Origin of the sequence: Paenibacillus sp. OK060 (assembly GCF_900101205.1) — a bacterium.
Lineage (GTDB): Bacteria > Bacillota > Bacilli > Paenibacillales > Paenibacillaceae > Paenibacillus > Paenibacillus marchantiae.
Genome location: NZ_FNFR01000003.1, coordinates 519,043 through 576,713, shown reverse-complemented (window position 1 = coordinate 576,713; position 57,671 = coordinate 519,043). Strand labels below are relative to the sequence as shown.

At 46.6% G+C, this 57,671-nt stretch carries 58 protein-coding genes (2 of these 58 only partly in view); 39 read left to right on the top strand and 19 right to left on the bottom strand.

The genetic code is table 11. The annotated features are described in order from the left end of the window. The 3 genes in view from BLS14_RS14255 to BLS14_RS14245 are tightly spaced (at most 12 nt apart) and all read left to right on the top strand, a layout consistent with a single transcriptional unit that may run on beyond the window. A protein-coding gene (locus tag BLS14_RS14255) for an amino acid adenylation domain-containing protein (RefSeq protein ID WP_256336466.1) crosses the window boundary here: on the top strand, window positions 1–157 show its 3' portion. The gene continues 7,076 nt to the left of window position 1, outside the view; 157 of the gene's 7,233 nt are visible here — the last part of the coding sequence; its start codon lies beyond the left edge, outside the window; the stop codon is at window positions 155–157. Window positions 158–169: 12 nt separating this feature from the next. Beyond that, window positions 170–406: an MbtH family protein gene (locus tag BLS14_RS14250; RefSeq protein ID WP_072733826.1), complete on the top strand. Its 237-nt coding sequence runs from the start codon at window positions 170–172 to the stop codon at window positions 404–406. Next, the gene (locus BLS14_RS14245) at window positions 403–1,884 is read left to right on the top strand and encodes an MDR family MFS transporter (protein WP_090952431.1); all 1,482 of its coding nucleotides are present in this window, start codon (window positions 403–405) and stop codon (window positions 1,882–1,884) included. The genes BLS14_RS14250 and BLS14_RS14245 overlap by 4 nt, the downstream gene beginning before the upstream one ends. 184 nt (window positions 1,885–2,068) lie before the next feature. Here BLS14_RS14245 and BLS14_RS14240 read toward each other — a convergent pair whose 3' ends face one another. The 4 genes from BLS14_RS14240 to BLS14_RS14225 all read right to left on the bottom strand — a co-directional run bounded on the left by BLS14_RS14240 (window position 2,069) and on the right by BLS14_RS14225 (window position 5,568). Beyond that, window positions 2,069–2,383, bottom strand: a complete 315-nt coding sequence (locus tag BLS14_RS14240) for a hypothetical protein (RefSeq protein WP_024629712.1) — start codon at window positions 2,381–2,383, stop codon at window positions 2,069–2,071. A gap of 237 nt (window positions 2,384–2,620) precedes the next feature. Beyond that, the gene (locus BLS14_RS14235; RefSeq protein WP_176854526.1) at window positions 2,621–3,304 is read right to left on the bottom strand and encodes a 4'-phosphopantetheinyl transferase family protein; all 684 of its coding nucleotides are present in this window, start codon (window positions 3,302–3,304) and stop codon (window positions 2,621–2,623) included. Between the two features lie 83 nt (window positions 3,305–3,387). Further along, window positions 3,388–4,260, bottom strand: coding sequence for an arylamine N-acetyltransferase family protein (locus tag BLS14_RS14230; protein WP_090952425.1), 873 nt, complete (start codon window positions 4,258–4,260; stop codon window positions 3,388–3,390). Window positions 4,261–4,392: 132 nt separating this feature from the next. Continuing rightward, the gene (locus BLS14_RS14225; protein ID WP_090952422.1) at window positions 4,393–5,568 is read right to left on the bottom strand and encodes a DUF6688 domain-containing protein; all 1,176 of its coding nucleotides are present in this window, start codon (window positions 5,566–5,568) and stop codon (window positions 4,393–4,395) included. A gap of 261 nt (window positions 5,569–5,829) precedes the next feature. On the opposite strand from BLS14_RS14225, the gene greA reads away from it, so the two are divergent. Further along, window positions 5,830–6,306: a transcription elongation factor GreA gene (gene greA / locus BLS14_RS14220; protein ID WP_063565893.1), complete on the top strand. Its 477-nt coding sequence runs from the start codon at window positions 5,830–5,832 to the stop codon at window positions 6,304–6,306. A 74-nt stretch (window positions 6,307–6,380) separates the two neighbouring features. Here the strand turns inward: greA and BLS14_RS14215 are convergent, their stop codons facing one another. Both BLS14_RS14215 and BLS14_RS14210 read right to left on the bottom strand, forming a co-directional pair. Then, a complete protein-coding gene (locus BLS14_RS14215) occupies window positions 6,381–7,730 on the bottom strand; it encodes a hypothetical protein (protein ID WP_090952420.1) in 1,350 nt (449 codons plus the stop codon). A gap of 225 nt (window positions 7,731–7,955) precedes the next feature. Continuing rightward, window positions 7,956–8,909, bottom strand: coding sequence for a hypothetical protein (locus tag BLS14_RS14210; protein ID WP_090952417.1), 954 nt, complete (start codon window positions 8,907–8,909; stop codon window positions 7,956–7,958). A gap of 211 nt (window positions 8,910–9,120) precedes the next feature. On the opposite strand from BLS14_RS14210, the gene BLS14_RS14205 reads away from it, so the two are divergent. The 4 genes from BLS14_RS14205 (at window position 9,121) to rlmN (ending at window position 13,927) form a co-directional block, all read left to right on the top strand. Continuing rightward, window positions 9,121–9,801 carry a response regulator transcription factor gene (locus BLS14_RS14205; RefSeq protein WP_079697558.1) on the top strand — a complete coding sequence of 227 codons (681 nt, stop codon included), beginning with the start codon at window positions 9,121–9,123 and terminating at the stop codon, window positions 9,799–9,801. Then, window positions 9,794–11,203, top strand: a complete 1,410-nt coding sequence (locus BLS14_RS14200; protein WP_143021543.1) for a sensor histidine kinase — start codon at window positions 9,794–9,796, stop codon at window positions 11,201–11,203. The genes BLS14_RS14205 and BLS14_RS14200 overlap by 8 nt, the downstream gene beginning before the upstream one ends. A gap of 88 nt (window positions 11,204–11,291) precedes the next feature. Further along, window positions 11,292–12,656 carry a sodium-dependent transporter gene (locus BLS14_RS14195; RefSeq protein ID WP_063565896.1) on the top strand — a complete coding sequence of 455 codons (1,365 nt, stop codon included), beginning with the start codon at window positions 11,292–11,294 and terminating at the stop codon, window positions 12,654–12,656. Window positions 12,657–12,832: 176 nt separating this feature from the next. Continuing rightward, the gene (gene rlmN / locus BLS14_RS14190) at window positions 12,833–13,927 is read left to right on the top strand and encodes a dual-specificity RNA methyltransferase RlmN (RefSeq protein WP_090952410.1); all 1,095 of its coding nucleotides are present in this window, start codon (window positions 12,833–12,835) and stop codon (window positions 13,925–13,927) included. 232 nt (window positions 13,928–14,159) lie between these two features. Here rlmN and BLS14_RS14185 read toward each other — a convergent pair whose 3' ends face one another. After that, entirely contained in the window at window positions 14,160–14,600 is a 441-nt protein-coding gene (locus tag BLS14_RS14185) for a GNAT family N-acetyltransferase (protein ID WP_090952406.1), read from the bottom strand. A gap of 207 nt (window positions 14,601–14,807) precedes the next feature. Between BLS14_RS14185 and BLS14_RS14180 the strand changes: the two genes are divergently transcribed. From BLS14_RS14180 to BLS14_RS14160, 6 genes are all read left to right on the top strand, one after another. Further along, window positions 14,808–15,248, top strand: a complete 441-nt coding sequence (locus tag BLS14_RS14180; protein WP_240343003.1) for a MarR family winged helix-turn-helix transcriptional regulator — start codon at window positions 14,808–14,810, stop codon at window positions 15,246–15,248. A 53-nt stretch (window positions 15,249–15,301) separates the two neighbouring features. Then, the gene (locus tag BLS14_RS14175) at window positions 15,302–16,402 is read left to right on the top strand and encodes a glycosyl hydrolase family 8 (protein WP_371121633.1); all 1,101 of its coding nucleotides are present in this window, start codon (window positions 15,302–15,304) and stop codon (window positions 16,400–16,402) included. 115 nt (window positions 16,403–16,517) lie between these two features. Continuing rightward, entirely contained in the window at window positions 16,518–17,393 is an 876-nt protein-coding gene (locus tag BLS14_RS14170; protein ID WP_063565901.1) for a diguanylate cyclase domain-containing protein, read from the top strand. 26 nt (window positions 17,394–17,419) lie between these two features. After that, on the top strand, window positions 17,420–17,563 hold the full coding sequence (locus tag BLS14_RS32595) for a hypothetical protein (RefSeq protein WP_162842446.1): 144 nt from the start codon (window positions 17,420–17,422) through the stop codon (window positions 17,561–17,563). Continuing rightward, the gene (locus BLS14_RS14165) at window positions 17,556–18,851 is read left to right on the top strand and encodes a glycosyltransferase family 2 protein (RefSeq protein WP_063565902.1); all 1,296 of its coding nucleotides are present in this window, start codon (window positions 17,556–17,558) and stop codon (window positions 18,849–18,851) included. Before BLS14_RS32595 ends, BLS14_RS14165 begins: the two co-directional genes overlap by 8 nt. A gap of 157 nt (window positions 18,852–19,008) precedes the next feature. Continuing rightward, window positions 19,009–19,737, top strand: a complete 729-nt coding sequence (locus tag BLS14_RS14160) for a class I SAM-dependent DNA methyltransferase (protein ID WP_090952400.1) — start codon at window positions 19,009–19,011, stop codon at window positions 19,735–19,737. Between the two features lie 115 nt (window positions 19,738–19,852). Here the strand turns inward: BLS14_RS14160 and BLS14_RS14155 are convergent, their stop codons facing one another. Then, entirely contained in the window at window positions 19,853–20,632 is a 780-nt protein-coding gene (locus BLS14_RS14155) for an ABC transporter ATP-binding protein (RefSeq protein ID WP_024629731.1), read from the bottom strand. A 234-nt stretch (window positions 20,633–20,866) separates the two neighbouring features. Between BLS14_RS14155 and BLS14_RS32590 the strand changes: the two genes are divergently transcribed. The 7 genes from BLS14_RS32590 (at window position 20,867) to BLS14_RS32585 (ending at window position 26,404) form a co-directional block, all read left to right on the top strand. After that, on the top strand, window positions 20,867–21,043 hold the full coding sequence (locus BLS14_RS32590; protein WP_176854525.1) for a hypothetical protein: 177 nt from the start codon (window positions 20,867–20,869) through the stop codon (window positions 21,041–21,043). Between the two features lie 318 nt (window positions 21,044–21,361). Next, window positions 21,362–21,670, top strand: a complete 309-nt coding sequence (locus BLS14_RS14150) for a hypothetical protein (RefSeq protein WP_143021542.1) — start codon at window positions 21,362–21,364, stop codon at window positions 21,668–21,670. Window positions 21,671–21,774: 104 nt separating this feature from the next. After that, the gene (locus BLS14_RS14145; protein WP_176854523.1) at window positions 21,775–22,497 is read left to right on the top strand and encodes a phosphodiester glycosidase family protein; all 723 of its coding nucleotides are present in this window, start codon (window positions 21,775–21,777) and stop codon (window positions 22,495–22,497) included. A 1,028-nt stretch (window positions 22,498–23,525) separates the two neighbouring features. Continuing rightward, the gene (locus BLS14_RS14140; protein ID WP_090952392.1) at window positions 23,526–24,545 is read left to right on the top strand and encodes a hypothetical protein; all 1,020 of its coding nucleotides are present in this window, start codon (window positions 23,526–23,528) and stop codon (window positions 24,543–24,545) included. Window positions 24,546–24,693: 148 nt separating this feature from the next. Beyond that, entirely contained in the window at window positions 24,694–25,332 is a 639-nt protein-coding gene (locus tag BLS14_RS14135) for a copper amine oxidase N-terminal domain-containing protein (protein ID WP_090952390.1), read from the top strand. 62 nt (window positions 25,333–25,394) lie between these two features. Continuing rightward, window positions 25,395–25,670 carry an MmgE/PrpD family protein gene (locus BLS14_RS33560; RefSeq protein WP_090952387.1) on the top strand — a complete coding sequence of 92 codons (276 nt, stop codon included), beginning with the start codon at window positions 25,395–25,397 and terminating at the stop codon, window positions 25,668–25,670. Between the two features lie 539 nt (window positions 25,671–26,209). Next, window positions 26,210–26,404, top strand: a complete 195-nt coding sequence (locus tag BLS14_RS32585) for a hypothetical protein (protein WP_176854521.1) — start codon at window positions 26,210–26,212, stop codon at window positions 26,402–26,404. 296 nt (window positions 26,405–26,700) lie between these two features. Here the strand turns inward: BLS14_RS32585 and BLS14_RS14120 are convergent, their stop codons facing one another. Beyond that, window positions 26,701–26,940, bottom strand: coding sequence for a hypothetical protein (locus BLS14_RS14120; protein ID WP_090952381.1), 240 nt, complete (start codon window positions 26,938–26,940; stop codon window positions 26,701–26,703). Then, window positions 26,892–27,233: a sigma-70 RNA polymerase sigma factor region 4 domain-containing protein gene (locus BLS14_RS14115; RefSeq protein ID WP_090952378.1), complete on the bottom strand. Its 342-nt coding sequence runs from the start codon at window positions 27,231–27,233 to the stop codon at window positions 26,892–26,894. Before BLS14_RS14115 ends, BLS14_RS14120 begins: the two co-directional genes overlap by 49 nt. A 160-nt stretch (window positions 27,234–27,393) precedes the next feature. On the opposite strand from BLS14_RS14115, the gene BLS14_RS32580 reads away from it, so the two are divergent. Then, window positions 27,394–27,564, top strand: coding sequence for a hypothetical protein (locus BLS14_RS32580; protein ID WP_176854518.1), 171 nt, complete (start codon window positions 27,394–27,396; stop codon window positions 27,562–27,564). 168 nt (window positions 27,565–27,732) lie between these two features. Here the strand turns inward: BLS14_RS32580 and BLS14_RS14110 are convergent, their stop codons facing one another. After that, window positions 27,733–28,065, bottom strand: coding sequence for a site-specific integrase (locus tag BLS14_RS14110; RefSeq protein WP_090952375.1), 333 nt, complete (start codon window positions 28,063–28,065; stop codon window positions 27,733–27,735). Between the two features lie 113 nt (window positions 28,066–28,178). After that, window positions 28,179–29,405, bottom strand: a complete 1,227-nt coding sequence (locus BLS14_RS14105; protein WP_090809210.1) for an MFS transporter — start codon at window positions 29,403–29,405, stop codon at window positions 28,179–28,181. Window positions 29,406–29,524: 119 nt separating this feature from the next. Here BLS14_RS14105 and BLS14_RS14100 point away from each other — a divergent pair, with 119 nt between their 5' ends. From BLS14_RS14100 to BLS14_RS14060, 9 genes are all read left to right on the top strand, one after another. Then, window positions 29,525–30,418, top strand: coding sequence for a helix-turn-helix domain-containing protein (locus tag BLS14_RS14100; protein WP_063565905.1), 894 nt, complete (start codon window positions 29,525–29,527; stop codon window positions 30,416–30,418). Window positions 30,419–30,892: 474 nt separating this feature from the next. After that, a complete protein-coding gene (locus tag BLS14_RS14095; protein WP_063565906.1) occupies window positions 30,893–31,810 on the top strand; it encodes an ABC transporter permease in 918 nt (305 codons plus the stop codon). A gap of 29 nt (window positions 31,811–31,839) precedes the next feature. Then, window positions 31,840–32,721, top strand: coding sequence for a carbohydrate ABC transporter permease (locus BLS14_RS14090; RefSeq protein WP_063565907.1), 882 nt, complete (start codon window positions 31,840–31,842; stop codon window positions 32,719–32,721). 55 nt (window positions 32,722–32,776) lie between these two features. Beyond that, a complete protein-coding gene (locus BLS14_RS14085; protein ID WP_090952370.1) occupies window positions 32,777–34,372 on the top strand; it encodes an extracellular solute-binding protein in 1,596 nt (531 codons plus the stop codon). Window positions 34,373–34,404: 32 nt separating this feature from the next. Then, window positions 34,405–35,388 (top strand): LacI family DNA-binding transcriptional regulator, encoded by a 984-nt coding sequence (locus tag BLS14_RS14080; RefSeq protein WP_176854516.1) that lies wholly within the window; start codon window positions 34,405–34,407, stop codon window positions 35,386–35,388. A gap of 44 nt (window positions 35,389–35,432) precedes the next feature. After that, window positions 35,433–36,545, top strand: a complete 1,113-nt coding sequence (locus tag BLS14_RS14075; RefSeq protein WP_090952365.1) for a glycoside hydrolase family 88/105 protein — start codon at window positions 35,433–35,435, stop codon at window positions 36,543–36,545. Further along, entirely contained in the window at window positions 36,542–37,624 is a 1,083-nt protein-coding gene (locus BLS14_RS14070; protein WP_090952358.1) for a pectinesterase family protein, read from the top strand. Before BLS14_RS14075 ends, BLS14_RS14070 begins: the two co-directional genes overlap by 4 nt. 376 nt (window positions 37,625–38,000) lie before the next feature. Continuing rightward, a complete protein-coding gene (locus BLS14_RS14065) occupies window positions 38,001–39,572 on the top strand; it encodes a chitinase (protein ID WP_090952355.1) in 1,572 nt (523 codons plus the stop codon). After that, on the top strand, window positions 39,573–41,672 hold the full coding sequence (locus BLS14_RS14060) for a glycosyl hydrolase family 18 protein (RefSeq protein WP_090952353.1): 2,100 nt from the start codon (window positions 39,573–39,575) through the stop codon (window positions 41,670–41,672). A gap of 251 nt (window positions 41,673–41,923) precedes the next feature. On the opposite strand, the gene BLS14_RS14055 is transcribed toward BLS14_RS14060, so the two are convergent. Both BLS14_RS14055 and BLS14_RS14050 read right to left on the bottom strand, forming a co-directional pair. Further along, a complete protein-coding gene (locus BLS14_RS14055; RefSeq protein WP_090952350.1) occupies window positions 41,924–42,769 on the bottom strand; it encodes an aldo/keto reductase in 846 nt (281 codons plus the stop codon). 208 nt (window positions 42,770–42,977) lie between these two features. After that, window positions 42,978–44,177 carry an MFS transporter gene (locus tag BLS14_RS14050; RefSeq protein WP_090952346.1) on the bottom strand — a complete coding sequence of 400 codons (1,200 nt, stop codon included), beginning with the start codon at window positions 44,175–44,177 and terminating at the stop codon, window positions 42,978–42,980. Between the two features lie 163 nt (window positions 44,178–44,340). Between BLS14_RS14050 and BLS14_RS14045 the strand changes: the two genes are divergently transcribed. The 3 genes from BLS14_RS14045 (at window position 44,341) to BLS14_RS14035 (ending at window position 45,970) form a co-directional block, all read left to right on the top strand. Further along, window positions 44,341–44,736, top strand: coding sequence for a winged helix-turn-helix transcriptional regulator (locus BLS14_RS14045; RefSeq protein WP_063567750.1), 396 nt, complete (start codon window positions 44,341–44,343; stop codon window positions 44,734–44,736). Next, a complete protein-coding gene (locus BLS14_RS14040; RefSeq protein WP_063567751.1) occupies window positions 44,733–45,410 on the top strand; it encodes a TIGR00266 family protein in 678 nt (225 codons plus the stop codon). The genes BLS14_RS14045 and BLS14_RS14040 overlap by 4 nt, the downstream gene beginning before the upstream one ends. Before the next feature lie 98 nt (window positions 45,411–45,508). Continuing rightward, window positions 45,509–45,970, top strand: coding sequence for a MarR family winged helix-turn-helix transcriptional regulator (locus BLS14_RS14035; protein WP_063567752.1), 462 nt, complete (start codon window positions 45,509–45,511; stop codon window positions 45,968–45,970). 95 nt (window positions 45,971–46,065) lie between these two features. Here BLS14_RS14035 and BLS14_RS14030 read toward each other — a convergent pair whose 3' ends face one another. After that, on the bottom strand, window positions 46,066–47,040 hold the full coding sequence (locus tag BLS14_RS14030) for an aldo/keto reductase (RefSeq protein ID WP_090952343.1): 975 nt from the start codon (window positions 47,038–47,040) through the stop codon (window positions 46,066–46,068). A gap of 110 nt (window positions 47,041–47,150) precedes the next feature. Between BLS14_RS14030 and BLS14_RS14025 the strand changes: the two genes are divergently transcribed. Both BLS14_RS14025 and BLS14_RS14020 read left to right on the top strand, forming a co-directional pair. Further along, entirely contained in the window at window positions 47,151–48,185 is a 1,035-nt protein-coding gene (locus BLS14_RS14025) for an LCP family protein (RefSeq protein ID WP_371121632.1), read from the top strand. A 250-nt stretch (window positions 48,186–48,435) separates the two neighbouring features. Then, a complete protein-coding gene (locus BLS14_RS14020; protein ID WP_090952339.1) occupies window positions 48,436–51,003 on the top strand; it encodes a DUF2339 domain-containing protein in 2,568 nt (855 codons plus the stop codon). A gap of 432 nt (window positions 51,004–51,435) precedes the next feature. Here BLS14_RS14020 and BLS14_RS32575 read toward each other — a convergent pair whose 3' ends face one another. Then, window positions 51,436–51,591, bottom strand: a complete 156-nt coding sequence (locus BLS14_RS32575) for a hypothetical protein (protein ID WP_176854514.1) — start codon at window positions 51,589–51,591, stop codon at window positions 51,436–51,438. 223 nt (window positions 51,592–51,814) lie between these two features. Between BLS14_RS32575 and BLS14_RS14015 the strand changes: the two genes are divergently transcribed. Then, complete coding sequence (locus BLS14_RS14015) at window positions 51,815–52,486, top strand: FHA domain-containing protein (protein WP_063567756.1); 672 nt, start codon at window positions 51,815–51,817, stop codon at window positions 52,484–52,486. Window positions 52,487–52,642: 156 nt separating this feature from the next. Continuing rightward, complete coding sequence (locus BLS14_RS14010) at window positions 52,643–53,221, top strand: class I SAM-dependent methyltransferase (protein ID WP_063567757.1); 579 nt, start codon at window positions 52,643–52,645, stop codon at window positions 53,219–53,221. A 226-nt stretch (window positions 53,222–53,447) separates the two neighbouring features. On the opposite strand, the gene BLS14_RS14005 is transcribed toward BLS14_RS14010, so the two are convergent. From BLS14_RS14005 to BLS14_RS13995, 3 genes are read right to left on the bottom strand one after another with little or no spacing between them, the layout of a single operon-like run. Further along, window positions 53,448–55,766, bottom strand: a complete 2,319-nt coding sequence (locus BLS14_RS14005) for a carbohydrate-binding domain-containing protein (protein ID WP_090952336.1) — start codon at window positions 55,764–55,766, stop codon at window positions 53,448–53,450. Between the two features lie 22 nt (window positions 55,767–55,788). Continuing rightward, complete coding sequence (locus tag BLS14_RS14000; protein WP_090952333.1) at window positions 55,789–56,472, bottom strand: DUF4956 domain-containing protein; 684 nt, start codon at window positions 56,470–56,472, stop codon at window positions 55,789–55,791. Then, the gene (locus BLS14_RS13995; protein ID WP_090952330.1) at window positions 56,465–57,283 is read right to left on the bottom strand and encodes a polyphosphate polymerase domain-containing protein; all 819 of its coding nucleotides are present in this window, start codon (window positions 57,281–57,283) and stop codon (window positions 56,465–56,467) included. The genes BLS14_RS14000 and BLS14_RS13995 overlap by 8 nt, the downstream gene beginning before the upstream one ends. Window positions 57,284–57,534: 251 nt before the next feature. Between BLS14_RS13995 and BLS14_RS13990 the strand changes: the two genes are divergently transcribed. Further along, a protein-coding gene (locus BLS14_RS13990) for a response regulator transcription factor (protein WP_063567761.1) crosses the window boundary here: on the top strand, window positions 57,535–57,671 show its beginning. 541 nt of this gene lie beyond the right edge of the window; 137 of the gene's 678 nt are visible here — the first part of the coding sequence; its start codon is at window positions 57,535–57,537; the stop codon falls past the right edge of the window.

Here is a 57,671-nt window from a genome sequence, read left to right as displayed (position 1 = left end):
GGAAATGTGGAATGCGTACATCGGGGGCCGTTTGGAACGTCATGATATCGCTTGCCGTCACAAAGACCTCTGTCAGCCTGGGCCTCTGGAGGAAATCTGCCGAACACTGGCCGCCAAGCTTGAAGAGCTGAACAAGCGTGAAATTCAACATAAATAGGAGGATAAGGCGATGAGCAACCCATTTGAATATGAAGACAGCAACTATCTGGTGTTAATCAATGAGGAGGGGCAATACTCCCTCTGGCCTGCATCCCTTGAAGTACCCGCAGGTTGGACCGTGATGCTTGGCAAGGCCAAGCGCCGGGTGTGTCTCGATTATATCGCCGAGCAATGGACAGATCTGAAACCGTTAAGCCTCTGTGATGAAATCGGTATGCCTGGAGCCGTTCATGAGGCTAGCAGATGAAATTCGGTCTGAATCCCAAGGTCATTGTCATCATCGTCTATGTGTTAGCGATGTTTATGGTGGCTATGGATGGAACGGTCTTGAACGTAGCATTACGAACCATTAGTGAGGAGCTGGGGATTCCCCCGGCTGCTTCGGGTACCTTGAATGTGGGGTATTTGGTGAGTTTGGCTGTATTCCTGCCTGTCGCCGGGTGGCTCGGTGATCGATGGGGAACGAAACGAGTTTTCTTATCGGCACTGGCACTGTTTACGGTATCCTCTGCATTGTGTGCGACGGCCGATCAATTAAGTACGCTGACGTTCTTTCGCATTTTGCAGGGTGCAGGGGGTGGTCTGCTTACTCCTGTAGGGATGGCGATGCTGTTTCGAACCTTTCCTCCCCAGGAACGGGCCAAGGTATCTCGAATGCTCGTACTGCCCATCGCGCTGGCCCCGGCCCTAGGGCCGATTGTGAGCGGATTGATTGTGGACCAGCTCTCTTGGCGATGGATCTTCTATGTGAATCTACCCGTAGGCATTCCAGCGGTAATCTTCGGAATGATTTATCTGAAGGAGCACAAAGAACAGGGAGCCGGTCGACTGGATGTACCGGGGTGGTTATTATCTGCCCCAGGACTCGCTCTGACGATGTACGCTCTTAGTCAGGGTCCACTGCGAGGGTGGACTTCCCCTCTTATTATTGGAGCTGGTCTGACGGGAATCATCCTGCTCACGTTGCTTGTGTTTGCCGAACTGCGCGCGAAGCAGCCTTTGCTTGATCTCCATTTGCTGAAAGACCGTTTATTCCGCTATTCGGGTCTGGTGTCGGTATGTGGAGCAGCGGGTCTGCTGGGCATGTTGTATGTATTTCCGCTGATGTATCAAAACGTGCTTAACGCCTCTGCGCTGGAGACAGGACTAACCACATTCCCTGAAGCTCTGGGACTTATGATCGCTTCGCAGCTTGTGCCCTGGACATATCCGCGGCTGGGCCCGCGTAAGCTGATATCCATGGGTTTGATCTGCACGGCGGTGATTTTCATTACGCTTAGTCAGATTACAGTGGATACGAATCCGTGGTTCATTCGTTCATTATTGTTCGGCGTGGGGATCTTCCTGGGGCAGACGGTAGGTGCGGTACAGATTGCTTCTTTTGCCCGAATACCGCCTCCTTCCATGGGACGAGCCTCCACCTGGTTCACGGTGCAAAATCGGCTGGGTTCCGCCATTGGAATGGCTTTATTGTCTGCTGTTCTGGCTGGCGTAGGTACAACGACGGTTACTGCGGCTGGAGCGATGGAGCCGAATATGCTGGCGTACCGTTTGGCTTTACTGGGGGCTGCTGCGTTTTTGTTAATTGGCCTATGTTTTGCCCTGAAAATCAGCGATGCTGATGCGGCAGCAACGATACGAAAATCCAGTGGTCACGGTCTCTTCCGGAGGCAAAAGAAATCTCAACCATTGACGCAGGAATCGTCTGTACAATCGAAAGGTTAAGTCCTGTAGCCTGGCAGTTGAACATGATATCTCTTCAGATCAGGAGTACGTGAATGCAGTCCATTGAATATTAAAAAGTCCCTGGCGGGTTCGCCGGGGACTTTTCGGTATTTCTACATGCGTGCTAGTTCATCAATCTACAATAAAATCTAAATTGCTATGTTTGTTACATTCTTTTCTAAGTTTATGCTGCTCGAGCAATAATCTGATTTCTCTCAAGAACCGCTTGAGACTCAGCATTTGCAGGACGGTAGCCTTTTTCCAGCAATTCTTTAATGTAAATTTTGTTGTAAACGAAGGAGAATACGATTCCACTAACCCAAGCTCCGATGCCCACAGTGAAGACTCCAAGAGCAACACTAATCAAAAACATGATGGCAGCCCATTTCAAATCACCACGGAAAAGCGCAGGAAAAAATCCAAAAAAGAGTGTTGTCCAGCTGAAACCAACCTTAACGTTTTTGGTCACACCTGCATTGTTTTGCAAAAAGATATGCATTTGTCCACTTCCTTCTAAAATAATAAATGGAGAGAGAATCGAGCATTAACAAGTATGTACTGTAGAAAATAGTTATAAATACCTGATCTATATTACCTACTTCTCTTCCTTTTGGTCCTATAGTACCATTAACTGGACAGAATGTTAATCATTTTTTTGAAAATTATGGTTCGGAAAGGGATTAATGCACGTTTTGATAAAATGTAAAAAATGAAGGAGGGGTTTGTAACCCCTCCTTCATAATAATGCTTGATACAACCCTTCGATTGTGATGACATCCGGCTGGGTGGGTAAATCTTCTCCTGCGGAACAAGCTGCTAACATATGACCGTGATCCAGCCGCAGGCTGAGGAATGGATATGCGGCTGCTTCTGGCGAGTGCCAGTTCCCGTCAGCATTGCGGATCATGGAGAATGAATCAAGTGGCATGGACAGGCCCATGCCGACGGCCTTGATGTAGCTTTCCTTCAGCGTCCATAGTCGGTAGAAGGTCTCCAGTTGCATCTCAGCGTGCTCTCTAGCCAGAAATTGGCTCTCTGTGAGAGAGAAGAATCGCTCCGCAATCTTCATGTCGATAGGCGCTATTTTTTCAACATCCACACCCAGAGCAGCGTCACCGCCAGAGATTAAAGCAATCCAATCGCCGGAGTGCGAGACATTAAATTGAACATCAGCATGGTGACTGAGGGAAGGTTTGCCGTATTTGTTACGGGTAAACGAAAGCTCTCCCGGCCTTAGGCCAGTCAACTTGCTCAGCGCCACACGGGTCAACACTTCACCCAGAACAGAGCGATAGGCGTCCGCCTGATGTACAAAACGTGAAGCTTGTCCTCGTCTTTCCTCAGATACTCGCGACAGAAAAAGATTCCAGTATGACTCCGGCAATTCTGCCGGAACTTGAAGAATTTGAATCGTTATCATCATTTATCACCTGACGATGTATTCGGCATGGATTGCACACTTACCTTTATAATCATCGGTTTATCGGGTCTGCGCGTGTCGCTTCATACCTGCTTTGTTCTTTTCCATTCTTCATGTGCAGCCTGTACCCGTCCCCACATTTCTTTGCGTTCCACTTCTGTGTAATTCACCAATGGTTCGTGGAATTTCTCAGCCAATACGTCTTTCCACTCGGTGTAGGTTTGAATTTCCTTTTTGCGGATACCTTCACGGTCATGCGTCCGGAGCATACATCCACGTAGTTCGTTGCTTTGGAGAGCATGCCTCTGACGGAGTAAAAATGTGTTATGCCAAGGCGAATCGGCTGACTGGCTGTAGAATTCATGCTTGGGAATGAACTCCTCCAGGTTGGTAAGCTCTTCGGGAGCGAAGTCGACACCCTCACTTGGCCCGTTCGGCTCATATTCAAGTCGCCATCCGCCAGGAGCTACGGATGAAGGCATTAATGTATACGTAAATGGCGCCGAACCGTAGGTTCCATAACGAAGAGGAAGCGGTTCAAAGGGCATGCCGCCCAGACCGACGTCCACAATCCAACGTTCCACATTCGGGTCTGCATCTGGCAAAGAGACCGACAGACCGAGATGGAACGAGTTCACACGTGGCTGCTCTCCATATGGCTGAACTCCGGCACGATGCCAATGCACCGTATATCCCAGAGAGCGAAGCAGAACGCTGAATGCGCCATTCAGATGAAAACAGTAACCACTGCGGCCTTGCAATATAAGCTGGACCGATTCTTGAAGATCAATGCCCGCAGGCCGACCTGCAAAAATATCGACCGTTTGCCAGGATAGATGCTGCACATGTGCCTGCTGGATTTCGGATAGGAATTCCAGGGTGGGTTCCTTGATATTATGAATGCCTATCCGTTTCAGGTAGGCCTGTATTTCAGATGGAGTCAATGTAACATTCATCCAGATCACCTCGAGTCATGTAGTGGGCGTATTATTAATTGCTGCTGCCCTGAATTCATTGTAAAAGTGAACGGATGAAATGAATACACTGGTTTGGTTCAATTGTACCGGTACAGTTAAAATTCCGTTTTTCTAGAAACGTGTATATTTTCCTCGCATCTCACTGTACTGGATATGAATTCGGTTTTCAGGGTGAGCGTCTGTTGTATAAAGGACGATGAGGAATAGCCACTCGAGCGGTTTCATCAATAGATAGACGATATCGGCGGTCCATTTGGAACGAATATGTTTACTAATTGGATATCCATAGCGATTGTACAAACCTCGAACTAAGCCATGGAACCGCGGTGTATACTGCTCCATAACATGCTCGAATGCGTTGGCGATCATGAGTTGCCGGTTAACGTGAATGATGTGGCCATGTCGTATGCCTGCTCGCACGGGTTTGACCCATTTTTGATGTCCACCGGCTGCAACTGTACATAGATAGTGCCCATCACCGGGAATCATATTTGGCGGTGGAGCCGGCAGTCTGGAGTAATTGAAGCTGCTGGTATCCAGAAATACGCGAATGGCGCTATCCGGGCGTTGTCCAAACAGAACAAGGATCAATTGTATAACAAGCTGTATGGGAAACATCAGAATGGTCCACACGATCGGGGCGGAATGAAAGCGAATGATAGACCGGTATAGCAGTCGTTGCCATTTTGGTAAATGCTCCATATCCATAGACGTTTGATATTTAACCAGAGTAGCCTCGATAAAGCCATCCCATGAACGTTTCAACCGACCAATATAAAGGAAGATAAGTGATAGATAGCTGCTCTGCAACAGAAGTACAGCAAACATCAAGAACATACCCGTCTCGGTGTACCAAGCAATGCTAGTATGCGTGATATAGACGATACCCCAAACGATATTTAATACAAGGATACTATTGCATAAGGTGTAAATGATCGGTGAGAGCTTACCTGGACGTGTGAACATTGCTAAATAAGCGAGCAAGCCAAGCAATAACGTGACCAAAAGGACAAGAAGACTACGGTGATCCAGCGTGGCGTAATTGGATGCCATCAGGCCGGAGTCTTCATACATGGATAAGGGTTTTCCTCCCTGAACACCCATACTGTCTATTGCAAGACCTGCTGCGAAAAGCAATAGAGTGATGGTCAGAAAAATAAATTCGAACACCTTGAGAAGTTTTCGGCCATTTTCCGAAGCCTTTTTCAGGAAACTATTCAACATAATCCACCCGGAGGCAGCAGGAAGGATCAGGAAGAGTCCTATGATTTGAATCGTTGCATACAAAATATTTCCTCCTTCGATAGCAGTATCGTCTATTGTAGGTTAGAAGACTTTATATGGCAATAATGACCATTATAGAAAAAATGCGACATCGTATTGAGATGATTCTAGGTTTATTACCTATATATAGTAAGTAACAGTAAAGGTTACGCATACACATCTTTCCATCAATGGGAGCGTTATTTCTTTTTCTTGGTATGTTAACCGTTTGGAGTGGATATAGGTTAGAATATAGATAGAAAGCAAGATTAGGAGATGGAAAAAATGGCTAATGATGAAGTGATTTTGACACAGGAAGGCTTGGAAAAGCTGGAGGACGAACTGAGGGAATTAAAGACGGTGAAGCGTAAGGAACTGGCGGCGCGTCTGAAACTCGCGATCAGTTACGGTGACCTGAAGGAAAATAGTGAGTATCATTCAGCCAAAGATGATCAGGCTTTTATGGAAACCCGCATTTTGATTCTGGAGAAAATGCTGACCAAAGCAAGAGTCATCACTTCGGACAATATCGACTCGAACAAAGTAAGCATTGGCTCAACTATTCTGCTTAATGATATCGAATTCGCCGAGAAGATTGAATACATGCTGGTTGGTCCGGCCGAGGCGGATGTTGCTGATAACAAAATATCGTACGAAAGCCCGCTTGGCAAAGAACTGATGGGCAAAGAAGTAGGCAGTGTCATTCATGTCAATGCGCCTATGGGCATTATCAAATATGAGTTGCTTGAAATTAAAATTTAATGGGAATAAAGGTGTTTCGGCAACCATGGAAATGGCTGTTGGAACACCTCTTTTTTATTCTTGCAAAATAATATTCAGCTACGTTTTTTTCGTCCATCCAGAATTTCACGGGTCATGGCAAATACAACCCAGAGCAGGATCACGATATGGATCATCGCAATGGAAATACCCATGCTGTACATCAAGTCATTGGTCAGTCCCGAACCGTGCATGCTAAAGCTCGCTCCATGTCCTCCGCCAAAGTTACCATGCTCACCACCGATGCGAGATAGCCCTTCCTCAGCTCCAAAGTCGCCACCAGAGCCCGTGCTCATGATCATGGCAATATTTACGTATGTAGTCAGGGAGAAGGTGATTGCAGCGTACATCCATTTACGTTCAAAGAACGGAACTAGAACCAAGAATAACAAAGCAGGTATGCTGTAACGCTCATGAATTTCCGTTGGCAGCATAAAGAAGGCGAGATTCACCGCTGCACCTGCAATGAGCAGGGATGGAATACGAATTTCCTTAATCAGCAGTAGATAGGCCGCTACTCCAACCACGGCAATGGCAAGCAGCAGCAGACCAAACATTTTATACGTTACTATGCCAAACAACACCGTAGCATCGCTGGTTCCCGGATCACCAAGCAGGTGATACCAGATATTCATGGCGTTCAGCGAAAGCTGCGGATACATATTAACGGCGCTTCCGTAGGCGTTGGATAGCATGGTGCCGAGGGTTCCGTTTGCAGCAAAATAGAGAAGCACAGGCAGGATAGCCATCATTAATCCTGCTACAAATAGAAACGTGCCGCGAAATCGCCTGTGATAAAGCTGGCGTAGTAATACAATACCGATCACCGGAACAATGACAATCGCCTGAAACTTTGCCAGCAGGGCAACGGAGAACAATACACCCGCCAATAGAGGATTACATAGCAGCAGAACGGTAGACAGCACCATTAATGTACTGTGCAGGATGTCGATCTGTCCCCACATGGCGCTGTCGACCAGCAGACCGGGGTTGAAGGAAAGAACTGCAAGCAGCACCAAACGTTTGCCAGAGCTTAGCTTTTTGAATGTAAGAGTCAAGACCGCCAAGGACAGCATATCAAAGGCGATAGGCAGTATTTTCATGGACAGATTGCCAGCTGAGGCGGTTATGCCGAGCCCACCCAGTATCCAGCGGTACAACCCCAGAATGAAGATAAACAATGGGGGATAGTTCTGATCTTTTCCATACAGGTATGATTCACGAACCCCGTATTGGTGGACGGCATTCATCCAATCGACGAACAGGGACTGATCTCCGATATAACCCCTGAATTGTGTTCCAAGGTACAAACGCAGCAATAGACCGCCAGTGAAAATTAGAGCCGCATACAGCCAGAAATGCCTGTTCCATCGGGTATTTGGATCTCTGTAGCTCAGTGTGTTCATCCTTCTCCTCCTCAGCATGGGCGATTGAGATTGGTGCAAGTATAGGTGACCAAGCTGAAAAAGGGATGAATTTTGGGTCATGTTTTAATTGGATGGAAGCTTAAAGTTTGCTGAAAGCCAAGGAAGTGAAAAGATGTATCATGCAATAGATGGAGAGAGGGTCCTGTGAACAGGACCCTCTCTTTTTATGGTTTGGTGGTAGTTTGGGGTTAATGGGGAAGGCGATTAGCTGGCTTGGTTACATTGCTCGGTTACTTGCTGTTTGGCATAGGTATGGAGTGTTTCAGTCAGTTTGCTGGAATCCACGCCTTTTTCTTTGGCAATCGCAGTTAACGTTTTTCCATTCTTCAGTTGGGTTTGCAGCTCATCTGCGGATGTGTTGAACAACTGGGCAGCCTTGGCCAAATAACCGCTGTCCTTGAATTGCTGCTGCTCTGTGGTTAAAGTACCGGTCGTGTTTTTCCAGGACTCATTCAGTTGAGAAGTGACCCAGCTTTTTTCTTTGGTTACGACAGTATTAATGACTTTGCTCTTGTCTACGCCCTGATCCTTGGCAATATCAACGATGGATTTACCAGCCTTGATTTGCTGATTCAACTCCGTTTGCGACAGGTTGAGTGCAGATGCCGCGGCAGATTTATTCAGACTAGTCAGGTTATTGGATGACGTGGTATCCGTTGATTTTGCTGTAGCCGCAGCCGTCTTGGATGTGGTTGAAGTGGTCGTAGACGTTGTTGTTACCGTCGTTACGGTGGTCACTTTTTTGGTCAGGGAATTATTCAGCTGCTTGGTCAGGTCTGTCTTGATAGAAGCCACTTTGGCTTGCGTGAGCTTGCCGGACTTCTGATCACTTGCGAGCTTGGTCAGCTGTGGCTGCAACAAGGCGTTAGTTACTTTAGTTGTGCTGACGCCCTTTGTTTTAGCCAGATCCGCCAACGTTTTACCAGCCTGGAATTGCTTTTGCAATTCCGTTTTGCTCAGGCCGAGTACTTTTTGCAGCGATGTATTGGAGCACAGGGAGTTCTGATCCAGACTGATATTATATCCATTCGAACTCACCTTGGCATTCGTTGCAGCAGAGACTTGAGTTACAGCGGTCGGGGTGGCGGCAAATACTGAAGCCGATGTGGCAGAGAAGATCATCGTTGCACCCAGCATGGCAGGAATCCATTTTTTCATTGTACATTCACTCCTAATTTTGATTTATTTTTTGTTGCACCCTTACTGTAATCCCGAAAGGTGAAAAAACGGAGAAAGACAGACTGGGGTATTTTTACAAACGCGATGTATTGGACACGGACCATCTGGAAGTGCGAGAATGTTTGAAAATTAAACCGGGCAGGGTTGGCGTGCTCGTCTTTATCACATACTGCTTCTTAGGAGGTTCACATTGACTACACACCGCATACTGCTTGCTGAAGATGATTCCTTGTTGGGTGAGTTGATTGTTCATATGTTGGAGAAAACCGGCTTTGGGACTGTAGAATGGGTGGAAAATGGGGAAGACGCCTATCACTATTGCATGGATTCTCATTATGATGTGGCTGTACTGGACTGGATGCTGCCTGGATGGACAGGGCTATCCGTATGCAAGAAATTAAGAGAGAACGGCTATGCTGGAGCAATCCTGATGTTAACCGCCAAGGATGCGCTGTGTGACCGGGTTCAAGGATTGGATGCAGGAGCAGACGATTATCTGGTGAAGCCATTTGAATTGGAAGAGCTTCAAGCCAGGCTGAGAGCCTTGTGTCGCCGTAATTATGCACCGCTGCTGGAAGAGGTTGCTGAGCTGGATGGTCTGTATCTGAATCGTTCCAGCCTGACGCTGAGTATGGAAGAGGAGGTCATCCAGTTAAGCCCTCGTGAATTTCAGATGCTGGATCTGCTGTTACGGAACAAGAGCGCTACTCTCAGCCGCGAATTAATCCTGGAACGGATCTGGGGGTACGACTCGGACGTTTCGACCAAAATTGTGGATGCCACGATAAAGCTGCTGCGCAAAAAGCTTGAGCTATTCAACAAACAACACCTGATCCATAGCATCCGAGGGGTGGGCTACAAGCTTGAATAATAGAAAACGAATAGGTAGAGACGAACAAGGCATCCACCCAGGAAGAACTAAAGAAAATTTGTTCGGTCGTACGCAGGGTCGACTTACCCTCACATACAGCAGTCTGACGATTGTGCTGCTTGCACTATTTGTAGGCGTGGTCTATGTTCTGTTATCTTACATTGTCATCAATGGTCAGAAGGATAATCTTCTCTCTCTCGTTGCGGTTGAGCGGGCTTTGGTGGAAAAGAATATGCAAGAAGGCAAGGCCGGAGATACGCTGGATAATCGAAGGTTATGGGGATCGGGCAGTGACCAGTTCTTCTATTATGTCCTCGGTTCGGACGGCAAAGTGATCTCAGGCAATGAAATGTTCCCGGGGATGCGTTCAGACCTTCTGGGGCTTGTACAGGACTGGAAACCACGTGCCAAGGAGATTAAGGAGGTAAGCCTGAGCGTTCCCGCAGATGTATTGGATAACGGAGAGGAAGATGCTGCACCCGTTGCACCATCGACTCTCCATCTGATGGTAACCGGCCAGAATGTGCTGACCAAGAATGGTCCAGAAATGACGCTCTATGCGGGTATTAATGTAACGCCGCAATACAAACTGCTGCACAGGCTGCTAATGCTGCTAATTTTATTGGCGATTCTGTTTGTATTTATTGCCTGTCTCATCGGTTGGCTGATGTCCCGTAAAGCGATGGTTCCTATTGTGAAATCCTACAATCGACAACGTGAGTTTGTAGGAGATGCTTCTCATGAGCTGCGCACTCCGCTGAGCGTGCTGCTGGCATCCGTTAACGCCCTTGAGCTGGAGCTTGGACAGGACGCACCTTCTTTTGCCAGAAGAACCCTTTCCAACATGAAAGATGAGATCAGGCGAATGACACGTATGGTGCAAGATCTACTCGTTCTGGCACGGTCTGACTCGGATGAGCTTGAACTGGTCAAGCGGGATTTCGATTTTCGTCCGATTGCCGAAAAGACGATGCAATCCATTCGGCGTCTCAAAGCGGCAAAGGGCATTCGAATGGAGCTGGAAGGGCCTGATAAGATGGTTCTCAATGGCGATCCGGAGAAACTGAGACAGGTACTGACCATTTTGCTGGATAATGCTGTGAAGTTTACTCCACGGGGTGGGGAGGTTCGCGTGGTGCTGTCGGATCGGGATAAAGATGGACGTCCTATCTTCCATTTGTCTGTAGCAGATACGGGCGTTGGCATCAGGCCGGAGGATGTGGAGCGAATCTTCGATCGCTTTTATCGTGGGGACAAATCACGTACACGTGGTCCGGGAGGACACGGTTTAGGGCTTGCGATTGCGAAGTGGATAGTGGAAGCCCATCATGGTCAGATTGCTTTGTTAAGCGAAGAAGGCAAAGGCAGCATATTTAATGTAGACATTCCTGTAAATAAATAACATTTCGATTAATTTCGATTTTCGAATGACCTGAGTGGATGACTGTTATATAATAACGGAAAATCTTAGAACAGATGGAGTAGATATAATGAATTTCAGTAAGTCCAGTAATTCCAATTTGAATCAAGACGAACCGGGCAAAGGTGAACGCTTCTCACAGGCCGGATTTATCCTGGCTGCCATTGGTAGTTCAGTGGGCCTCGGCAACATGTGGAAGTTTCCTTATATTACGGGAGAGAATGGGGGAGCGGCGTTTTTCCTGCTCTTTATCGTTTGTCTCCTGTTGATTGGTCTGCCTGTATTGCTGGCTGAACTTGCGATTGGTCGTAGCGGCAGAGGTAGCGCGGCAACAGCCTTTATCAAGGCAGGTGGGCAAAAAGGGTGGCTTGCGGCTGGTTTGCTGCAAGTATTGACGCCGTTTATCATTCTTTCCTTTTATGTCATCATTGCAGGCTGGACGCTGCAATACGCAGTGACGTCATTCAGCGGCACGCTGTATAACAATCCTGACTATGCTGGGCAATTTGGTGACTTTGTAGGCGGTTATATGCCGATTGTGTGGCAGCTGATCTCAGTTCTGATTACAGGCTGGATCGTAGCCAAAGGGGTATCGAATGGGATCGAGAAGTTTAACAAAGTGCTGATTCCAGCGATGCTCGTTCTGCTCATTATCCTGATGGTTCGTGCAGTGACTTTGCCAGGAGCTGGTGCGGGAGTTTCCTTCTTCCTGAATCCTGACTTCTCGCAGCTTACGACTGAATCTGCGCTTGTTGCGCTTGGACATGCTTTCTTCTCCCTATCGCTGGGTATGGGTATTCTCGTGACATACGGTTCATATGTTGATAAAAATCAATCGCTCGGTGCAGCAACCATTGCTGTCGGTGCGGGTGACTTGATCTATGCATTCATTGCCGGTCTGATCATATTCCCAACGACATTCTCCTTCGGGATTGCACCAGATCAGGGCCCGTCGCTGATCTTTGTGGCTCTGCCTGCAGCCTTCTCGGCTATGCCGCTGGGCTTCGTGTTTGGTGGGTTGTTCTTCGTGCTTCTAGCGATTGCGGCGTTAACTTCGGCTGTATCCTTGCTGGAAGTTCCGGTGAAATATTTCATGGAGAGACTATCCTGGAGCCGGAGTCGTTCGGTATGGACCATCTCACTTGCGGTCTTCATCGTTGGGCTTCCTTCGGTATTGTCGCTCGGGTTATTCCCTGAATGGAAGATTGGCTCGAAGAGTGTGTTCGACTGGATGGACTTTATGGCGTCCAACATTTTACTTCCGATTGGTGGATTGCTCGTTACTATTTTTGCCGGATACTTCTGGAAAAAGGCAGCCGAAGCTTCCGGCCTGCGTGCAGGCTGGTTCCGGGTATGGCTGTTCATGCTGCGTTATATAGCGCCAATCCTGGTGCTTCTGGTTCTGCTGCACACCTCCGGTATTATTCACTTCTAAACGGTTGGGAATTGAAGTGGAGAAGTAAGCTACTGTGCAGATTTGCCATTGATAAAACCTCTTGGAAGAAATGCAAAAGCCCTTGTGTTCCCTCGTCAATTTTGGGACAATACAGAGTAGAGGTTTTTTCGATAGACCGATAAGCCATATGCTTTTTGCGAAAAGAGGACAATAACATGATTAAATCATCCATATATGGATTAACATTAGAGCAACTACGTGACTGGCTGCCGGAGCACGGACAGAAGAAATCCCGTGCTTCCCGCATCTGGGAATGGTTATATCAGGAGCGTGTGCACGATTTTACAGACATGACGGACGTGCGTCAGGAATGCCTGGATGTCATTTCCGAGCACTTCACGATGAACTCGCTGAGTGAACATGTGAAGCAGGAATCCGCAGACGGCACCGTGAAATTTCTGCTGCGTATGCAGGACGGTAATCTGATTGAAACGGTCTTAATGCGCCAAAAATACGGTCTCACTGTATGTGTAACTACTCAAGTGGGATGTAACATTGGTTGCAGCTTTTGCGCGAGCGGGCTGATCAAGAAGAGCCGCGATCTGTCCGGTGGTGAGATTGTGGAACAGATTATGCATGTACAACAGTATCTTGATGCAGCTGGTCAAGGCGAGCGGGTAACTAACGTGGTCGTAATGGGAATTGGCGAGCCGTTTGACAATTTCCAGAACATGACTGACTTTATTGAAGTGATCAAGCATCGTAAAGGACTGGCGCTTGCGGCCAAACGGATCACCGTATCCACGAGTGGGCTGCCTGACAAGATCAAGGAATTTGCAGACAGCAGTCTGCAGGTTAATCTGGCGATCTCCCTGCACGCACCGAATAACGAACTGCGGACACATATCATGAAGATCAACCGGGCCTTCCCGATTGAACAATTGATGGATGCAGTGGATTATTACCTGGCTACGACGAACAAGCGTATTATGTTTGAGTATATTTTGCTTCGGGACGTTAACGATCAGCGTGAACATGCGGCCGAACTGGCTGAACTGTTGTCCAGCCGCAAGAGTATGGTCAGTATTAACCTGATTCCGTACAATCCGGTGGATGAGCACAGTCAGTATCAACGGAGTACGGAAGAGTCCATTCTGGGCTTCTATGATACATTGAAAAAGAATAACATTAACGCAACTGTACGCATGGAACATGGTACCGATATCGATGCGGCCTGCGGACAATTGCGCAGTAAACAGATGAAAAATAACGCCGCCGAATCTCAGCCAGGTCGTCTGGCTTTGGGATAAGGATGCAAGAGAAGAAGTCAGGTTAACGCCTGGCTTCTTTGTCACGTTATTGCAGTCAAATTGACATAGAAGGTGCAAGTTAGGTTGCAAAAACAGAAAATAAGGTTTGTACGATTCGTTACAATCCCAAAATGGTTGAATCTCCATTAATAGCACTGACTGGGTTCATTAGAAACCAAAAAGAGCATCCCAAAGTCTTGTTCTTGAACTTTGAGAATGCTCTTTTTGATATTTATTTTAAGTTCTTGGTCATCAGCAGATGAGGAATGCCATCTTCCATGAATACGTCCGAGACTGCCGTGTATCCGAGACGTTCATAGAACCCGGAGGCTTGTACCTGTGCGTGCAGCTTGGCCTTCTCAAGCCCTTGAGCGAGAGCCATCTGCTCCAGCTTATCGATCAGCACACGACCAAGTCCATGTTTCCGATAATCGATCATGACACAGATCCGTTCCAATTTGGCAACATTTTCGACCACGCGTAGTCTGGAAGAGGCGGCAGGAACGCCGTCTACGTAGAGCAGGATATGTTTTGCTTCCGTATCCAATGCATCAAAGGTGTCGAATTCATCTTCTGCAGGCACCCCTTGCTCTTCAACAAAAATAGCGGTACGAATGGCGAAGCAGGCGTCGAGCAATTCCTGGTTATTAGCTTCAACAATAGTTGTATTCATGAATGTTTCTCCTTTAGTCAATCCTAATTCTATTCTGGCATGGTAAACTGGTAGATAGCTTGAATATATACCTGTTCGATGTGTTATCATGGTTAAAATTTAAACTGATTCAATTCAGTTATATCATCAATTATGTTGCGAATGCAACAATTTTATAGAGGGGTGAATCCATTGACTGAAAAAAAAGAAGTGTTGCGTGAAATCGGCATGATTGCCCGCTGTTTGGATTCAATCAGCAACGTTGAATTCCAACATCTGAACTTGTCTCGTGGACAGTATTTGTATCTTTATCGCATATGTGAGAATCCTGGTATTATCCCCAACCAGCTCGCTGAATTAATCAAAGTGGATCGGACCACTGCGGCCAGAGCCATCAGCAAACTGGAAGCGGACGGGTTTGTCGTCAAACAGTCGGCAATGGGTAATAAAAAGAATAAGTTGTTATATCCGACTGATGCTGGTCTTGAAGCCTGGGAGTTCATCCGCAGGGAGGGTGTTCATTCGGACCAGGTAACGCTGGAGGGCTTAACGGAGGAAGAGATTGAGATTGCGGTTAAGCTGCTGCGCCGGATGCGCCACAATATTGAGGTGGATTGGAAATTCGTCAAAAAGGGCGGCCGCCGACCTTATATGGATCAATCTGAATGAGCAAATAGTGATATTCCAGAACTGTAACAACACAGGAGGGAAATATGCAGGTCATGAACCGGAAAAGACTGGTGTGGTTGGTCATACTGGCAGTTGGTATCGCGGCAGCATGGATTATTTTTATGAAGGAGCGGTTTGTAATGAACGATCCATCCCCGACAGTCTCTTTTGTACAGAATCATATGACCAATTCGAATGGCACACTGGCCACCTATCTTCAGGATGTTTTGTCAGAAGATCCAAATATTGTGACAGGTCGGGAGGCTTTGTCTGAATCCATCGGACTGTGGATGCAATACGCCGTAACCAAGAACGATCAGGTGTTATTTGAGCAGAGTTATGATCTCTTAAAGACCTATTTCTTGATGCCTCAAAACTATATTGCCTGGAAGCTGGATGCGGAAGGGAAATCTCATGTGACCACCAATGCGCTTGGCGATGATTTTCGAATCGTCGGGGCATTATTGAAGGCGGCAGATCAATGGGAGCAGGGCCGGGAGGAGAAGCTGGGAACAGCCAATCATATTGTCCGTACACTGACGCAATCCGTTCAGACCAAGGGGTATTATGTTGATTTTCACGATTTCGCCAATGGACATTCACCGGATATATTAAGTCTGGTTTATATTGATCTGCAGGCGCTGCAAGCGATGGAAGAGCATGAAATGCTGGAACCAGGAACCTATAACAAATACGAATCTCTGCTGAAAAGCATGCCGGATGACGGCGTATTTTACCCTAAAACCTTTAATGTTGTAACGAAAGAATATACATATGATGATACGGTCAACCTAATCGATCAGCTAATTGTCGCCAACCATTTAACGGCAACCAACCGGACGCCGGGCAAGTTAATTGCCTTTTTGAAAACTGAATTCAATACCCGTCATCAGTTGCCGGGTCAATATAAACGTACGGGTCGTACACCCGCCGTATCCTATGAATCTCCATCCGTTTATGGACTCGCCATGCTGCTCGCTGTTCAATCAGGTGATCCAAAATGGGCCAAACAGCTGTATAACCATATGATCGCCTTGCGCAGTCTGGATAACGCTTATCCGGGAGGGTACGTATTTGATGGCAATACACATATGTTTGATAACCTATTCCCTTTACTTGGCGAGACTGAATTACAAAAGTTCCTTGAAAAGTAATAATTCTGTCATTTTATATTTTTAATATTATGTTAGCATAATATTTGTCTAATCATGTCATAATTTGTTGTATTATAATTATCACTATCAAAATTCTACTGGAGAGAAGGTAACTATGAGGAATAAAGCACCCATTCGTCGTATTGCATGGGGATATGCCAGTTTGATCGGATTAGCCGTGATCCAGCAACTCGTTGTCTATCTTAAAATTTATATGAATCAGAGTTATACCATACTGGATGTGGTATTCAGTATCGCCTCGCTTGGTGCGCTGGTTCTTGGTTTTGTGATACCTGTCGGAGTGTCTGTCGTCGCCGGATTTGTATATCTGGTCTCTTACTTTGTCTGGCTTGTTACCTATGCAGATGTGAATGTGCTTACGTTCTCATGGTGGCTATTAATCCCGGCCAATGTGGCTGTGGCTGCTTTTGTTAAGGCAAGTCTTGTGCGCAGTGCCCGTGTCATGGAACGTCTGCAGGAGCTACAGGAACGTAATCCGCAGATTGATCCAGATACATCCTTGGGCAACAAGGAAGCTCTTGCCGATACGGTCATTAAGCAAAGCAATCTTGCCAGACGTTATTCGGAGCAATATGGATTCAGCATGGCCATGTTCAAGATTGAATTTTTGCCATTGGTACTGGAGTCACTTGGTTCCGTACGATATGCACAGTTTCTGCTTGAGCTGTCCAATACGATCCAAAAGCAAATCCGGTATGAGGATTACAAGTTTTATGTGGATCGGGGACGGTTTGTGATCATTTGCCCGATGACCGATGTGGGGCACTTGCCAGTACTTACAGAACGGATCAAAAAAGCGATGATGGACCTGCAGATGATTGATAAAAAAGGCAATGAACTACAGACGGTTATTCGATCCGGTGCACTGGTATTCCAGAAGGAACAGTTCGGCAAGTATGAGGATATTGATGCTGTTATTGCCGCGCTGGAACGGAACACAGAGACAGATCTCATTGGAGAGTATATCTAAAACTAGCGGGAAAGGAGAGATGCTCTGTGGACTATATGTCATGGTTCATCCCGATCTGCATCGCCGTCAGCTGTATGTTCGCGGTTTTTACAATTGTATTAACGATTGCCACTCTTCGCTTTCGATCCAAGGTGAATCGCAAGTACGATCGGAGGAAGGTAAGTGGCTGATTTTATATTGCTATTATCGATATTTAGTATATGGATTGCCGTATTTGAATCCATAGTCATTATGGCTGGAGCCGTTCGTTTTATTCAAAAACAGGACAAAAAGGGGATTCAGATTCCTAAGAACATGGATCATTATCCAACCGTAACCGTCATGGTACCTGCACATAATGAAGGATTGGTTATTGTAGCTACCGTGGAGCATATCCTGCGTCTGAATTATCCTGAAGATAAGGTTCAGATCATCGTTATTGCGGATAACTGCACGGACGATACAGCGGAGAAGCTGCGGACATTTCTGAGCCAAACCAGTTATGTACATCGGAATGTGACTGTTATGGAGCGTAAGGGTACGGGAGGCAAGTCTGGTGCATTGAATGACGGTCTGGAGATATCTACGGGTGAGTGGATTTGCATCTTTGATGCAGATGCTGCCCCTGAGCGGAATTCCCTGATGTTTCTAACACAGAAGTCTTTGGAAAACCCGGAACAATACGGTGTCGTGTTTGGCAGAAATAAAGCTCGGAACCGGGGACAGAACTTCCTTTCCAAATGCATTAATCTGGAGATCATCACATCACAGCGGGTTTACCACACAGGGCTGTGGGAATTATTCCAGCTGGGTTCCATTCCGGGGACCAATTATATTATTAAAACGGAGCTAATTCGTGAGATTGGCGGCTGGGATGTTACAGCGATCACGGAAGATACGGCATTATCCTTTGAGATTTTGAATCGAGGGCAATTCATTGCCCTTGCGCCCCAGGCAGAAGCCTATCAACAAGAGCCGGAAAAGGTCGGCGTGTATATGAAGCAGCGTGAACGATGGGCAAAAGGGAATTACCAGGTTGTTTTGGATAATATCCATAACCTGTTCAACCGGTCCAGCTGGCGTAACAAGTTGTTGGTTATCTATTATGCGGTCAGTTACTTTTGGTTTATGCTCGCCATCATTGTATCGGATATCATCTTTCTCGTTAATCTAGTCTACCAGATCATTGCGATGTTCAAACCGGAAGTGATTTCACCGTTCCAATTTGCCGGAGATGCGTATGTATTTCTCGTCATTGGATGGGCGTTTATGTACTTTATATATGTATTGCAGATCAATCTTGCACTCGCGGCAGACATTGGACAGAGCAATACTCGTAATTTCATATACGCCTGTGTATCCTATTTTACGTATGCGCAGCTGTTTATTCTTATCTCGATCAAAGCTTTCTACTCTTTGGTAATGGACAAGATCAAGAAACGTGAGAGCAAATGGTACAAAACGCAGCGTTTTGGCTGAGCCATTATAATCATCATCTTCTAATACGTAAGGGCTGTCTGCTGGAGTATTTCGGGCGACAGCCTTTTTGCTGTAGAAACCTATGCCGATATTCTGTATAATCTTCCAGGCTGAATATGAGAGCTGAACTTCATTACAGTAACGGAGGGGTTGCGCAATGAGCGAACGGGGATCGGATTTTTACGAAGATGGGGCCAATTTCGAGAAGTATATGGAACGCCGGCAGTGGCAGGAGAATGCCAATGATACGTTGGAGAAGCCTGTAATGCTGGAGTTAGTCGGAGACGTTGGGGGCTTGAGCATATTGGATCTCGGCTGTGGGGATGCAAGGTTCGGAGCAGAACTGTTGGGTCCCGCCCACCGTGGTGGCAGTTACACAGGAATTGAAGGTTCAGTGAATATGATTCAGGTAGCTAATGAATCGATAAAGGGTCAGAACGCACAGATTGAGCAAGCGTATATGGAAGATTGGAGCTATCCCGCAGATACATATGATCTGGTCATATCCAGACTGGCGATTCATTATATTGAGGATGTGGACAGCCTATTTCGCAAGGTATACCATACGTTAAAAGAGAATGGCACATTCGTATTTTCGGTAGAACATCCTGTGATCACGTCCACGTTGCAGCCTTCGGGGGTCCGAACCAACTGGGTTGTCGATCAGTATTTTGTGGAGGGGTTTCGGGAGCAGCAATGGCTTGGAGGTACGGTGAAAAAAATGCATCGCTCCATTGAATCCTACTATATGGCATTACAACAGGCAGGATTTCAAGTACAGCATCTGCGGGAATCGGCGCCTCAGCGTCAGCATTTTGTGAACGAGGAGACGTACCTGCGCAGACAGCGGATTACGTTGTTTTTATTCCTCTCTGCCCGGAAATAATACACAGAAAATTGTGGATAATTCATTATATAGCCAAACAGCCCAAAAACCTGTCCACATGTGGATAAGATTTTGGGCTGCTTCGACTATTCTGACTGTGAATAGATATAAAAAATTATTTATCCGATGCTCTGACATATACACGTTCTCCATGTCGGTCCACATCCACAGGTGATTCAAAAAAGTTACTCAGTACGTCTTTGTTCATCAACTCGCTGGTTAATCCGCTATTCACGATCTCACCCCGCCGGAGCAGCAGGCTGTGACTGAACACAGGCAATATTTCCTCCGTATGATGAGTCACGTAGATGAGCGAAGGGGTATCCGGCTTCTGCGTCAGCTCACTGATACTTTCAAGTAGCCGTTCTCTAGAGAACAGATCGAGCCCATTGCAAGGTTCGTCCAGAATGAGAACACGCGGGTTAGCCATCAGGGCTCGGGCAATGAGCAGCTTCTGCTTCTCCCCCTGGGAGCAGGTACGGTATTCGCGATCCCACAGATGCTGACAGCCGAGCGTATGCATCAATTCTCGTGCTTGATCCAGATCCTCGTCGGACAGTTTATCGTACAGTCCGATGGTGGCGTGTTTGCCACTAATCACGACATACTGGGTGCGGTCGGTGCCATACAATTTCTCCTGAAGGGAGGAGCTGACCCAGCCAATCGACTTCCGCAGCTCACGCAAATCCACATCCCCGTAACGGTGTCCGAGCACAGATATTGTACCTTCTGTGGGCCAGAGATATCCGGTGATCATGTTCAGGAGTGTGGTTTTACCGGAACCATTCAGGCCAAGCAATGCCCAATGTTCGCCTTCGTTTACACGCCAGCTGACATCGTTCAGCAGGGTGATTGGTCCCCTTTTCCAAGTAACATGCTGTACATCAATGATCATGGGTTATTCCTTCCTTCTGTTTAGCCTCTGTCTCCATTATCCTGACCTTATTGTAGTCATTTCCCCTCTAAATACCATCTCCTACACACTTATACTATTGGCTTGCTTCAATAAAATGTTACACATTCTACTGAGATGTAATGTTGAAGGAAGTTTTTCTATTCATTAGACATATTAATCTTACAGTTTTTATGAGTGGAAGAAGGATGTATCCGGAAAGCAGCATATGCAATCTTGATGAGAGATAACTCTATTTTCTCGCTTGCGGGTCTGTATGACACGGCTATCGCCGTCCTATTTGTCTGTCTCCGGAAGTATGAGCCCGATTGGCGTACCACGGATCGTCGCCGAGCAATAAGGGGAGAGACTCATGTCACGCTGCTTTCATCCGATCTGAAAGATTGGTCTTGACGATGAACTTAATATCTATTCAGAATCTTTGCTGGAATTTTGGAATTATCTTCCTGAGAAAATGTTTTCTCAGTGCATAATTTTAATTCATCGGATTAAATATTCCTCAAAATCAATATCTTTGCAAAATAGGAAATTTAAAGCGAGCATCAGAGATTAGATAGTTTTTTTCGTTTGGAAAATGATATAATTACAATTGTATTACATTTTATGGGAGAGGTGAAATATATTATTACTAAAAAAACTTTACAGCGTCTACTGATCTCATTCGTAAGCTTATTATTCCTTTCAATTATTGCAATGGTGATTGTATTCTACATGGATGATAAGCAAGGAGCTGAGCTTCCGTTAGCTTTATCATTAGGAGAATCCATGACTATATTTTTAATAGGTTCTTTGTTTATGTTGTATCCAATTCTTATTTTAGCTTTTGCAGTACCATTTTTAATTCTCAAGTATTATGACGTGAACATATTGATTCGAGCTCTGGTTTACTTGGTTACTGGCGTGATTTGTATGATTATACCTACTCCTATTGAAAATTATGATTATTTTTATATAGTGATTGCCCTAATCTTTGCTTTGATCGACTTCACCTGGTCAAGAACAAGTATGGCAAAAGAATGATGATAGATACCCAAACTTTTTAAAATAATATGGTTGTAATTCTCTCTTAATTTTCACCCTATATATGCAAGGGTAAAAATTAAAAAATGAGGGAGAGAAACAAAATGGCAAACTATGAATACTATTCTTGGAAACACATTCCTGCTGCGATTGTGACACAACACATCATTAAAACTCCGTTAAGCAACATTAAATCGGAAACGGTTCTTCGGCCATTGAATAAGACCACATATGTGGGCATTAATGGCGGATTTTTCGAAGCAACCCAAGGCTATAGCGTTCCACCAACGGGAGGCTCCTCGATTATTTACGTCAGTGGTGAAGAAAACCAGACTGTTACCTATGAAGGTAGAACTCTTAAAAAGAACTATTTGTCTAACACAGGGGTAAATGGTAACGAAATCTCCAGAAAGACAGCTGTGTTTTATCGAGATATGAATGGCTCACTTAAAGCCACACATCTGTATGTTAAAAACGTAAATGAGGTTTATCAATACTATCCGAAATCAGTAGTAGAGATGGTGATTGGAGGTAATGATTACAATCTCGAGAGTTGGGGAGGGTCCTCAATCAAAGGAGAACTTGGATATTATCTGTCAATTCCAAGAACTATCTTGGCTTGGAAAAACAACGATGCATACCTAATCGCAGGTCAGGGGAGCGTACCGTTCATGCGGGATATCATGGATGATCTCGGTTTGAATGCTGTAAACTCGATTATGTTGGACGGATCGGGATCAACCCAAATGCAAATTGGTAATCCAAAAAGTAATCCAGTTGATAGTAACCGTTATGTCTATAACATGATTCGGGTGAAAACAACCTAATTAGTTACAATACCCTCGACAGAAAATAAGCTGCCATCTTGGCAGCTTATTTTCTGTCGAGGGACAAGAAGCGATTTAAGTGTGTACATAAATACCGTATCCCAAATTGAGCATGGGGAAGATAGACTTCGCACATTTATTTGGTCCGGTCGATAAAACAAATGTGATTCAGCGAATAAGGGGAAATCAGTACGAATTGAAATGGCGCGAGCAAGTGGACAGCATCGAAGCAAACTGGCAGGAATCGAACTGGCGCATTCATGGGCGACGGATGCGCATAAGTGGCTTAACATCTTCTTGAACCTGCGTTGACCGCTTTCTTGCCAGCCAGGAACTAGACTATTCCGAATAATTCAATTCAAAATAACCTTCACATATTTCGTTTTATATAAGTTGACCTAGGAGATGTTAAACAGCAACCAGCCTGGTTAACAACTAGACGTTAGCTCCTTCTCTCCCTCACTAACTGTTATAGCACCCCAGCTCAATTGAATCATTTGATTTAAATTTCCTCATTCATTTCATTTACCCCGCAGCGACACAAAGTTCGCACTTACCTTATATAGTGACACCAAGTAATTCCTTTTAAGAGAGAAATGTATTCTGGTTATTTAGTATCTTGAGAACTTATATTGCAATTGATCTTTTTGTGGTATGAACTTTGTGTCGTTATCCCTTAATGAGCTAATGTTTGAGTCAATTTATGTGTCATTTTTTTTGTTTTCTCATTCGTTTTTTTCTTTATAGTATATTTCAAACCGACCTATCTATGCTATTACAGCGCCTCTCATTTGATTATCTGTTAAGCGTATAAATCATTGTAGTTTTAAAAAAAATTCTTTTAAGGTTGTATAAAGGTGTTCTATTTCTCCTTATAAGTGAGAGAGAAAACGGCAGCCGTCAAATGTTAGGGAAAAGCACTTGTCGATTGTTTCCCCCCTTTCTTCTTTTACTCAAGATCAGCCCATTGAAAAGGGTGCAACACAAACCATTACACTATTGATCGTTCCCTAAGGAGGAAATTAATCATGTCTTGCTCTCAAACTAACTTAACACCTATCGCCATGTCGCCTATCCCATTACCTGTTCTTTCCAGTGGCTTTTCTACAATCTCAGGGCAACGTCTGTACGTTTGCGATAACCCAGAACCTTTGGCTCCTAGCACTTTTACAACACCGATCATTACTCTGTGGGAAGATTCAGTACCTAGTTCTGCCTCTGTTCGTTACCGGGTATTTATGTGGCATCATAATGACACTACACAAACTGTCAAATACGGATTGACCGTTGGGAATGGCGGAACTAACCCCATTACAGTAGGTTCAATTAAATACGAAACGACAGTTACTTCTAACAACGGAGATATTCTAACTAACGCTGGTCTCTGTCTCTCCAAAGCGCTCCTGGGACAAACGCTAACAGCAGATAGTACAACAGTAAGCGTTCCAGGTAGCTCGGTACGGACCGTTAAGGAGTTCACACTTGCAGCTGGGGAAGTTCGGGGTCTTGTAATGGAGTTCACCCTTTCAAGCGCATCGGCCATGTCAGCTAGAATTCGTACAGTTGCAGCGAATAGCACCTCTGCTGTTCTTAATACGCACCAAGGACCTGTTGTAAGCTCCGTAAAAACACACCCACGAGGAACATGGAACTATGCTGATGTCCAAGGTAGTGATGCAACACTTACTCTAGATAGCAGCGGTACATCTAACAGCGTTTCAGTACTTGACCAACCGTCTGTGTTCCCAGGTACTCTGCCGAATAGTGCAGCTTACGGCGGTATCTACAAAATAAACCTGACGATTAAAAATAATTCAGGCACTACACAGACTGTAAATCTATATCTAAACCCACGCGGCGGGCTGTTTGCAGGCGCTGTAAAAGTAGGCAGTAATGCTGTGAACGGCGTTTCCAAAACTAAATCTACTGAAGTAGTCAAAATTGGAGCCTTCTCTCTATCAAATGGACAATCTGTTACGGTTCCTGTTCAAGTGACTGCAGGTGGGGGAAGCTCGACACCGATAGCATTCTTTGCAAAAAAAGCATAAGTAGTTGACCAAAAATACAAACGATTCCTGATTTTAGGGATCGTTTTTTTGCTTTTCATCCCAATTTCCCCTATTATTTAGATGAATTGAAACTTTTTGATAACTCCCAGCGTTTAGATTATATCTTTTATTTGGAGGCGAAGATTATATGAAACGTATTGTTAAAATAGGAATCGCAGGAGTATTGCTCACTTCAGTATTTAGCGCAGGAGCGTATGCAGCAACTGTAGTTCCTAAAGTCTTTATTCATGGAAACGACATTAAAAGCAGCAGTACAGCTCCGAAACTTATTGATGGTTCAGTGTATGTTCCACTTCGTACCATTTCGGAGGGACTTGGTGTAGACATTCAGTGGGATAATAAAAACAAAACAGTACATGTGAACTCAGACCCGCAATTTAAAGCTGAGACTGGTAGCGTTACATATGTAAATCAACGTGATTTGGCTTTTAATTGGATCATGGCATATGATGATCGACGGAAAGAAGATGTGCTTGCTTTAAATGCGCCTGGATTTAAAACAGATATCTATAATGAGAGCTTTCCTTCTGGTACCTATAATATGGCAAGCATTGTTGAGATGCAGCCTGTAGACCGTAGCGATACGAGCATCACTGTACGTATTGTACAACGAGTCACTGCAGAAGATGATTACAATGTTAAAGTGGAGAAATGGAAATTTACCTTTGAGGGAACTGATAAAATTAAATCAGTTATGGTCGTACCTAAATCAACACAATATTTTGATCGTTATACTCTGTTCCCCGGAACGAGTTTTGGGGAATAATCGAAGAAAGCCGGGAATTCCCGGCTTTTTGTTTTATCTTTTATCAATAATTAAAATAGACAATACCCCGGTGGCAACCTAAGGTTGCCACCGGGGTATGTGGCACAATCGCAGCTGCGGCGTTAGTATGCAAATTAACGGATGCAGATGCAGATGCAGCCATAACCAAAGATGCCATGGGTATAGCTTCCCTATTCACAGGGGGATTAATTGAATATCATAACGACGGAACTTTCGGTAAAATTTTGTGCAGCGGTTGGGCTGCCTTGACCGGCTTGAAAGCTGTGAGACTGGCGTCCTGCGGTTTTACCGGTCCCGATGCCGCATTGGAAGGGTAAGTACGGATTCTTCCAGGCGTTTCAGGGTACCAGCGGTCATTGTGATATAAGTCAAGTGCTGCAAGGACTTTGGTCAGGATTTTAAAGTGACCCACATTTATTTCAAACGTCACGCTTGCCAGCGCGGTCTTCACGCAACCCTGGATGCCTTGCTCGATTTTCGAGAAAGCTATCATCTAACGCCTGCGAATATTAAATCGGTTGATGTGAGAACGTCTTCATTTGTCTAACGTTTTAACCAATCCGAACCCCAAAACAGCAATTGGCGCGCAGGCCAGCACGCAAATTGCTTCAGCCGTAGCCCTCAAAGTTCAGCAATATCTGGCTGAGAATCCTACACATTTTTTGTGCTGCTCGTGTTGTCTTGACAACACATGACGGCCATCCATACGAAAGATGGATGCCTGTACCTCTAGGTGATATTGAAACCCCTTTTGACTGGGCAGTGATCCCCAACTTTCAGAAGTCAGGGCTTTAAGTTACAAGGTAGGATCAATCAAGAAATTGATGCTTGTAATCTAGCTATTCGACAGAGATTATTGGAGCCAGAAGTTCAAGAATCTGATTTAAGAGCTATACGTACGAAACTTAAAAATGAACATAAAACTATTTATAGTGGACTTTCAGCAACAACACACGGCAACTCTGCATTAAAAAATGTAGCTATAGAAAAACCCAGAAACAACATTTTTATTCTTCCTTTAAGAGGTGAAGACAAAAAACTAATGAGGTGACACCGTTACACTTAGGTAGAGCTTTTCTTTTGGGAGCTATAGCTTATATGATTCTCAATTATGATCCACATCAAGCAAGGCAAGATGAATTTGAAGACTTCCTAAAAGAACATATTGATCCCACGGTATCCTGATTCTCTCAAAATGTTCAAAACAGAAAAGGTCAAGATTTCATTAAAAGATACATTTATAATTTTATATTGAAACAATAAAAGCTCCTTTTTAGAAAGGAGCTCCTTTGTGCGTGTTCTTCTATGTAATGTTCTAATTCAAGTTTAATGCACTGCTCTAGATCCTCATGTCTCATTTTTAACGATTACTTCTTTTGGTTCAATTATCAATTCTAATAACCCTAGCCTTAAACTCTGCATAACATCCTCCTTAGGCATTTTGATGTATTTGGCCAGTTGCAGCATATCTTCTTCAAAAAAATCAACGATCTTCAAGAAAGCTCCTTGATCTCCCGTCCTGGCAAGCTGAACAAGAGCTATGAAGTCAGCTTCACTGATAACATTTTTAGAGTCTTCTTTTTCCATTTATTCACCGCCTGTTGTGAGATGTTCATTTCATTTGCCACGGTCTTCTCAGATTTCCCTTCCATATAAATGGAATGGACAACTTTCTTTGCAACATCGTTAGGAATGAGTTGAAAGATCTCTTGTACATAAAAATTTGAAACCGATTGATTCTCAAAAGAATCAATAGAGTTAATGTCAAACACCATACCATACTCTTTGTTAGACGTAACTCTATAACGATATTGCAATCTCCATGCTAACTTTTTCAATTCAGCTCTATACATTTCTTGTGTAGTTTTTTTCTTTTCCATTAGAATCACCTCTATATATAAAGGTAAATTGCGCAATCATTTAACAACTAAATAAGAACATTTGTTCTTATTTATTTTACTATATAGTTCCACAATCATCCAGTTAAAAGTTGTAAGTTCTCAAGTTATTTTTCCTTTACTAAGAGAAGGGAGGGTAACTATGGATATGGATAGCATTATACAATTAGTTCCTAATTTCGGTTTCCCAGTAGTGATTACATTCATGTTGCTGAAGTACTTAATGGACAACATCAAAGAAAAGTTTGACCGATTGGACCAAACTTTAAAGGAATTAATCGATTTAATAAAAGAGAAGAAAACGTTACCTTAAAAGTTCAAACTATTTACAGTTTTCTAGCTAACACCCATGTTCTTCCTAGGTGTAGTTGGTTTTGTATACACGACGATATGAAACCATCATATCGTCGTGTCCCCCTTTATGACATACCATAATCAATTGAGATAAAAAAAAGACGTCCTGAAATACCAGGTACGCCCTTTAGCTGTTCATCCCTTTTATTATTTGGCTTACCCTGCCTTGAGATACACCGACTAGTTTAGCCCATTCTTTTTGTGAAGAATTGGGATGTTGTTCCATTATTTCTGACAATCGGTAAGCTGCACGGACCGGGCAAGTTTCTAAACGAGAACTGTATGGAATTCCGATATATTGGCCTTGCCCTTCCTGGTCCTTCTTCGATCTTCTAACCCGCATATTCATTCCTTCTGCAGTGATTTGAATTTCCTTAACATCAAAATAGAACAATTCACTTCTTCTACATGCACCACTGAAACCAATAAGTAATAGGGCCCTATTTCTAAAACCAATCATCTTCTTATCCGGAACATACTCTAACATCTCCTTTAATGTGTCTACGATAATGGGATTTTTACCAGAACCATGAATTCTCTTTATTCGTTCAAAACCACTGTTGTATCAATATATTAGGCGTTTCTTGGCCGATCCCGGCGCAGGAATACAGCACACACCCCGAGCAGCGGCAAAAAAGAACATAGCTTGATGACGAATGAAATGCTGGTCACATCAATCAGGGAACCGAGCACAACCGAGCCGAGTCCCGCCATGCCGAACGACAGGCCGAAGAACAATCCCGATACCGTCCCAATATGACGCGGCAGCAACTCCTGTGCGTAGACAATGATGACACTGAAGCCGGACATCAGAATCAAGCCGATGATGCCGCATAATACCATGGATAGAGCAGGTCCCGCATAAGGCAGCAGCAGTGAAAATGGTGCAGTACCCGCGATGGAGAACCAGATCATCGGTTTACGTCCATAACGGTCAGCCAGTGGGCCGCCGAGCAGGGTTCCAACCATACCCGCAAATTGCAGAACGAACAGGCAGATCTGGGCCTGCGAAAGAGGCAGGTTATACGCATCGGCATAATAAAAGGCATAGTATCCGGTCATGCCGGCAATATAAACGAATTTGGAAAACAGCAGCAGGATGAGGATCCCCATTGTAAAAGCGATAAATCCCCGACTTACAGGTTGGGCAGCAGGCTGCACAATGCCATTTGCCTGTACAGGCTGTTGCTGACGGCTGCGATTTTCCGCCAATTTGTCTCTATACCAACGGCTAACGGAAGACTGGATAAAGATCCCGATTAGGGCAAAAGCCATTAGCCACAGAAAACTAAGCTGTCCATGCGGGAGCAGGATAAAGGCAACCAGCAACGGGGCGAGAGCCTGACCTGTGTTGCCACCGACCTGGAAGATGGACTGTGCCATTCCGCGTCCTCGACCTGCCGCCAGATGGGCAACGCGTGAGGATTCGGGATGCAGGATGGATGAGCCTATGCCGATCAATGCTGCGGAGACAAGCAGCATCCATAGCTCGGAAGACAAGGCAAAGCCGAGAACACCGATGAGGGAGAACAACATGCCGCCAGGCAGAAGGATCGGCATGGGCTTGCGATCAGACATATAACCGACCAGCGGCTGTAGAACCGATGCGGTAATATTCAATGTGAAGGCAATCCAGCCCATCTGGGCGAAACTGAGCTGCATGGTCTGCTGGAACAGCGGAAAAGCAGATGGAACAACGGTCTGCATCGCATCATTCAGCAGATGGGCGAAGCTGACTCCGGCAAGCGCCCAATTGGCGGAGTGATTGATTTGCATTTTGCTTACAGCGGCTTGTGCCACGGGAGATCACCTCGAATTATTTTTTTTACCATGATAAAAGATACAGACAGATATTGTCTTTGTGAAAAGTGCTTGGAAAGTGAGCACGATTTGCTATAATGTCAGCAGGTGAGGAAACGATGGAATTAAATATGATGCTGAATGGATTGGAATTGTGGAAGGCTTCTGGCGGATTCACCAATGAACCTCATGTGCATGATGACTGGTATCAGGTTACGTTGCCTGTAAGAGGGCAATGCCATCTGGTGCAGGAACAGCATGCTTATCCACTACAAGCAGGACTAGGGATTATTGCACATCCCCGGATGGAGCACTTTTTTGAGATTGGTTCGGATTCCGCGGTTATCGTTATCAAGTTTCGTAAGCCGCCAGCTGGCGGATTGGAGGATTCAGGAAGGCAAGGGGAGCAGACCGAATTTCGGACTACACAAACCTTCGATCCTGCTGAAATTAGCAGACTGTTTCGAGGCTGGAACGCCATTTTGCTGGACGATGCGCCTGAACCATTGCAGATACAGGAAACGGAGCTTGCAGTAGAGACATATCTTGGACGAATGCTGACTGGTCAACCGAATGGGAGTAACCTGACGCTGGCAACCGCAGGAATAGGTGTGGCGGGGAGCGTGGGGTCTAGCCTGGTTTGCGGGCAGCTTTCGAATCTGCTTCAGCGAACTAATAGCAACGGCGGCGCGTTCATCGACCCCCATCTGCGGCGGGTGCTGGAGTATATACACAGTGACTATACAAGTCCAATGGACATTGAATCCATGGCGGCGGTTGCGCACCAGAGCAGATATCATTTTATGCGTTCCTTCAAGGCACTGACAGGTTCAACGCCGTATCAGTACGTGCTGAATTTGCGTGTGGAGGAAGCCACCCGACGACTGCGCCATACAACAGATTCGGTGACTACCATCAGCTTTGGGCTGGGGTTCTCCAATGTCAGTCAGTTCTACAGGGCATTTCAGCGCGTGACAGGTGTAACACCGATGGAGTATCGAAACCAGATGTAGAATCAGAAGAGGTTGAAGCCAAGGGTATACGTATAAAAAATGTAACAATCCTGCGCTGCACCAGAACGCTGGCGTAGGCAGGACAAGAACCGGGCAGAACGAAAGAAACACGTTCATTGCCCTTTTTTCGTGCTTTTTTTGCCCGCTAACCTGTCTCCCAGATCGACAAAAGCATCTAGATCTCTTCGCAAGCAAACACTGATTTTTGTTGTTGCCAAACCAGATGGACTTTGCTAAGATGGGAAAAATAGTTTATGTAAGCGTATACATTTATGGGAAAATTACAACGTTGTAATTATAAGCTTAAGTTTATATCTACTTCATCAATCGATTCATATTTGTATTAATATTCCATTATTAAAGGGGTTTAACGGTTTTTTTATTTAAGGGGATGATTTGATTTATGCATGAAGTGGCATGTTTATGTCCAAAAATTCAAACGTTGTAATTTTATTGTGAAGGGGAGTCTAAAAGGTGAAAAATCGCATGTCCACGCTGTTCAGCCTGATCAAACGGGATAAGTATTTGCTGCTGATGTTCTCACCCATTTTTCTGTATTACGTCATCTTCATGTATGTTCCCATGCCGGGCATGCTGCTGGCCTTCCGCAATTTCATGCCGGGGCAGGGAATGTTCAGCGGGGAATGGGTGGGCCTGAGGTGGTTTGATCAGTTCGTGAATTCCATCTACTTCTGGAGGCTGCTGCGCAATACGTTTTTGCTCGCCTTCCTGCCGCTCCTGTTCGGCTTCTCCATCCCCATTCTGTTCGCCGTCTGTATTGTAGAAATCAAGAATCAGACGTTCAAGCGGTTCGCCCAGACCGTCACCTACCTTCCGCATTTCATCTCCACCGTCGTGGTCGCGGGCATGATTATTAACTTCCTGTCACCCACGGACGGGATCGTGAACACCCTGATTGCCAAGCTCGGTATGGAGAAAGTGAACTTCATGATGGACGCCGGATGGTTCCGAACGATATTCACCAGCTCCGATATCTGGCAGAGCTTTGGTTTCAGCTCCATTATCTACATTGCAGCCATTATGGGCATTGACCCCGAAATGTACGATTCCGGCAAAATTGACGGCGTCAACAAATTCCAGGAGCTATGGCACCTGACACTTCCCAGCATCAAGCCAACGATTGTCATCCTGCTGCTCCTGTCGCTTGGCGGTATCATGAGCGTAGGATTTGAGAAAGTATATCTGCTCTATAACGGTGCTACCTATGAGACCGCAGACGTGTTGTCCACCTACGTATACCGAATGGGGATTGAAGGACAGAACTACGGATTTGCGACAGCCGTCGGCCTGTTCAACTCTATTATCACCTTTGTGCTTGTGTTCGCGGCTAATACGATGACCCGGCGTCTGACCAAGATGTCACTCTGGTAAGACCATATCCCGACCCAAAGGAGACCTGTATGCAAAAATCGAGAAGTGACCGGTTATTCTACGGATTTGTCTACCTGCTGACCATATTGGCAGTCGTCGTTACGCTGTATCCTTTTCTGTACGTGATCAGCATTTCATTCAGCTCAGTTGATGCGATTGACAAACAAAAGGTTGCGTTGTGGCCAGTAGGATTCACCTTGTCCGGGTACAAGATGGTGCTCCAATACCGGGAGTTGTGGGTGTCCTTCTATAACACCCTGTGGTACACCGTTATAGGTACATTGCTGAATATTGTAGCTACGTGCCTCGCTGCATTTCCGTTATCCAGGCAGCAATTTTTCCTGCGCAGAAAGCTGAACTTTTTCATCGCCTTCACCATGTATTTCTCGGGTGGACTCATCCCGGTCTACATGCTGATTACGTCACTGGGGCTATATAACACCCGCTGGGTGATGGTGCTTCCTGTGCTGGTCATTACGTTTAACGTCATGATCTGCCGCTCAGCCTTTGAGGGTATTCCGAATGAAATCTTCGAGAGTGCAAGCATAGACGGGGCCAATGAACTGACGATGCTGTATCGTCTGGCGATACCCATTATCAAGCCAACGCTTGCTGTGCTGACGCTATATTACGCCGTATTCCACTGGAACAACTTCTTCTCAGCCCTGCTATATCTGGGCAAACAGGATATGCAGCCCTTGCAAATGTTCCTACGCAGGGTGCTGATCATGGCATCACCGGAGGTCATGCAAAAAATGGGCGGCACGATGACCACGGGTGCGCTCGCGGTGTCCACACTTCAGGTTCGGTATGTGTCGATTGTGGTCAGCATTCTGCCAATCGTTACGATCTACCCTTTTATCCAGCGGTACTTCGTCAAAGGGATTACCCTCGGAGCCGTGAAAGGATAGCCTTATTGATCACCATGCATCACCCAAGGTTGTTCATAACAAGGAGGAATAACGGATGATAATCAGAGGGGCCGGAAGAAAAAGTGTTCTCGCGGTGATTCTTGCTATCAGTCTCGCCGGATGCAGCAGCAGTACAGGATCAGGGGGAGATAAGGGCAGTGCTTCACCAAGCTCGGAGCCAGCGTTCAACTACACAGGGGCAGGTCCGGTAACGGACCAGAAAGATGCCAAGCTGTCGATTCTCGGGACTAACGCATGGACGACTAACGTGGATCTCTCTACTGCGGAGATTGTGAAGAAAATTGAGAGTAATGCCGGGGTAACAGTCGATTGGGATCTCATTCCGCCGCAGAATTATGCAGATGCGGTGAATCCAAGGCTTGCGGCTGGAACGGGATTGCCGGATATCGTCTATCTGCCAGATCAGGATCAGCTCATGAAATACATTAACAGTGGTCTGTTTATTCCGCTGAATGACCTAGTGGAGAAGTATGGTGTGAATCTCAAAAAAATATACGACAAATCCCCATCCGTCAAAGCCAGTTTAACGACGCCAGATGGTAAAATGTATTATGTTCCGCAGCAAACGCTTACGAAAAACTACATGCCCTTGTTTATGGTGAATGAACGTTGGTTGAAGAAGCTGGGACTGAACGAACCTGCGACACTGGATGAGTTCACAGCGATGCTGCGCAAATTCAAGACAGACGACCCGAACGGTAACGGCGAGGCGGATGAAATACCGTTGTCCATGGAATCCAAGTTTGTGCCGATGGCATTTGGTCCTGCTTTTGGTCTTGATCTGTCCAATCAGTTCTATGCGGATGACCAGGGTAAGGTACATTTCAGCTATTATGAGCCTGCCTACAAGGAATATCTGACATACCTGAACGGGCTGTACAAAGAAGGACTGCTCGGGGTGGACTATGCCAGTACCACAAGTGATCAGGTGACCTCCCGCATCTCGCAGGATGTAACCGGAGCCACGTTTAATTTTAGCTGGTACATGTCGATGGTCTACAGCCCGCTGTTCAAGGATTATGATCCGACGGAGCCCATCTTCAAAGGCATTCTGCCACTGAAAGGACCGCATGGAGACCAGTTCTATATTGGACGTACTCCTGTGAGTGGGATTTTTGGAATCTCCAAAGATAGCAAAAATCCTGAACTCGCCTTCCGTTTCCTGGATTATGCGGTTAGTGAAGAAGCGCAGACGTATTATACGTGGGGAATCAAGGATGATACGTACACCGAAGAGAATGGCGTGAAGACATTCACGGACAAAGGCAAAGATAATGACTATATCCAGAAACTCGGCATTGGTCCCGTGAATCTGCCGAACATTCAGTCTACCGATTCGGCGGATTCCGTTGTGGCCGAATGGCATGCCAAGCTCGACAAGGAATTGGAGCCTTACATCCACGAGCCGTTTCCATTTGTATATGCTCTGCCAGATGAGGCGAGTGTAGAGAGCATGTCCATGCCGGATATTACGACATATGTGGAAGAGATGAACTTCAAATTTATAAGTGGAGATGCCAGTCTGGACCAGTTTGATAGTTATATTGAGACTTTGAAAAAAATGAACATTGAGCAGGTTATTGCCGGCAGACAGGCGCAATATGACCGGTATAAGGCTGCACAGCAATAAGCTTCCGAAGGGTTGAGAGGTGTTGATTGATTTTGATAACCATTAAGGACATTGCCAAATTAGCGGGAGTGAGCTACAGCACAGTATCCAAGGCGCTCAACGGTGATCCCCGTATCAAACCGGCGACGCGGCAGAAGGTGCTCGCGGTTGCGGAGAAGCATCTATATCGAAAAAACATTATGGCACAGCAGCTTTCAACCGGCAGAAGCAACATTATCGGCTTTGTTCTTGATGAACTGAGCAATCCGTTGTTCTCGAATATATCGGGCAATCTGCATGCGGAGCTGAAGAAGCGGGGATACCAGATGATTTTGGTCGTCGCGGATGATGGGCTGGATGTTTTCAGCCAGCTTCGCGTGGATGGATGTATCCTGTGGGATTATGCGCTGGACAATCGGGATGCCTTCTGGAAAAAGTTCGCGACACTCAACATGCCATGTTTTGTGCTTGGTACAGATGAAGCCCCGAATTCCCCTTACATCAAGATTGACCGGAAAGAGGGCATATACAAAGCGGTTGAGCATCTGAAATCACTGGGACATAGCCGAATTGGTTTCATTGGCAACTCCCAAAATATCAAGCTTGAAGGGTATCGGGAAGCGTTGCAGCGCACAGGCCTTGATTTTGATCAACGCCATGTGCTGCCTGCACATTCCTCCTGGGAGGATGGTTATTTTGCCATTCGGAATTATACGTTTGAATCAGATTCGCCAACTGCATTTATTGGCTTGAACAACCTGGTGACCCGAGGCGCGCTGCGGGCTTTGCTGGAAGCGGGCTACAATGTGCCGAATGATATTTCGTTAATCGGTTATGATGATCTGCCGGATATGCAGTATGCCGAGGTGGCGCTAACCACCATTGGCCCGCCGCTGGATGAACTGGCAGCACAGGCAGCAGAGTTGATCGTATCGTTGATCCGTGATGAGCAGACGGATTATCCGGTGATTATCCAACCGAAGCTGAATCATCGCAATTCGACGGCAGTTTGCCGTCAGCGGGTGTCTGAGCATTAAGGATAGGCTGAGTACAACATTCAAGGTCCAGGGAGGGTTCTTTTATGCAAGTACAGACGCAGTTATCTTGGTCGGAGCGAATAGCGGAGATGATTTGCCAGCAAGGCGATGGAGAGGGCTATCATGTGTTTCCTTCGGAACGGTGGGCATATGTTCAGGGAATGACGTTAATGGCAATGGCACGCACTGGCAAGCAATACGGCAAGGACGAGTATGTTTCTTTTATGAAAAGACATATGGATCTGTATGTTCAGGAGGATGGTTCCATCGGAACGTATTCCCTGGAAGAGTACAACCTGGATCAGATCAATCAGGGCAAGAACCTGTTCGAATTGCTGGAAACCACCGGCGATCAGCGATACGCTGAAGCCGCACATCTGCTCGCAGCCCAGCTCTCAGGACAGCCCCGAACGTCGGAGGGCGGATTTTGGCACAAAAAAATCTATCCGTTCCAGATGTGGCTGGATGGATTGTATATGTCGTCCCCATTCTTGGCGCATTATGCTAAGACGTTTGACCGACCTGATCTGTGGGATGAAGTGGCTCATCAGATTTTGCTAATCGAACGCAAGACGCGTGATCCGCGCACGGGTCTGCTCTATCATGGATGGGATGAATCGAAGGAGCAGGTCTGGGCCGACTCCGTAACCGGATGCTCCGCACACTTCTGGAGCCGGGCGATGGGCTGGTATGCGATGGCGATCGTGGATAGTCTGGAGCACTTCCCGATTCATCATCCGAAACGGGGCACAATCATTGGCATCTTCGAGCGCATGTGTAATGCATTGGTACGTGTACAGGAGCAGGAGAGCGGGCTCTGGTTCCAGGTGCTGGACCAGGGATTCCGCAAGGGCAATTATCTGGAAGCTTCCGGTTCAAGCATGTTTGTGTATGCCATGGCGAAGGGCGTTCACTTGCGTTACCTTGAGCCGCATTTCAGGCAGGCCGCAGAGAAGGGATGGCATGGACTGACGTCCCGTTTGATGGAAGAAACGGAGGAAGGCGTGAAGCTGAACGCGATCTGTCACGGGGCAGGGCTCAGTCTGGATCGGGATGGTTCATACAGTTATTATGTCGGCGAGCAGATTGTAAGTGACTCGTTCATGGGCATGGCACCGCTCTTGCTGGCTGCGCTGGAAATGGAGCGATTGCCATGAACAAACCTCTGTCACATGGATCAGATGTGGATCTGTACAGGAATGGTTACCTGGTTGCTGCGGACGGAAGCGGCGATTTTCCCACTATTCAGGCTGCCATTGATGCGATTCCGGCCGACTGCACTGAAAAGTATACGATTCGCATAAAGCCAGGCACTTATATTGAAAAACTACACATCGAGAAGCCGATGGTTCACCTCGTCGGCGCGGGAGCTGATCAGACTATCATCACGTATGATGATTATGCGCTCAAGAAGTTCCCGAACGGGGAGTTGTATCATACCTTTCATTCTTACACGACCTTTATTGGTGCAGATGAGTTCACCGCTGAAGGACTTTCCTTCATCAACTCGGCTGGACCTGGTCGTGAGGTGGGTCAGGCGTTGGCTGTCTACGTGGATGGGGACCGGGCAGCCTTCAGGCATTGCCGATTTATAGGTCACCAGGACACGATCTTTACCGGACCGCTGCCCGAGCAGCCCATTGACCGGAGTTTCTTCGGGGGGCCGCGTGACGGGGCAGAGCGGCGGAAGCTGCGCCAATATTATGAGGACTGTTACATTGAGGGCGATGTGGATTTTATTTTTGGCTCGGCTACGGCTGTGTTTCAGGGCTGTGAGATTTTTGCGAAGAATCGCTTGAGCGATGTTGCTGCTGCAGAGGGAGAAGTGAATGGCTGGATCACGGCTGCTTCCACACCAGAGGATGCACGTTATGGCTATGTGTTTATCGATTGTGACCTGACCAGCAACGCCCCCGTTCAGTCCGTATATCTAGGCAGACCGTGGCGTAATCATGCCAAAGTCTGCTTCCTGAACTGCTGGATGGGGGCGCATGTGAAGCAGGAGGGCTGGCATAACTGGAACAAGAACGATGCGGAAGCGACGGTAGCGTACTTCGAATATCATAGTGCCGGACCTGGGGCCGGAAGTGTGATGGGGAGAGTTCCATGGTCGAAAATACTCAGTGATCAGGAAGCGGCCGAATATAGTGTGCCTGTTATTTTATCCGGTGAGGATGGGTGGCAACCTTTCGAAGGTATGCTGTCATTTGAACTAGTCTCCTCGAAGTTACAATAAGCGTGGTAATACATCCGTTTATTTATAAAATAAAATAAAAAAAGGCCATCTATCAAGTCTCTTAATGACTTGGTAGATGGCCTTTTTGTGCGGTATATTACATTTTTCGCCCCCCATAGAAATAATTTATCCCTTATCTCAATTGCATTTTACTGATTAAATACAGGGTGAGGATCTGTAAATTCCCTGTAAATTTGGATGATGTCTGCAAAAAAAGAAAACGAGAGGGAAGGTCCATTTTGATAAGGGAAGGGAGTGAAGCGATACTCATCGTCAGACGGTTTTATAAGCTCTATAGATCGCGGATCACATGTAAGTGCACCAGTGAAGCTTTGTTTGCAAGGTGAAAATAATCTGAATACAGGAGGGATTTTGCTTGAATCAAGCTGTTCGATTCCGCCCGGTCATTACATTCGCTTTGGCATTTCTTCTGATTATTACGTGGTTTGCACCAAGAGCAGACGCCGCTGCCCAGTGGCAGGCAGGCACCGCATACAAACAAGGAGATCTAGTAACCTATTTAAATAAAGATTATGAATGTATTCAGCCCCATACGGCTTTGACCGGATGGGAGCCCTCAAATGTGCCTGCATTGTGGAAATACGTGGGGGAAGGTACGGGAGGAGGAACTCCAACTCCGGATACGACACCACCTTCCGTCCCTGCAGGTTTAACCTCATCCCTCGTCACGGATACATCGGTCAATCTTACCTGGAACGCTTCCACGGATAATATGGGTGTCACCGGATATGAAGTGTACCGGAATGGTACTCTCGCGGCGAACACTTCAACGACTACGGCTGTAGTCACAGGACTGACAGCTGGCACCACATATGTTTTTACAGTCAAAGCAAAAGATGCGGCAGGCAATCTGTCCGCAGCAAGCACCTCTCTCAGCGTTACCACTTCCAACGGATCTTCGAATCCTGGGCCTAGCGGCAGCAAATGGCTGATCGGCTACTGGCACAACTTCGATAATGGCTCTACCAACATTAAACTGCGCAACGTTTCAACAGCTTATGATGTTATTAATGTCTCCTTTGCCGAGCCGATTTCACCCGGCAGCGGAACGCTCGCTTTTACTCCGTATAACGCTACGGTAGAAGAGTTCAAGTCGGACATTGCGTACCTTCAAAGCCAAGGGAAGAAGGTACTGATTTCTATGGGGGGAGCCAATGGCACGATTGAGCTCACCGATGCGACCAAGAGACAACAGTTCGAGGATTCCCTAAAATCCATTATTTCGACTTACGGATTCAATGGTCTCGACATCGATCTTGAAGGAAGCTCCCTGTCTTTAAATGCGGGCGATACCGACTTCCGCAGTCCAACGACTCCGAAGATCGTTAACCTGATTAACGGCGTGAAAGCGCTTAAATCACACTTTGGTGCCAATTTTGTCCTGACGGCTGCACCGGAAACGGCCTACGTACAGGGCGGATATCTGAACTATGGTGGTCCTTGGGGGGCGTATCTTCCAGTGATTCACGCCTTGCGCAATGACCTGACCCTACTTCATGTGCAGCACTATAACACCGGTTCGATGGTGGGGCTGGATGGACGTTCTTACGCTCAAGGTACAGCCGATTTCCATGTCGCCATGGCCGAAATGCTGCTTCAAGGGTTTAACGTAGGTGGAAGCTCGGGTCCATTCTTTAGCCCTCTGCGTCCGGACCAAATTGCGATTGGCGTACCAGCTTCCCAGCAGGCGGCTGGAGGCGGCTATACGGCGCCAGCTGAGCTGCAAAAGGCATTGAATTATCTGATCAAAGGAGTATCATACGGCGGCTCCTATACCTTGCGCCAGCCTGCGGGCTATACCGGTCTCAAGGGTATTATGACCTGGTCAATCAACTGGGACGCGTATACGAATAACCAGTTCTCGAACGCACATCGTCCATTCCTGAATGGGCTTAGCACGCAAAAGACAGAGGAGGTTGTGTATTAAATGATACATTTAAATAAACACACTGCATTTAAGAAGACTGCAAAGTTTTTCCTTGGTCTGTCCCTGCTCTTATCCGTCATCGTTCCTTCCTTCGCGCTCCAACCTGCTACGGCCGAAGCAGCAGATTCTTATAAAATTGTTGGTTACTATCCGTCCTGGGCTGCGTACGGCAGAAACTATAATGTAGCCGATATCGATCCGACCAAAGTGACGCATATCAACTATGCTTTTGCTGATATTTGCTGGAACGGCATTCATGGAAATCCGGACCCTTCGGGCCCCAATCCTGTAACCTGGACCTGTCAGAATGAAAAAAGCCAAACGATCAATGTACCGAACGGAACAATCGTGCTCGGCGATCCATGGATCGATACGGGCAAGACATTTGCAGGGGATACGTGGGATCAGCCCATTGCAGGTAATATCAATCAGCTTAACAAGCTGAAACAAACCAATCCTAACCTGAAGACTATTATCTCCGTCGGAGGATGGACGTGGTCCAACCGTTTCTCTGATGTAGCCGCGACTGCTGCAACCCGGGAGGTCTTTGCTAACTCTGCCGTGGACTTCCTGAGAAAGTACAATTTTGACGGAGTAGATCTGGACTGGGAGTACCCGGTATCAGGCGGTCTCGATGGTAACAGCAAACGTCCTGAAGATAAGCAAAACTACACATTGCTCCTGAGCAAAATCCGTGAAAAATTGGATGCAGCGGGAGCTGTGGACGGCAAGAAGTATCTGCTTACGATTGCAAGCGGTGCGTCTGCGACCTATGCTGCCAATACGGAGCTTGCAAAAATTGCTGCCATCGTCGACTGGATTAACATTATGACATACGATTTTAACGGGGCTTGGCAAAAGATCAGCGCACATAATGCGCCATTGAACTATGATCCTGCAGCTTCAGCCGCTGGCGTGCCAGATGCCAATACATTTAATGTGGCAGCCGGAGCACAAGGGCATCTGGATGCAGGCGTACCGGCCGCTAAACTCGTGCTTGGTGTTCCATTCTACGGTCGTGGCTGGGATGGATGCGCACAAGCAGGCAACGGCCAGTATCAGACGTGCACGGGTGGTTCTTCCGTTGGAACATGGGAAGCAGGCTCCTTTGACTTCTACGATCTGGAAGCCAATTACATCAACAAAAACGGGTATACGCGTTACTGGAATGACACAGCCAAAGTGCCATATCTCTATAATGCGTCCAACAAGCGCTTTATCAGCTATGACGATGCGGAGTCCGTTGGATATAAAACGGCTTATATCAAGAGCAAAGGACTCGGCGGAGCGATGTTCTGGGAGCTCAGCGGTGACCGTAACAAAACACTTCAAAACAAACTGAAAGCCGATCTGCCTACTGGAGGTACAGTGCCACCAGTAGATACGACGGCACCAAGCGTACCCGGGAATGCTCGTTCGACAGGTGTGACGGCAAACTCTGTGACGCTGGCTTGGAATGCTTCAACGGATAATGTAGGGGTTACCGGTTATAACGTCTATAATGGCGCTAATCTTGCGACATCGGTCACCGGAACGACAGCAACAATCAGCGGACTTACAGCGGGTACTTCATATACCTTCACGGTAAAAGCAAAAGATGCAGCAGGTAATCTGTCTGCAGCCAGTAATGCTGTAACTGTAAGCACAACGGCTCAGCCGGGAGGCGATACGCAAGCGCCAACTGCACCAACGAACCTTGCGTCGACGGCACAAACCACATCCAGCATAACGCTGAGTTGGTCGGCATCCACTGACAATGTGGGTGTAACGGGTTATGACGTGTACAACGGAACGACACTGGCAACAACGGTAACCGGTACGACGGCAACGATCAGCGGACTTGCTGCGGATACCTCGTATACATTTACGGTAAAAGCAAAGGATGCGGCAGGCAACGTGTCTGCAGCGAGCAACGCGGTGAGTGTGAAGACAGCCGCCGAAACGACAAATCCTGGTGTATCCGCATGGCAGGTCAACACAGCTTATACTGCGGGACAACTGGTCACATATAGCGGCAAGACGTATAAATGTTTGCAGCCCCACACCTCCTTGTCAGGATGGGAACCATCCAACGTTCCTGCCTTGTGGCAGCTTCAATAGTTAAAAATTGAAATACAACATTTTTAATTGAAATGTGCAGTGTTGGCGAGCTTAGTTAGTGGAAAGAGAATATGACACATGGATTGTTTCTCGGCGCTAAACAGAAGAAGATAAGAAAAGGGAAGACCAAAAACCACCGGCTCTTGATCCGGTGGTTTTTGGCTATGGTATGTCAAAGCAGGCTCCAACAAGGCTTTGCCCTACTTAGTTTATCTAGAAGAAATATACTCGGACATAATTAGAAACTTCAATTAGAAATCAAAGTTGTCCGGGTCAGGTCCAACGCGAACATCTTCGTTCAGGGCGCTAATACGCTCCATCTCATCATTGGACAATTCAAAGTCGAAGATGGAAGAGTTCTCGACGATACGTTTTTCCTTGGTAGACTTGGGAATGGTAATGACACCGTTTTGCAAGTCCCAGCGCAGGATGACTTGTGCTACCGATTTACCTTTTGCAGTGGCAATTTCGGTCAGAACCGGATTGTCCAGAAGTTGACCCTGCATCAGCGGCGACCAAGCTTCCAATTGAATTCCGTTTTTCTCACAGAATGCTTTAAGTGGAGCTTGAGTCAGACGAGGGTGGTACTCCACCTGATTAATTGCTGGCTTCACTTCAGCATCCTGCAACAGATCTTCAAGATGATGAATCTGGAAGTTGCTGACGCCAATGGCTTTAATGCGGCCTGCTTTGTACAGCTGCTCCATCGCTTTCCATGCGCCTTTATATTTCCCTGCTTTTGGCCAGTGAATTAGATACAGGTCCAGGTATTCCAGTCCAAGTTTGTTCAGCGTTGTCTCATATGCCGCAAGCGTCTCATCATATCCGAGGTCTGCGTTCCACACTTTGGACGTAATGAACAATTCTTCACGTTTCAGATTATTCTCTCTCAATGCCTCAGCAATCGCTTGGCCTACACCGGATTCGTTGCCGTATATAGCAGCTGTATCAATACTGCGGTAACCGTGAGCAATGGCTTGTTTAACGGCCTCGATTAATTCAGCTCCTTCTTCTACCTTAAATACGCCCAGTCCGAACCAAGGCATATGAACGCCGTTATTTAAAGCTACTGTGGATTGTAAATGTTGTGCTGTCATGTGAAGTCCTCCTCATATTATGAATCAAAATGATAGTAACGATGTTAAACGATAAATTCTAGTTTCCTTCATTAAGTCATAGTAGATTAAATTCGAATTAACGTATTATACTAGATTAAAATAAAGGCGAAACCGGTTCCGAGTTGCAGCTTCAACCTAGGAAAGACGCGTGTTTAGGCTGATATCTGACTGAACCTCCTAACCTGTCTTACGACTCTGATGGGGAATAGGGATCTTTACGATCAAGCGCTCTTGCCCAACCAGTCAGAAGAACAGCAGCCAGAACCATAATTGCACCAACCCATGTGGTATGAATCAGACCGATGGAATTTGTGATTACACCGCCCAAATATGCACCAATTGCGATACCTGCGTTAAAGGCTGCGATGTTGAAGGCGGAGGCGACGTCTTTGGCTTGTGGAGCATAACGTTCTGCGAGCGTCACGACGTACGTCTGAAGCCCTGGCACATTCATGAAGGCAAGCAGACCCATGCCGAGTATCGTGAGTAACGCTGCCAGCTTAAATGGAACTGTGAAATACAGTATGCCCAGAATGACGGTCTGGATGATAAACATATAGAAGAGTGCTCGGAGCGGATTGCGGTTGGCGGCTTTCCCCCCGATAATATTGCCGATAGCAATGGCGATCCCGTACAGCAGCAGAATTCCCGCGACCGTTTTCTCGGAATACCCGCTGATATCATGCAATAGTGGGGACAGATAAGTGAATACCACAAACGTCCCCCCATATCCCACGGCGGTAATGGCAAAAGCCAGCAGCAACCGTCCGCCTGTTACCAGCTTCAGTTGTTCTCGGAAGGCAGTTCGCGTTCCGCGTTGCAACGTGGATGGCACTAGAAGCATGTTGCCGATAAAGGCCACAACACCTACGACAACGATAAGAATGAAAGCTGCGCGCCATCCCCAGTTTTGACCGATGAGTGTACCCAGGGGTACACCAGTTACTGTAGCAATGGTCAAACCAGAGAACATGATGGCAATAGCGCTCGCCCGTCGGTTTGCAGGAACCAGGTCTGCCGCAATGGTGGAACCAATGGACATGAATACTCCGTGTGCCAAGGCGGAGACAATTCGCGCAATGAGCAGCATGGTAATTCCACTCGAGAGCGCCGCCATGGTGTTACCAGCGATGAAAACAACCATAATGGCAAGCAGCAGCGTCTTGCGTGACACCGTTGACGTCAATGATGTCAGAATCGGTGCCCCGAAGGTTACGCCTAATGCATATAAAGTAACGGTCAGTCCCGCTGTCGTTACGGAAATGCCCAGGTCATCTGCAATAAGGGGCAGCAGACCAACGCTGATAAATTCAGTGGTGCCGATGGCAAACGCACTGATTGCCAGCGCCAGCAGTGCCCAGGTACTGCGTTTTGAATCATGTAACATGTCTTGTTCAACTCCCCAGAATGTAGATTTACGTACCGGCAAATGCTATTATGAGTTATTCGACATAAAATGAATAGTACGTACTTTTTAGTACCCTACGTACTTTTTAGTGCCTATATAGCAATTGCTTTTATGAATAACAATTTCCGGGAGGACATTCAGCATGATCAGAAAGAAGTATAATATTTCAGTTGAAGCGACACTTGAAGTCATCGGTGGCAAGTGGAAATGCGTTATCCTCTGCCATCTGACACACGGGAAGAAACGCACTAGTGATCTCAAACGTATTATGCCCGCAATTACGCAGAAAATGTTAACACAGCAGCTGAGGGAGCTTGAAGATGACGGGATTGTGAACCGCATTGTGTATAATCAGGTACCTCCCAAGGTGGAGTATGAACTGAGTGAATATGGCCGAAGTTTGGAACCGATTCTGAATGCCCTTTGTAATTGGGGAGATCAGCACATTATTAAGGAATACGGAGACAAATTCTCAGTGTTAGAGGATAATGGGTTAAATGATTTTAACACGGACAATAAGGAGCTGATGAAGCCGTGAACTATGAAATTCTATATGATGGTGCATTTGCGATGCTTAAGGTGCAATTGCAACGGGGAGAACGGTTCAAGGCAGAAAGCGGGGCCATGGTATCCATGACACCAACCGTTGACTTGAAGGGATCTGCTGAAGGCGGTATGTTTGCCGGATTCGGACGAATGATCAGCGGCGAGAAATTCTTTTTTCAGGAATTAACGGCTGCAGGGGGATCTGCGGAAATTCTGTTGTCACCCTCCAGCATGGGGGATGTGGAGGCGATTGAACTGGATGGCTCCTATTCGCTCTACGTACAGAAAGATGGTTTTCTGGCCGGAACGGAAGGCATCCAGGTGAATACCAAAATGCAAAACTTGAAGAAAGGTCTCTTCTCGGGAGAGGGTTTCTTTATTATAGAGATCAGTGGGCGAGGAACAGTGTTCCTATCATCCTATGGTGCAATCCATGCGATTAATCTGGCTGCGGGTGAAGAAGTGATCGTGGATAATGCCCACTTGGTCGCATGGCCCAATTATATGAATTATCGCATTGAGAAAGCTTCACAAGGTTGGTTATCTAGCGTGACCAGTGGAGAAGGATTGGTATGCCGATTTCGAGGTGAAGGTACAGTCCTGATCCAGAGCCGTAATCCGCATGGATTTGGTCAATGGGTCAAGCAATTTATTCCTTCACGCTAATGTTTTCCGCTGAAAATGTACAACGTTGAAACGCATGCGTTCCGACAATCGTTATAAGATAGGATGAAGCTCAAGGTGTAATGATGGAGGTATATGAGATGGAAAGCTCACGGTATAAAAATGCTCAGGAAAGTCCGGGGTATCTGCTATGGCAGGTTACTACGATGTGGCAAAAGGAAATACGCAGGGTGCTCGAGCCTCTGGAATTAACACAACCCCAATTTGTATTATTGCATGCCTGTGTGTGGCTCAATGAACGCGATACAGAGGGTAAGGGGGTAACTCAGGTCCAGCTTGCGCAATTTGCCAATGTGGATGTTAACGTTACTTCTCAAGTGCTCCGTGCTCTTGAAAAGAGAGAGTTAATAACTCGCAAGCGTCATCTTACCGATACCCGTGCGAATATTATTACAACAACGCCGGAAGGAACTCGCTTGGCGCTTGAAGGTATTCATCTTGTTGAAGCCGCGGACAAGGTGTTCTTTGATGTGTTAAGTGATCGTAAGGATGAATACATGGAAATCATGCAGGAATTTATCCAACATAAAACAGATGTTTAATTCATAGAAAGATTTTTTCTATGCTTTATTAGACTACAGAGTGTAGTGAAGTTGTACCTCCCAGACTTTTTAGCCGGGAGGTTTTTTGTATTGGTTCAATTAATCCGATAAGTCGCAAATGGCTTACCATGACGGAAAGAGTCGCTGAGTTGATCGAGCTGCGAGATTATATCATCGGTCAGTTTCATGTCCAGGCTAGCCAGATTATGCTCCAGCTGTTCCGTGCTCGTTGCCCCAACGATAACCGTCGAAACAGCAGGGCGTGCCAGCAGCCATGCAAGCGACAGGACACTTGGAGAGCAGCCATACGCCGATGCCTTTTCGCTGACCTGCTCACCTAATTTAATATTGTGTTCCAGCAGGAAACGATTGAAGGCCGGATCGGTATCCGCTCTGGAACCGGAAGGCACGCCCGCTTCACCGTTGTATTTGCCTGTCAGAATGCCACCAGCCAGCGGGAAATATGGAATGATACCTACGCCTTGATCAAGACACGTCGGTACAAGTTCAAGCTCAGGTGTGCGATCAGCCAGAGAGTAGCTGGTTTGGGTCGAGATATAACGTACGTATCCTTTCAACTCGCTGGTACCAAGGGCTTTCATCAGCTCCCAGGCTGCATAGTTGGAAGCTCCGATATAGCGGACTTTGCCGGAAGTGACCATATCATCCAATGTGCGCAGCGTCTCATCCAGCGGGGTGTGCGGATCAAAGGTATGGATCTGATACAGATCCACATAGTCCGTTTGCAGACGCCGCAGGCTATGTTCAAGCTCCTGCTGCAAATGATAGCGGGAGGAACCGCGCCCATGGGGACCCTCATGCCGGGGAAGTCCGGCTTTGGTAGCAAGCACAGCGTTTTCACGTCTGCCCATCAGGGCTTGTCCAATAATCCGCTCCGATTCCGTTCCGGCGTAGATGTTGGCGGTATCGATAAAATTGATTCCTTGATCCAGTGCCGCATGAATAATGCGGATAGAAGTTGGGTCATCCGCCCGTTTACCAAAGGCATTGGTGCCGAGTCCAAGTGCGGAAACGCGCAGACCGCTATTCCCCAAACGTCGATATTCCATCGTTCATCACTCCTTCTCTGTCATTTCTTGTATAGCAGATTATAACGTAATCTATTGAAAACGTGTTATTAATATAGTTAAATGATTCTAAGACCGTTATTAAAGGAGATATGATGGAGAACAGTGCCGCACATTTAACCAGACGGAAGCCGAAGAAACCGAAGAAGAGATGGAAGAAACCTTTGATTATCATCCTGAGTACTTTGATTGTGCTGGGGGGACTCGGATTTATCTATCAAAAGCAACTCGTTGTGTTTGCATTTAACCTGTTTGCTTCGGAAACCGTAAAGGAAACGCTCGATGAATCCTTCAAGCCTGTTGGCGATAAGGATGCACCTGTTGTAGAACATACCGATCCATTCTCGCTGTTGTTGTTAGGAATTGACCAACGGGATAACGAACCAAGCCGTTCGGATACCATGATCTATTCTGTTGTGCGTCCGGAAGAAAATAAAGTGTTGCTGCTGTCGATTCCGCGTGACTCCTACACCGATATTATCGGCCGGGATGTGAAGTCGAAGATTAATTCAGCCTATGCGCATGGTGAAGCCAAGATGGCGATGGATACCGTGGAGCATTTGTTGGAAAACAAAGTCGATTTCTATGCCGCGATTAATTTTAACGGACTCAAGGATATTGTTGATGCGGTTGGCGGTGTTCAATTGCCGATTAAGAAAAATATTGAGAACAAATCGAAAGCACATGAGAAGCTGTTTGTTGAAGCGAACAAACCGATCTACAGCGGCGAAGAAGCGCTGGGCTATGTGCGTTACCGGGAAGATTCCGATTTCAATCGGACGATGCGGCACCGTCTTTTTCTAAGTGCCTTCATGAATCGTGCGCTTGAGGTCAAAAACCTGACCAAGATCCCGGACGTTATCCAAATCGCTGGATCGAATTTTACAACCAACATGAACTCGGATTTCATCGTGAAATTTGCCGAGTCTCTATATATGAAAGACAGCACGCCAACAATCAGCAATTACATGTTGAAGGGTGAGGGCGCAACGCGTAGCGGCACATGGTACTATGATTTGTCAGAGAGTGATCTGCAATATGTGCGAACCCTGCTTGCGAACTGGCTGGACCCGGATGCCACTGAAATTATGGAGCCGGAGACGGCGGATACGAAAGATCCGGCGTAAGCAAGTTTCCGAGGCTCAGTAAGATGACCGGAATTTGTATACGTATGCAGAATGACTATATCAATGAATGAGAGTCCTGGGAGCTGATGCTTCCCGGGCTTTTTGTTATGTAAGCATTTGATATAAATCCCATAACGACTTCCGATCCGCAGAGAACGGTTGAATGATTCTATTCCTTAAACCCCATTTTATGGCATACATATAGTAAAATATAGGGAATGAATTCAACATCAACCAACGGAGGAAGCTCATGAAAGAGTTCAAGGATCGGCTTCACCAGGTTCAGGAGCAGCAGAAGCAGCTGGTAAAGGAATATAATGCTCTGCTTCAGGACTATCAATCCGATGACCTGATCGTGCAGAACGAACAACTGCGAACGCAATATGAAGCGCACCAACTCAAGCTGCAACAGCTTGAAGTACGCACACGGAAAATGGAAGAGGAGAATGCCCGTCTTCGCATGGCTCTATCCGAACAGATGCTGGATGAGAAATTGAATCTCATTCGTGTATCCCAGGAGAAGATGGAGACCTACTTTCGGGGAAAGACGAGTGTACATAATGATCGGCTCGTGGCGCATGAGCACCGCGCCAAAGTGAATTTGAATGCCATATTCAACCGAGCTTCAGAGGAACTTCAGGGTGACGCCAATGAGATGAAGGAAAGAATTGCTCATCTGGCTGCTGAGGTGCAGGAACGTATTGCATTGCATAGGCAGACCCTGTGGGAGAGGGAAGAGGCGCTGCGCGGACAGATGCAACAAGGATATGAGCATATGGCAGAAGAAGGCTTAAGCGAAGAGACCATTCAGCGGCGCATTCGCCAGAATCGGATGGAGATGAAGATTGGCCTGAGCTGGATCAACAAGGTCGCCATCCTGCTGATCATTCTTGGCGTTGGTGCAGCCTTTCAGTACTCCTACAAGACCTGGTTCAGCGATGAGGTGAAAGGCGTAGCGTTCTTCCTGCTTGGTGCGCTTATGCTTGCCGGGGGAGAATGGCTGTTCCGGCGTAAAAGACAGACGTTCGCGATGGGGCTGCTGGGCGGCGGGATATCGGTTCTGTTTGGCTCCGTTTTCTACAGCTATTTTCTATTGCATATCATCGGGTTATATACGGGACTTGCCTTGTCGGTGCTGGTTTCGGCGTTATCCGTTCTACTTTCGTTAAGGTATCAGTCCAGGACCATCTGCTCACTTGGTTTGGTTGGAGGATATCTGCCGTTAATCTCCTATGTGGCCTATTTCGGCCTTCAAGGCTCGGCTGTGTATGTGGCCATGATTTATCTGTTGCTCCTGAACGGAATTATTGTATGGATTTCATTTGGCAAACGGTGGCCAATCGTGCACTATATCAGTTTTCTGTTCAACACACCGTCCATGCTCATCCTGTTATGGCTCTCACCAAGTGAGAAGATCGGCATGGTGTATTCCATTGTGACATTTGCATTATATCTCGGAATTACACTGGCGTATCCGTTTAAACATCGGGTGAAGTTAACCTGGTGGGACTTTGCACTGCTCGCCATGAATACGAGCATCAGCTGCCTGATGTTATATGTATTGTTCGATGCAGCGGGCTGGAATGACGCACAAGGCTTGCTTGCTCTGATTTTTGCTCTGGTCTATTTCGGGCTCGCCCGTTTTATCCAGCAGAGGATGCCTCAGGAAAAGCAGACCCTTCTATTGTTCTACGTGACTTCACTGACCTTTGCCATTCTGATTATACCGTTCCAGTTTGGTGCGAAGTGGCTGTCTATGGGCTGGCTGATCGAAGGAATTCTGTTGGTTACGCTCGGACATCTGAAGCGGTTCAAGTTGGTGGAACGTGCTGGATGGGGAATCGTGCTTCTGTGCATGTTCACCTTTGTGTACTATGACGTGCTGGTGCTGTTCATCATGGGGGAGCAATCCTATTTCATGCTAAAATACTCCTGCATCACGCTGGGTGCGCTACTTATTACACTCTATTACGCCTTGGATCGCAACGGCTCCCTATCTGGAGAGAAATATCATTATAGCCAGATAGAGCTTGGCTTTTTGAATGCATTCAAGTACATCACACTCGCCAATCTGTGGTTATATGTGCTGTATGAATCGAATGAATTGTATATGAAAGCAGTTGATGACTCATTCCTGTTATACCTGTTCTACAAATGGTTGATGTTCGCTGCGCTGACCATTGCCATGGCCTATGGATTGAGTAAAGTGAGGCTTTTGCGTGATCGGATCGTGCAGGGTTACATCGTCTTCCTGCATGCGGTGGGCTGCTGTATTGCACTGGCAGTAACGTTATCCATGCCGGCACTTCAGTCGGATGTTCACCAGCATACAGCGGCTGAAGTCGTAGGTTTACTCGTATTAATTATCTTTAATGTGGGCGTGTTTTTTGCAGGAAGGGATCTGCTGATCACGGCAATCCGCGGGCAGTTCAAGAGCGTTGAATGGTATCCGGTTATCGCAGGGGTCTATCTGCTGGGTGTCATCACCGTGTTCTTGACGGTCCAGTTCCATTGGGGAGATGTAGGGCTGATGTTCAGCCTAATCTATCTGCTGCTTGCGATCCTGTATATCGCCTACGGGTTCCGAAGAAAATATGTGATGATTCGGCGCCTCGGTCTGGGCCTGACGTTATTTTCCACCGGGAAAATGGTGTTCTATGATGTGGGATTGCTTACATCGGGCAGCAAGATCATTGCCTATTTCAGCTTTGGCGTACTGCTGCTTGGCATTTCTTATCTGTATCAGAAGGTGTCGAGCCGGATGGAGGAAATTCAGGCTAGAGAGATAGAACAGTCTAATGAATCCGATCTGCCGTAGGATAAAAAAACCAATTTTAGGATATTCGATACAGCATTCACAATCTTTGGAGCATTCACAATCTTTGGGGGGAGGGATACAACATGGGATTTGATCTGAGTATCATGTTATGGCAATTATTATGGATTGCTGGCTCTGTAGCTCTTATTGTGTATGGGTGGAGGAAACTTGGTATCAGGAAAAAGCGGCGCTGAGGGCGGGGAATGCCGTTGCAACATCGCTTTTGACATAAGTCATTATCGGATGAACTGATTGGTATCCATATCATAAATATGCATTAAAATGAGGCTCTTGAGCGCTGGTTTTTAGCGTCCAGGGGCCTTATTCTGATGAACGGATTATGATCTGAACCTCATTCAGAATAGCATGACCCAGCATAAGATGACATTCGTGAAACGTTTTTTCTGTTGATCACGTTATAATAGAGTATACTTACGGCTGGGTATTCAGTTGCAACCATGATGTTTCGGTTGTGGTTATGCCTTTCAATGATTCTCCGCGATCATCGTTGATGCGGGAGAGCACTGTTAATGTAATAGACAGGGTAAAGGCGAGCAGCACATATATGAAAATGTTTTTTTTGTTCATGATGAGGGACCTCTCTTGTTGGTTGGGCTAAGGCATGCATACGACGGTTATGAGAAAAAAGGCACAACGTCTGGTATAGTAGAGAAAAGCATATAACGATGCCTGTATACACTATATAAATTATGATGGATGCAAACAATGGAACAAATCTGATGAATTTATCATTATTTATGAACGAAAGCGCTCATAGAGATAGAGTGATATTTGAAGGTGGGAGAATAACATGCGGGAGACGGCAAAAATCGTCATTCGTACGCCAGGGCAGGAAAGTGACGGTTCGTTCGCTTATGTCAGCCAGGGGCGTTCTATTACAGTGGGGCGTTATACGGGTGGAGATGAACTGGACTTGTCTGTCTACAATCAGTTGATATCGAAGCGGCATTGCCGCATTCATTATGATGTGCAGCAGCAACTTTGGATTGAGGATCTGGATAGCAAAAATGGAACGGAATTGAACGGGCAGCGCCTCGTTCCTTATGAGAAATACCCGTTTGCCGAAGGAGACAGCCTGACCCTGGTCAACGGCTTGATTCAGCTCCGCGTAGAAGGGGATCTCGAAGAAACGAGAGAATATCGGCTATCTGACCTGCTGGGCGAGGGCGTACGTTTACAGGATCACCTGCAAACGGTGCAGATTGGAGAAGTGGAGATTCCACTGTCCAAGAAAGAGTACCAACTGTTCAAGCTATTGTACAGCCAGTTGGATCACTTTGTGACACGGGAGCAGATTGTTGGCCAAGTGTGGCCGGAGCGAAGCATGCTGGAGAGTGAACCGGTAGGCATTGACGAGATTAACTCGCTGATCTACCGGACGAATCGCAAGCTGGGCGTACATTTTACAATCAAATCGGTGTACAAAAAGGGTGTATACATGAAGTCCCATGTGCCGGACTGAATGCGTGGAATGAGCAGTGGGATGGAATGGAGATACAGCCAAAATAGAATAACAAGAAGGAAGCTTCTGTCAGGTTTTTTAGACCTGGGGAAGCTTTTTTTGTTATGATGAAGGTGCAAATGCCACCTCTTAATTAAAATCCAAAGGGTTGAGGTTATGTTCATATTTCAATTTATCCCATGGCTGATTGCTGTGGTGACACTTATATCGGTAGTATCCATCGTGCTGGTCAGTTGGAAAAATGGAATCTCACCGATGCCCACATCCAGCATCGTCAGGCAGGCAGTCATTCAAGAGGTCAACCGTATTCCCGGTTACGGTGACGTGATTGAAGCAGGCTCCGGCTGGGGAACGCTCGCACTGGACGTAGTGAGGCATTGTCCAGGCAAACGGCTAACGGGTATTGAAAATTCAATTGTTCCCTTATGGGCCTCCCAACTGATTGCTTTTCTAAGTGTCCGCTTACGGCGAGCGAAGGGAAAGCGCCACTCTCTGGAGGGACGGTTGCGATTCATCCGTGGCAACATCTATACCAGTTCATATGAACACGCAGATTGCGTCATCTGTTATTTGTTTCCTGGAGCAATGAATCGACTCGTCGACAAGTTCACTCGGGAGCTGCCTCCGGGAGCAAAGGTGATTAGCGTCTGTTTTGCATTGCCAGGCAAGGTACCGCTACGGACAATCACATGCCGGGACACGTTGCGTACCAAGGTGTATGTATATACGTTTTGAGTACTAACAAACCTACCGCATCTTAAAAGGTGAATAATCAAGGAATGCAGCATTTAATGAACATCAGCAACGTTATTCCTTCATCCAATGGGAGCGAATAGCTTGTACGAGCTTCTTTAGAACAAAATAGCAAAAACAAGGGATGTCCTCCGTCATATTCATGACGTATGGGACATCCCTTGTTTTTAATCATTTATATGTTGGCTTTTATGACCTGAATCTTAACTTACTTCGCGGTATCCGTAGTGCCCGTTGTACCTGTAGTATCGGTTGTTGTACCCGATTGCGGTCTGTTTCTTCCGCCGCCGAATCCACCTTGGCCACCGCCTCCACCTGGACCCATACCTGTATTGGCAGTTGTAACACCAGATTCATTCACCCAAGTTACATTGCTTGTGGATTGGAAGGCAACCACTTTGGTTCCACCACTATACGTTCCGTCTGTATAGAGTCCATCCACTGCTTTGCCCGTCGATGTTCCGCCGGAGTAAATCACGTAAGATCCATCCTTCTTCAGATCAGGGGAACTAACCACAACAGATTGATAATCTTTCGCTGGAGCAAAGGTCAGGATGTTATTGCCTTCACTGTCTTGCACATGAACGAGTGTGCCTGCTTTTTGTGTTTCAGGGTATGTCATCACGATTGTATTTTGAGTTGATGTATCGGATGTACCTTGTGCCATGCCGGAACTGCCGGCAGCGACCAAATATCCACCACTCATCTCGAATGTACCATCATAGTCGAGTGGACCGTTGCCATTATCCGTTGGACCGTTCACAATGACCGTTCCGTCTGTCATATAGATGGAGCCATTCGAATCCAGTCCATCGCCGCCTGCATTTACGGTGAGGGAACCGCCGTTGATATGAAGCTCACTGTTGCTGGCGGATTCACCCGGCATACCACCTGGCCCACCGCCTTGTGGGCGAGCATTGCTATTCGCGTCTGTACTTTGATTGGACTGATCCGTAGTTGATGTTGTGCCAGTCGTCTCTGTAACAGAAGTGTTGGAGACTGCAGTTGTATCGGTATCGGCTGCTTTAGTACTGTCATCTGCAGTGGTTGCAGCATCAGCATCAGCGTCAGTTGCAGTTATGTCACCCGAAGCATTCACGCCATCATCTGATGCAGTCACATCCACATCCCCATCGTTCAGGGTGATGATTGCACCTTCAAGGCCTTCGTAGCTCTTGGCAATGGTGATCGTTCCGCCGTTAATGGTAAGCGCCTGATCTGCATGAATGCCGTCATCACCGGATTCAATGCTGAACTTGCCGTCATTGACAATTACATTGTTGTTACTGTGCAGGGAATCATCCATGGAATCAATCGTATACGTACCGCCATTGACGGTGAGGTCAACTCCAGCTTTAAGTGCTTTGGCACTCGTCGTTTCTTCTTCTGTTGTTGTGCTTGTGTCTGCATCCGCAGTGGAATCAGCAGGTGCTTTGGCATTTGTAGAGCTGGATGGAGCTGCGCCTGTTGCGTTCGTGCCATTATTGCTCGGCATATCAGCAGGTGGTTCACCATCCGGTGGTGTACCCATATCGGTTGGAGGTGTACCGCCACCCCATCCGCCGCCACCGCCGCCAAATGGTCCTTCTTCTACTTTTTCTGGTGCATTGGCACTGCCGCCTCCGGTTACGATGTTAAATGTGCCGCCATCCGTAACCAATGCGGTTTCCGCTTGAATGCCATCGCTGCCGCTCTGGATGTTGAATGTACCTCCAGCAATGGCAACGAAGCCTTTAGTCGTATCCGTATCGTTCGTGGATTTAATGCCGTCACCTTCTGAATCAATGGTAATGGTACCGGCTTGAATGGCCACCATATCTTTACCTTTGATGCCATCATCCGCAGATTTGACGTTAATTGTGCCACTGACGATTTTCAGATCATCCTTGCTCGTAATACCTTCATTGTAGTTGCCTGTAACCGTCAGCTTGCCTGTACCATTGAACGTCAGGTCTGCCTTGCTGAAGATGGCTGCATCCGGCTCATCCGTTGTAGCGTCGGCGTATACGTATGTCTTGCCGTCGGAGACAGCATTCTCGGTTCCTTCCTCCAGCGTAATGATAGCTTTGCCCGCTTTCTGGATATAGATGGCTGCACTGTCGTTATCATTGATTGTTGCCCCGTTTAATACGAGATGTACGGTGCCCTTATCAGCAACATTAACTACAATCTGTCCATCGGTAAGTTTGCCGCTAAGTACATAGGTACCTGCTGCGGAGATGGTTACTGATCCGTTTGCTGCTTTTGCACCCGATCCTGTGATGGAAGCGGTCGTCCCGTTCAGCTTAATCGTTGTGGAATCTGTTGCACTCCAGCTAACGTTGGTATCGTCTGCATCCATTGTGACCAGATCGGCATACTTCACCGAGGTTTGTTCACTGACGGATACGGTTTTGGTTGTCCCTGTCGTTGACACTGCGGCGTTTGCAGTGCTGCTGGTTGCTGCCGGAGCGCTGCAAGCTGTAACCATTGCAGTAATCATCGCGACGGACCACAGTTTGCTGCCAGTTATGATTTTCTTTTTCATATTATATCGTTCCCTTCGAATTTTAATATTCAGTGGCTGTTGGACTCATAGTTAACGAGATATCCAGATTACCGTTTCGGGTACGGATCATGTCGAGGAATTCTTTTTGATTGACACTTTCATGAATGGTTACGTTGTAGACCAGCTCGTACAGACTGCCAAGTTCGGTTGTTCTGATTTTTTTGAGCTCATGTACGACATTGAATTTGTGGAATACTTCGTCCAGTGCTTCTTCGTAACTCAGATTCTCGGGAATAGTCACTTTCAACGTTTTTTGCTGGCTTTTCTTCGCTCCGAAGTTGAAGCGGCTCAGGACAAACATCAGTACACACAGGATGATGGTGAACATTACGGCATAACCGAATGCGCCTACACCGCAGGCAAGACCGGAAGCCATGGTGAACAAAACATAAGCAATATCTTTCGGGTCACCAGGCGCACTTCTGAATCGGATGATGGAGAAGGCACCGGCGAGGCTGAATGCACGGGCAATGTTGCTGCCGATCAGAAGAATGATAATGGCTACGATGACTGGCAAAACAACCATGGTTAGCGTAAAGCTCTGGGAGTAGGTGCTTTGATTGGTCTTCATGTATGTCAGGCTGATGATGACCCCCATGATGATGGCAAGTCCGATCGTTAGAATTGCATTACTAAAAGTTAGGGTGGTATCTGTTAAAGCTGAGCTGAAAATGGAATCAAGCATATACTACACGCTCTCTTTCTGTGATTGTTTTTTCTTGTTCTATGGATGGGTTGAAATCGGTACCTGGCAGCAATTCTCGTTCAGTCTGGTAGTTCAGGTTGGTTGTTCTGGCCAGATGTCTGTACTCATTGCCGTATTTCGAGAATCCGGTGCGGTAAAGACCGTGTTCGGATAACAGTTGGGAGAGCCACATCGGAACGGTTTTCTCGGCTTTGACTTCCATCAGCCAGCGTCCGTCTTTCACCAGCCGCTCACCATAATCTCCTTGCTCCAGCTTCAGATCGTATCTACGACTGCGGATGTTGGTATCAAAGGTGATGCGGAGATCGCGGCTGTTCTTGTCGAACAGTGCCTTGCGTTCATACGCCAGATATACTTTTGGTTCCAGATCGTACAGCCGGAGGAAATACTTGATCTCTTCGACAACCTGTTTGTTCATGTAATCGGCGAGATCAGGTGCTTTGCCTGTCCGAACGAATTCGTAGGCTTCATCCAGCTTCAGGGCAGTTCGGCGTTTGTTCACCAGGCCAAATACTTTCTTTTTGATCTCCAGATATACCTTCGCATTCTCTTCAGGAACTCCGTATGCCCGCAGTCTCAGCTTCTCCTTGTATTTAGGTTTGGAGAGACTTGCGCGGATCAGGGAGTCCTGCGGAGTGTCAAAGTACAGATTGCTGATGGAGTAAAACTCGTGTTTCTTGTTAAAGGCGTCCAGCTCCATATACTTCAGCAGATCGGTGTAGAAGTTCTCGTATTGCTCATCTGTCAGGAGATACTTGCTCTCATATCGGTTGAATACTTCAATTGCCATGGGGGTTCAGTCCTTTCATCCATGTTTTGTATGTTTTGTTGCATCGTGTATTGCTTCCATGTCTGTATCTTAGAGCGCCAACCTTGAATGAATCTTAAATGATTTTACATTCCGTTGATCTTTTTTTACCTTCCTTTAATAGTTCGCGAAAAAACTGAAATTAAGATTGATTCAAGGTTCGGTTGCTACAATCGTTGGTATAATAGATTGACATATATCGAAACCAATTCATGCAGAGGAATGAAGAACCGATGAGAATACTAATTGCGGAAGATGAGGTTCATTTGGCAGAAGCCGTATCGCAAATATTGAAAAAACACAATTACTCTGTAGACATGGTGCATGACGGGAGATCGGGTCTGGATTACGCGCTGAGTGGAATCTATGA

What these genes read in the sequence shown, in the direction of transcription:
- BLS14_RS14055 (WP_090952350.1), bottom strand. Translation starts at nt 42,769, where the DNA reads ATGACAGCACAACATTTACAATCCACAGTAGCTTTAAATAACGGCGTT.
- BLS14_RS14025 (WP_371121632.1), top strand. Translation starts at nt 47,151, where the DNA reads ATGATGGAGAACAGTGCCGCACATTTAACCAGACGGAAGCCGAAGAAA.
- BLS14_RS14245 (WP_090952431.1), top strand. Translation starts at nt 403, where the DNA reads ATGAAATTCGGTCTGAATCCCAAGGTCATTGTCATCATCGTCTATGTG.
- BLS14_RS14215 (WP_090952420.1), bottom strand. Translation starts at nt 7,730, where the DNA reads ATGAACACACTGAGCTACAGAGATCCAAATACCCGATGGAACAGGCAT.
- BLS14_RS14060 (WP_090952353.1), top strand. Translation starts at nt 39,573, where the DNA reads ATGATACATTTAAATAAACACACTGCATTTAAGAAGACTGCAAAGTTT.
- BLS14_RS14135 (WP_090952390.1), top strand. Translation starts at nt 24,694, where the DNA reads ATGAAACGTATTGTTAAAATAGGAATCGCAGGAGTATTGCTCACTTCA.
- BLS14_RS14185 (WP_090952406.1), bottom strand. Translation starts at nt 14,600, where the DNA reads ATGAATACAACTATTGTTGAAGCTAATAACCAGGAATTGCTCGACGCC.
- BLS14_RS14180 (WP_240343003.1), top strand. Translation starts at nt 14,808, where the DNA reads ATGATTGCCCGCTGTTTGGATTCAATCAGCAACGTTGAATTCCAACAT.
- BLS14_RS32575 (WP_176854514.1), bottom strand. Translation starts at nt 51,591, where the DNA reads ATGAACAAAAAAAACATTTTCATATATGTGCTGCTCGCCTTTACCCTG.
- BLS14_RS14210 (WP_090952417.1), bottom strand. Translation starts at nt 8,909, where the DNA reads ATGAAAAAATGGATTCCTGCCATGCTGGGTGCAACGATGATCTTCTCT.
- BLS14_RS14070 (WP_090952358.1), top strand. Translation starts at nt 36,542, where the DNA reads ATGAACAAACCTCTGTCACATGGATCAGATGTGGATCTGTACAGGAAT.
- BLS14_RS14035 (WP_063567752.1), top strand. Translation starts at nt 45,509, where the DNA reads ATGGAAAGCTCACGGTATAAAAATGCTCAGGAAAGTCCGGGGTATCTG.
- BLS14_RS14170 (WP_063565901.1), top strand. Translation starts at nt 16,518, where the DNA reads ATGAGGAATAAAGCACCCATTCGTCGTATTGCATGGGGATATGCCAGT.
- BLS14_RS14235 (WP_176854526.1), bottom strand. Translation starts at nt 3,304, where the DNA reads ATGATAACGATTCAAATTCTTCAAGTTCCGGCAGAATTGCCGGAGTCA.
- BLS14_RS14045 (WP_063567750.1), top strand. Translation starts at nt 44,341, where the DNA reads ATGATCAGAAAGAAGTATAATATTTCAGTTGAAGCGACACTTGAAGTC.
- BLS14_RS14195 (WP_063565896.1), top strand. Translation starts at nt 11,292, where the DNA reads ATGAATTTCAGTAAGTCCAGTAATTCCAATTTGAATCAAGACGAACCG.
- BLS14_RS14090 (WP_063565907.1), top strand. Translation starts at nt 31,840, where the DNA reads ATGCAAAAATCGAGAAGTGACCGGTTATTCTACGGATTTGTCTACCTG.
- BLS14_RS14015 (WP_063567756.1), top strand. Translation starts at nt 51,815, where the DNA reads ATGCGGGAGACGGCAAAAATCGTCATTCGTACGCCAGGGCAGGAAAGT.
- BLS14_RS14020 (WP_090952339.1), top strand. Translation starts at nt 48,436, where the DNA reads ATGAAAGAGTTCAAGGATCGGCTTCACCAGGTTCAGGAGCAGCAGAAG.
- BLS14_RS14160 (WP_090952400.1), top strand. Translation starts at nt 19,009, where the DNA reads ATGAGCGAACGGGGATCGGATTTTTACGAAGATGGGGCCAATTTCGAG.
- BLS14_RS14140 (WP_090952392.1), top strand. Translation starts at nt 23,526, where the DNA reads ATGTCTTGCTCTCAAACTAACTTAACACCTATCGCCATGTCGCCTATC.
- BLS14_RS14175 (WP_371121633.1), top strand. Translation starts at nt 15,302, where the DNA reads ATGAACCGGAAAAGACTGGTGTGGTTGGTCATACTGGCAGTTGGTATC.
- BLS14_RS32580 (WP_176854518.1), top strand. Translation starts at nt 27,394, where the DNA reads ATGGATATGGATAGCATTATACAATTAGTTCCTAATTTCGGTTTCCCA.
- BLS14_RS14050 (WP_090952346.1), bottom strand. Translation starts at nt 44,177, where the DNA reads ATGTTACATGATTCAAAACGCAGTACCTGGGCACTGCTGGCGCTGGCA.
- BLS14_RS14155 (WP_024629731.1), bottom strand. Translation starts at nt 20,632, where the DNA reads ATGATCATTGATGTACAGCATGTTACTTGGAAAAGGGGACCAATCACC.
- greA (WP_063565893.1), top strand. Translation starts at nt 5,830, where the DNA reads ATGGCTAATGATGAAGTGATTTTGACACAGGAAGGCTTGGAAAAGCTG.
- BLS14_RS14240 (WP_024629712.1), bottom strand. Translation starts at nt 2,383, where the DNA reads ATGCATATCTTTTTGCAAAACAATGCAGGTGTGACCAAAAACGTTAAG.
- BLS14_RS14230 (WP_090952425.1), bottom strand. Translation starts at nt 4,260, where the DNA reads ATGAATGTTACATTGACTCCATCTGAAATACAGGCCTACCTGAAACGG.
- BLS14_RS14150 (WP_143021542.1), top strand. Translation starts at nt 21,362, where the DNA reads ATGGATGATAAGCAAGGAGCTGAGCTTCCGTTAGCTTTATCATTAGGA.
- BLS14_RS14145 (WP_176854523.1), top strand. Translation starts at nt 21,775, where the DNA reads ATGGCAAACTATGAATACTATTCTTGGAAACACATTCCTGCTGCGATT.
- BLS14_RS14110 (WP_090952375.1), bottom strand. Translation starts at nt 28,065, where the DNA reads ATGATTGGTTTTAGAAATAGGGCCCTATTACTTATTGGTTTCAGTGGT.
- BLS14_RS14250 (WP_072733826.1), top strand. Translation starts at nt 170, where the DNA reads ATGAGCAACCCATTTGAATATGAAGACAGCAACTATCTGGTGTTAATC.
- BLS14_RS14005 (WP_090952336.1), bottom strand. Translation starts at nt 55,766, where the DNA reads ATGAAAAAGAAAATCATAACTGGCAGCAAACTGTGGTCCGTCGCGATG.
- BLS14_RS14010 (WP_063567757.1), top strand. Translation starts at nt 52,643, where the DNA reads ATGTTCATATTTCAATTTATCCCATGGCTGATTGCTGTGGTGACACTT.
- BLS14_RS14120 (WP_090952381.1), bottom strand. Translation starts at nt 26,940, where the DNA reads ATGGAAAAAGAAGACTCTAAAAATGTTATCAGTGAAGCTGACTTCATA.
- BLS14_RS14000 (WP_090952333.1), bottom strand. Translation starts at nt 56,472, where the DNA reads ATGCTTGATTCCATTTTCAGCTCAGCTTTAACAGATACCACCCTAACT.
- BLS14_RS14030 (WP_090952343.1), bottom strand. Translation starts at nt 47,040, where the DNA reads ATGGAATATCGACGTTTGGGGAATAGCGGTCTGCGCGTTTCCGCACTT.
- BLS14_RS14085 (WP_090952370.1), top strand. Translation starts at nt 32,777, where the DNA reads ATGATAATCAGAGGGGCCGGAAGAAAAAGTGTTCTCGCGGTGATTCTT.
- rlmN (WP_090952410.1), top strand. Translation starts at nt 12,833, where the DNA reads ATGATTAAATCATCCATATATGGATTAACATTAGAGCAACTACGTGAC.
- BLS14_RS14100 (WP_063565905.1), top strand. Translation starts at nt 29,525, where the DNA reads ATGGAATTAAATATGATGCTGAATGGATTGGAATTGTGGAAGGCTTCT.
- BLS14_RS13995 (WP_090952330.1), bottom strand. Translation starts at nt 57,283, where the DNA reads ATGGCAATTGAAGTATTCAACCGATATGAGAGCAAGTATCTCCTGACA.
- BLS14_RS14115 (WP_090952378.1), bottom strand. Translation starts at nt 27,233, where the DNA reads ATGGAAAAGAAAAAAACTACACAAGAAATGTATAGAGCTGAATTGAAA.
- BLS14_RS14075 (WP_090952365.1), top strand. Translation starts at nt 35,433, where the DNA reads ATGCAAGTACAGACGCAGTTATCTTGGTCGGAGCGAATAGCGGAGATG.